38 protein-coding genes, 2 tRNA genes, 1 other RNA gene and 1 pseudogene are annotated in these 41,801 nt (G+C 42.8%); 25 read left to right on the top strand and 17 right to left on the bottom strand.

What is annotated here, in order from left to right:
* Positions 1 to 3: 3 nt before the first annotated feature.
* From ACT3QP_RS00850 to ACT3QP_RS00890, 9 genes are read left to right on the top strand one after another with little or no spacing between them, the layout of a single operon-like run.
* Positions 4 to 417, top strand: coding sequence for a hypothetical protein (locus ACT3QP_RS00850; RefSeq protein WP_444524114.1), 414 nt, complete (start codon positions 4 to 6; stop codon positions 415 to 417).
* Positions 410 to 604, top strand: a complete 195-nt coding sequence (locus tag ACT3QP_RS00855; RefSeq protein WP_444524115.1) for a hypothetical protein — start codon at positions 410 to 412, stop codon at positions 602 to 604. Before ACT3QP_RS00850 ends, ACT3QP_RS00855 begins: the two co-directional genes overlap by 8 nt.
* Positions 597 to 1,148 (top strand): hypothetical protein, encoded by a 552-nt coding sequence (locus tag ACT3QP_RS00860; RefSeq protein ID WP_444524116.1) that lies wholly within the window; start codon positions 597 to 599, stop codon positions 1,146 to 1,148. The genes ACT3QP_RS00855 and ACT3QP_RS00860 overlap by 8 nt, the downstream gene beginning before the upstream one ends.
* Positions 1,145 to 1,897, top strand: a complete 753-nt coding sequence (locus ACT3QP_RS00865) for an exodeoxyribonuclease X C-terminal domain-containing protein (protein ID WP_444524117.1) — start codon at positions 1,145 to 1,147, stop codon at positions 1,895 to 1,897. The genes ACT3QP_RS00860 and ACT3QP_RS00865 overlap by 4 nt, the downstream gene beginning before the upstream one ends.
* Before the next feature lie 9 nt (positions 1,898 to 1,906).
* Positions 1,907 to 2,323, top strand: coding sequence for a hypothetical protein (locus tag ACT3QP_RS00870; RefSeq protein ID WP_444524118.1), 417 nt, complete (start codon positions 1,907 to 1,909; stop codon positions 2,321 to 2,323).
* Positions 2,316 to 2,591, top strand: a complete 276-nt coding sequence (locus ACT3QP_RS00875; RefSeq protein ID WP_444524119.1) for a hypothetical protein — start codon at positions 2,316 to 2,318, stop codon at positions 2,589 to 2,591. The genes ACT3QP_RS00870 and ACT3QP_RS00875 overlap by 8 nt, the downstream gene beginning before the upstream one ends.
* On the top strand, positions 2,584 to 2,979 hold the full coding sequence (locus ACT3QP_RS00880; protein ID WP_444524120.1) for a hypothetical protein: 396 nt from the start codon (positions 2,584 to 2,586) through the stop codon (positions 2,977 to 2,979). Before ACT3QP_RS00875 ends, ACT3QP_RS00880 begins: the two co-directional genes overlap by 8 nt.
* Before the next feature lie 11 nt (positions 2,980 to 2,990).
* Positions 2,991 to 3,137 (top strand): hypothetical protein, encoded by a 147-nt coding sequence (locus tag ACT3QP_RS00885; RefSeq protein WP_333614230.1) that lies wholly within the window; start codon positions 2,991 to 2,993, stop codon positions 3,135 to 3,137.
* Positions 3,138 to 3,149: 12 nt separating this feature from the next.
* The gene (locus ACT3QP_RS00890; protein WP_444524121.1) at positions 3,150 to 3,350 is read left to right on the top strand and encodes a hypothetical protein; all 201 of its coding nucleotides are present in this window, start codon (positions 3,150 to 3,152) and stop codon (positions 3,348 to 3,350) included.
* Positions 3,351 to 3,361: 11 nt separating this feature from the next.
* Here ACT3QP_RS00890 and ACT3QP_RS00895 read toward each other — a convergent pair whose 3' ends face one another.
* From ACT3QP_RS00895 to ACT3QP_RS00905, 3 genes are all read right to left on the bottom strand, one after another.
* Positions 3,362 to 4,507 carry a tyrosine-type recombinase/integrase gene (locus tag ACT3QP_RS00895; protein WP_444524122.1) on the bottom strand — a complete coding sequence of 382 codons (1,146 nt, stop codon included), beginning with the start codon at positions 4,505 to 4,507 and terminating at the stop codon, positions 3,362 to 3,364.
* Between the two features lie 201 nt (positions 4,508 to 4,708).
* Positions 4,709 to 5,067, bottom strand: a transfer-messenger RNA (tmRNA) gene (gene ssrA, locus ACT3QP_RS00900).
* Between the two features lie 85 nt (positions 5,068 to 5,152).
* Positions 5,153 to 5,824 (bottom strand): alpha/beta hydrolase, encoded by a 672-nt coding sequence (locus tag ACT3QP_RS00905; RefSeq protein WP_442061893.1) that lies wholly within the window; start codon positions 5,822 to 5,824, stop codon positions 5,153 to 5,155.
* A 173-nt stretch (positions 5,825 to 5,997) separates the two neighbouring features.
* On the opposite strand from ACT3QP_RS00905, the gene ACT3QP_RS00910 reads away from it, so the two are divergent.
* The 4 genes from ACT3QP_RS00910 (at position 5,998) to ACT3QP_RS00925 (ending at position 10,731) form a co-directional block, all read left to right on the top strand.
* Positions 5,998 to 7,383: a glycerophosphodiester phosphodiesterase family protein gene (locus ACT3QP_RS00910; protein ID WP_444524123.1), complete on the top strand. Its 1,386-nt coding sequence runs from the start codon at positions 5,998 to 6,000 to the stop codon at positions 7,381 to 7,383.
* Between the two features lie 357 nt (positions 7,384 to 7,740).
* Entirely contained in the window at positions 7,741 to 8,523 is a 783-nt protein-coding gene (locus ACT3QP_RS00915; RefSeq protein ID WP_444524124.1) for a response regulator, read from the top strand.
* A 33-nt stretch (positions 8,524 to 8,556) separates the two neighbouring features.
* Positions 8,557 to 10,338, top strand: a complete 1,782-nt coding sequence (creC, locus tag ACT3QP_RS00920; RefSeq protein WP_444524125.1) for a two-component system sensor histidine kinase CreC — start codon at positions 8,557 to 8,559, stop codon at positions 10,336 to 10,338.
* A gap of 132 nt (positions 10,339 to 10,470) precedes the next feature.
* Positions 10,471 to 10,731 (top strand): hypothetical protein, encoded by a 261-nt coding sequence (locus ACT3QP_RS00925; RefSeq protein WP_444524126.1) that lies wholly within the window; start codon positions 10,471 to 10,473, stop codon positions 10,729 to 10,731.
* Positions 10,732 to 10,982: 251 nt separating this feature from the next.
* Here ACT3QP_RS00925 and aroC read toward each other — a convergent pair whose 3' ends face one another.
* Together aroC and prmB are read right to left on the bottom strand one after the other, a co-directional pair.
* A complete protein-coding gene (gene aroC / locus ACT3QP_RS00930; RefSeq protein ID WP_444524127.1) occupies positions 10,983 to 12,086 on the bottom strand; it encodes a chorismate synthase in 1,104 nt (367 codons plus the stop codon).
* 89 nt (positions 12,087 to 12,175) lie between these two features.
* The gene (gene prmB, locus ACT3QP_RS00935) at positions 12,176 to 13,351 is read right to left on the bottom strand and encodes a 50S ribosomal protein L3 N(5)-glutamine methyltransferase (protein WP_444524128.1); all 1,176 of its coding nucleotides are present in this window, start codon (positions 13,349 to 13,351) and stop codon (positions 12,176 to 12,178) included.
* Between the two features lie 368 nt (positions 13,352 to 13,719).
* Here prmB and ACT3QP_RS00940 point away from each other — a divergent pair, with 368 nt between their 5' ends.
* Positions 13,720 to 15,069, top strand: a complete 1,350-nt coding sequence (locus tag ACT3QP_RS00940) for a L,D-transpeptidase family protein (protein WP_444524129.1) — start codon at positions 13,720 to 13,722, stop codon at positions 15,067 to 15,069.
* A 93-nt stretch (positions 15,070 to 15,162) separates the two neighbouring features.
* Here the strand turns inward: ACT3QP_RS00940 and ACT3QP_RS00945 are convergent, their stop codons facing one another.
* The gene (locus ACT3QP_RS00945; protein ID WP_444524130.1) at positions 15,163 to 15,375 is read right to left on the bottom strand and encodes a hypothetical protein; all 213 of its coding nucleotides are present in this window, start codon (positions 15,373 to 15,375) and stop codon (positions 15,163 to 15,165) included.
* Positions 15,376 to 15,665: 290 nt separating this feature from the next.
* Between ACT3QP_RS00945 and ACT3QP_RS00950 the strand changes: the two genes are divergently transcribed.
* The 5 genes and pseudogenes from ACT3QP_RS00950 (at position 15,666) to ACT3QP_RS00970 (ending at position 23,016) form a co-directional block, all read left to right on the top strand.
* On the top strand, positions 15,666 to 17,435 hold the full coding sequence (locus tag ACT3QP_RS00950; protein WP_444524131.1) for a DUF389 domain-containing protein: 1,770 nt from the start codon (positions 15,666 to 15,668) through the stop codon (positions 17,433 to 17,435).
* A gap of 183 nt (positions 17,436 to 17,618) precedes the next feature.
* Entirely contained in the window at positions 17,619 to 20,291 is a 2,673-nt protein-coding gene (alaS, locus tag ACT3QP_RS00955) for an alanine--tRNA ligase (protein ID WP_444524132.1), read from the top strand.
* Positions 20,292 to 20,589: 298 nt separating this feature from the next.
* The gene (locus tag ACT3QP_RS00960) at positions 20,590 to 21,876 is read left to right on the top strand and encodes an aspartate kinase (RefSeq protein ID WP_444524133.1); all 1,287 of its coding nucleotides are present in this window, start codon (positions 20,590 to 20,592) and stop codon (positions 21,874 to 21,876) included.
* A gap of 401 nt (positions 21,877 to 22,277) precedes the next feature.
* A pseudogene (gene csrA, locus ACT3QP_RS00965) lies at positions 22,278 to 22,445 on the top strand (carbon storage regulator CsrA); the annotation flags it as partial.
* Between the two features lie 196 nt (positions 22,446 to 22,641).
* A complete protein-coding gene (locus ACT3QP_RS00970; RefSeq protein WP_225739186.1) occupies positions 22,642 to 23,016 on the top strand; it encodes a HopJ type III effector protein in 375 nt (124 codons plus the stop codon).
* A gap of 74 nt (positions 23,017 to 23,090) precedes the next feature.
* Here the strand turns inward: ACT3QP_RS00970 and ACT3QP_RS00975 are convergent, their stop codons facing one another.
* The gene (locus ACT3QP_RS00975) at positions 23,091 to 23,402 is read right to left on the bottom strand and encodes a YeaC family protein (protein ID WP_444524134.1); all 312 of its coding nucleotides are present in this window, start codon (positions 23,400 to 23,402) and stop codon (positions 23,091 to 23,093) included.
* A 54-nt stretch (positions 23,403 to 23,456) separates the two neighbouring features.
* Entirely contained in the window at positions 23,457 to 24,461 is a 1,005-nt protein-coding gene (locus ACT3QP_RS00980; RefSeq protein ID WP_444524135.1) for an NAD(+) kinase, read from the bottom strand.
* A 300-nt stretch (positions 24,462 to 24,761) separates the two neighbouring features.
* On the opposite strand from ACT3QP_RS00980, the gene ACT3QP_RS00985 reads away from it, so the two are divergent.
* The gene (locus ACT3QP_RS00985) at positions 24,762 to 25,484 is read left to right on the top strand and encodes a Bax inhibitor-1/YccA family protein (RefSeq protein WP_444524136.1); all 723 of its coding nucleotides are present in this window, start codon (positions 24,762 to 24,764) and stop codon (positions 25,482 to 25,484) included.
* A 272-nt stretch (positions 25,485 to 25,756) separates the two neighbouring features.
* Here ACT3QP_RS00985 and ACT3QP_RS00990 read toward each other — a convergent pair.
* The 4 genes from ACT3QP_RS00990 to msrB form a co-directional block, all read right to left on the bottom strand.
* A tRNA-Asp gene (locus ACT3QP_RS00990) sits at positions 25,757 to 25,833 on the bottom strand.
* Between the two features lie 54 nt (positions 25,834 to 25,887).
* Positions 25,888 to 25,963 (bottom strand) — tRNA-Val (locus tag ACT3QP_RS00995).
* Between the two features lie 250 nt (positions 25,964 to 26,213).
* A complete protein-coding gene (locus tag ACT3QP_RS01000; RefSeq protein WP_444524137.1) occupies positions 26,214 to 26,699 on the bottom strand; it encodes a glutathione peroxidase in 486 nt (161 codons plus the stop codon).
* Between the two features lie 298 nt (positions 26,700 to 26,997).
* Complete coding sequence (gene msrB, locus ACT3QP_RS01005; RefSeq protein ID WP_444524138.1) at positions 26,998 to 27,423, bottom strand: peptide-methionine (R)-S-oxide reductase MsrB; 426 nt, start codon at positions 27,421 to 27,423, stop codon at positions 26,998 to 27,000.
* Between the two features lie 461 nt (positions 27,424 to 27,884).
* Here msrB and ACT3QP_RS01010 point away from each other — a divergent pair, with 461 nt between their 5' ends.
* Positions 27,885 to 29,423: an aminotransferase class I/II-fold pyridoxal phosphate-dependent enzyme gene (locus ACT3QP_RS01010; protein ID WP_444524147.1), complete on the top strand. Its 1,539-nt coding sequence runs from the start codon at positions 27,885 to 27,887 to the stop codon at positions 29,421 to 29,423.
* Between the two features lie 177 nt (positions 29,424 to 29,600).
* Here ACT3QP_RS01010 and ACT3QP_RS01015 read toward each other — a convergent pair whose 3' ends face one another.
* Positions 29,601 to 31,208: an inorganic phosphate transporter gene (locus ACT3QP_RS01015; protein WP_444524139.1), complete on the bottom strand. Its 1,608-nt coding sequence runs from the start codon at positions 31,206 to 31,208 to the stop codon at positions 29,601 to 29,603.
* Between the two features lie 612 nt (positions 31,209 to 31,820).
* Positions 31,821 to 33,434, bottom strand: a complete 1,614-nt coding sequence (locus ACT3QP_RS01020) for an ATPase (protein ID WP_444524140.1) — start codon at positions 33,432 to 33,434, stop codon at positions 31,821 to 31,823.
* A 275-nt stretch (positions 33,435 to 33,709) separates the two neighbouring features.
* Between ACT3QP_RS01020 and ACT3QP_RS01025 the strand changes: the two genes are divergently transcribed.
* The 4 genes from ACT3QP_RS01025 to ACT3QP_RS01040 all read left to right on the top strand — a co-directional run bounded on the left by ACT3QP_RS01025 (position 33,710) and on the right by ACT3QP_RS01040 (position 38,195).
* Positions 33,710 to 34,423: an FFLEELY motif protein gene (locus ACT3QP_RS01025; protein ID WP_444524141.1), complete on the top strand. Its 714-nt coding sequence runs from the start codon at positions 33,710 to 33,712 to the stop codon at positions 34,421 to 34,423.
* A gap of 79 nt (positions 34,424 to 34,502) precedes the next feature.
* The gene (ubiE, locus tag ACT3QP_RS01030; protein ID WP_444524142.1) at positions 34,503 to 35,588 is read left to right on the top strand and encodes a bifunctional demethylmenaquinone methyltransferase/2-methoxy-6-polyprenyl-1,4-benzoquinol methylase UbiE; all 1,086 of its coding nucleotides are present in this window, start codon (positions 34,503 to 34,505) and stop codon (positions 35,586 to 35,588) included.
* A gap of 121 nt (positions 35,589 to 35,709) precedes the next feature.
* Positions 35,710 to 36,414, top strand: coding sequence for a ubiquinone biosynthesis accessory factor UbiJ (locus ACT3QP_RS01035; protein WP_444524143.1), 705 nt, complete (start codon positions 35,710 to 35,712; stop codon positions 36,412 to 36,414).
* A gap of 119 nt (positions 36,415 to 36,533) precedes the next feature.
* Entirely contained in the window at positions 36,534 to 38,195 is a 1,662-nt protein-coding gene (locus ACT3QP_RS01040; RefSeq protein WP_444524144.1) for an ABC1 kinase family protein, read from the top strand.
* A gap of 399 nt (positions 38,196 to 38,594) precedes the next feature.
* Here the strand turns inward: ACT3QP_RS01040 and ruvB are convergent, their stop codons facing one another.
* From ruvB to fba, 3 genes are all read right to left on the bottom strand, one after another.
* Positions 38,595 to 39,575, bottom strand: coding sequence for a Holliday junction branch migration DNA helicase RuvB (gene ruvB, locus ACT3QP_RS01045; RefSeq protein ID WP_444524148.1), 981 nt, complete (start codon positions 39,573 to 39,575; stop codon positions 38,595 to 38,597).
* 187 nt (positions 39,576 to 39,762) lie between these two features.
* Positions 39,763 to 40,386 carry a Holliday junction branch migration protein RuvA gene (ruvA, locus tag ACT3QP_RS01050; protein WP_444524145.1) on the bottom strand — a complete coding sequence of 208 codons (624 nt, stop codon included), beginning with the start codon at positions 40,384 to 40,386 and terminating at the stop codon, positions 39,763 to 39,765.
* Between the two features lie 85 nt (positions 40,387 to 40,471).
* Positions 40,472 to 41,509: a class II fructose-bisphosphate aldolase gene (gene fba / locus ACT3QP_RS01055; RefSeq protein WP_444524146.1), complete on the bottom strand. Its 1,038-nt coding sequence runs from the start codon at positions 41,507 to 41,509 to the stop codon at positions 40,472 to 40,474.
* Positions 41,510 to 41,801 lie beyond the last annotated feature (292 nt).

The following is a 41,801-nucleotide window of genomic DNA, read 5'->3' on the forward strand; positions in this document are numbered from 1 at the left end:
ATTATGAACACAAAAGCAGCAACAATTATCGATATCAAGGCGACCGACACAACCAGGTATGCCCAAGCGACGCAGGTGGCATCGTCGCAGATCATGTTCACTGATACAAATCAGGGCGTTATTGAAGTAAACCCCAAGAAGCCTTGGGAAGAAAGCCATCATCTCTGTTATGTAAGGCGCTCAATCACAAGCGAGCAAAAAGGCTTGTACGGCATTCATCACAGAGAGCTGGACGGTGCTGACTACTACAAAAATGTCTTAAGTGACGTTATGGCCAAGGTTGAGACAGACTATATCGTCTGTCACGACGCAAAGCAGATTATGCAGCTATTATCTAACGCTGGCGTGCCAACAGATGCTTTTAACTTCATCTGCATGTCGTCTGTGATCAAAAAAACTGTACCCAAACATGGGTAACTACACGATAGCGACTCTGATCTATGAGTTTTGCGAGAACACAGCAATCAGTTATATGCCGCACAACTGGCATGGTCGCTATGACGCGACGTTTATGCGTCACGTATTTAAGCAAGTCAGCATCTTAAATGGCTTGTTCACAATGCAAGATTGGTACGAATTAACACCGGAGGTGGCACATGGCTAAAGCTAAAAACCGCGATAAGCGCAAAAAAGCGCAAGCAAAGAAGGTTAATCAGGCGCGTGCTAAAGAGCCGCAATTTTATGATGGCTATATGGTTATCCCTTTAGATCCATCGCTGGGTGACACTCAAGTACGTGATCGCTGCCAGTTCTTTGATGAGTTTAGAGACAAGGGTATTATCAATGAGGTTTTGGGCTACCCTCATCGTTATAAGATGACGGCCCATGTTTTCAGCCGTCAATACGGCAAAGCTGTTGCTACGGTTGATAAAGACTGTCTCAGCGAACGTAGAACCATTCCAGAAATGGCGCAAATAGCGTTTGCAGCAGCGCGAGAGAAAGAGAATGATATTGACATGCCAGGCTCTTACGTTGTACTGCGAGCACAAAAGCTGACCGATAAAGAGCGTAAGGCGATAGATGCTGAACGACTGATTGAGAAAAAACAAGTGCCACTCATGGTCCTAAATTACGCAAAAGCAGAGCAGATGATAAAAAAAGAATTAGGGTTGATGTCAACGACAAAACAAGGGAGTCAAGCAGCATGAACACGCCAGCAATGATTATCGACTTTGAAGCAACCGACGTGAGTAAAGAAGCGGAAGCGACACAGCTTGGGTGGCGCAATGTTCGTTTTGATAAAAAAGGCTCTATACGTGCGGACCTAGATCATCTACCAAGCCCACCTCGTAGCTTATCTATTCTTTGCACGCCTGATCGCGCTATAAGCTATGGCGCTATGGCTGTTAGTCATATAACGATGGATAACTTAAAAGGCACTCATAACCATAAAGACCTTATACCAACCCTGCTACCTGAAGGTGAAGCCTACATCATAGGTCATAACGTGGATTTTGATATTCAAGTCGCTGCTAATGCTGGCGTCGATGTTAGCCAATATAAGGCTATCTGTACGCAAGCACTGGCGCGTCGATTACTACCTGACCTGGATAGTCATTCGTTAGGCGCACTCACCTACGCTATTAATCCTGAGCTAGCACGTAAGTATTGTCGCAATGCTCACAATGCTGGTTATGACGTGACGTTCACGCTATGGCTGCTTGAGTGCTTATGCGAGATTGGGTTCTTCACTAGCATGGAACAGTTATATCTTGCCAGCGAGGAAGCGCGGATTCCGCTTACTTTTACGTTTGGTAAGCACCAGGGTAAAACCATCAAGGACATAGCGGTCACTGATCGCGGTTACTTACAGTGGATTATAAAAAATCACGACAATGCTTATCTGGTTAAGGCGTGTCTCGATGCCATAACTGGCAATATTAATATTAACGTGTAGGAGTCGGCTGTGAATAATAAAAAAGAAGTGAATGGTAGGTTTTTTGATGCCGAAGTAAGGTGCGAGAGGTTTATCCCTATCTATATGTGCTTGGCTGAACGACCAAGCCAAGACTTGCTGGACGCCGTGCTTGAAGAAGAGAGTGTTTGCGATCTGCTAGACCTACCCCACGATATTGAGCCATCGGAAGTTTACGAGATGCTGTATCACAAAAACAAACTTGGGTTTTTGGCAGAGTTCGCTACGCCTAAGCCCATGCAGTTTAATAGCGATGGTAGCTCATGGGTTAGTGGTTGGGGGTATTACCAAAAAAAATGGTTTTACTCGAATGATATAGAGGCTCTTGAGTTAGCGGCCGTACAGTGGGCTAATGAGCAATTTGAAGAGTGTAAGGCTGAGTCGATGAAGGAGAAGCAAGGTGGATAAAGAACGCATAGACAAGATGGCGCTTGCCAGCGGCCTTGAGCATAAAAAACTTGATGATGGATCAATGGGTTTTCGTCCGTATATCTACAAACTTGTGGACATGGTCGAAAGCGCAGTCAGTCATGAGTACGACACTCAACGCAAAAAGGACCAGCAAGACTTAACGGCATTGCGGCAGCAAGTCCAAAACTTGGCTGGCGAGAATATCAGGTTGCGAGCCGCTATTGGCAATGCGCGTGAATGTTTAGATGAGGTGTCTAATGGGTGATTTTAAACATCTAACAGGTTGTTCTGACTTCAACCACTTAATGCTTTTTAAGCAAGCGCCCTTATCGATTGGTAGTCAGTTACTACATATCCCTACCACCAATTACAAGTACGATCTGTATTTTCACATTCATGACGAAGATACGATCAAGGTTTCATTGTGGCGCTACTTTAGCAGCAGTTGGGATAGCGAAGAAAAAGATAGCTTTCTGATATCTAGTGATAGCTATGTGAATAACATCGGTTATGTAGATAACGAGCTGTCCAAGGCTGAATCTCATGTAAACGTTAACTGCATCTGGCTTGAACAGTCAGCAGTGCAAGATATTTTCAAACATTATAAATCCTTTGCGCTGTCTAACGCGCAAATGGGTTTTGAATTTCAATAGTGAGGTGATTTATGGGTGATGCTAATTGTCCGGAATGTGGCGGCGGTTATGAAGTGAGTAGTGTGTTGGTTATGGACGGCGAAATACTGACCGCGACTTGCAACGACTGCCAAACTGAATTTGATGTTGAAGCAAGTGTTTCTTTTAATATGGCTTGATGGAGAACGACAATGATTAGATGGTTGAGTATGAAGGAAACAGCAAACGAGCTGGGGTTTAAAGACCCTCGCACCTTCCGCGATAATTATATGGACCAATACCCACCAGATAGAACCAACAAGCAATTAAAATGGTGGAAACAATCAACGGTCGATAGAATAAAAGAAATAGAGTTTTTAGATGAAGAAATTACAGACGAGGAAGGCGCTTAATGCGCCTTTTTTTATGCCTGTGTGTAAATCCAAGGCGTGACAATATCAGACCACCACCGCATTAATCGCACGCGCTCATCCCAATAGTCTGCGCGATTATAAGCAAATCGGCCTTTATTCTCCGGTACGTGCGCCAGGTGACGCTCGATAACGTCTTTATCAAACTCTTTTGAGGCGTTGGCGTGTGTCGATAGCAATGATCTAAAGCCGTGTGTCGTCATCTTGCCAGCCCCAGCCGCACGCTTGATAGCGGCCAGTGGTGTCTCGGTAGGCATGTGTTCCCAAGGTTTGCTTTTCTTTTTAAAAACATACTCATCATTGGTACGATTGTTATAAAGCTCGCGCAATATCTCAAGCGGCTTTTCGGTCAGCGGGATCATATGCTCTTGGCGCATCTTCATTCTGTGCGCTGGTATGAGCCAGATACCATTTTCTAAATCAAACTCCCCTGTGTCCCATCTTGATTTTGCAAGCTCGCTTGGACGGCAGGCAAGATAATTATATAAGGCGATTGCTTGCTTGGTTTCAAACTGCATGTCCATATAGTTAAGCTTGGTCCAAAATTTTGGCATTTCAGTAATAGGTAGGCAGGCCATGTTAATAACTTTGCGCGACGGTATCATCTTGCTGACCAATGAGCAAGGATTGTTCTGCACATAATCTTTGGCCAGTGCATAATCAAACAGCGAGTTAAGCAGACGCAAGCATCTATTGGCCGTCTCTATGGTGCCATTGGCAATAAGTAGGCTAATCTCATTCGATATCATGGCGCGATTCACGTCATTGGCTTTTACTTTAGCAATGCGGTGGGTCACAAGCTCCAATCGATAGACCACCGTGTCGTGATACTTTTGGCTTGTCCAGGCTGGCGAGTACACAGACAGCCACTCCTTCACCAAGTCCTCAACCAGTATGTCGTTATAACCCATGATTGCCTGACGCTGCATTTCTTGCGCCAATGTGCGAGCATCTTTAAGTGATAGTACCGGGTAAGTGCCTAGCTTTGTTCGTGTGCGCTTGCCAGCCTTAATATAAGCAAGAACCCAAGACTTTTGACCGGACGGCATAACGTCAATCGACAACCCATCGCCCAATGATTTTGAGTAGCGCTTATCCGCTGGCTTGAGTGCTTTTATCTGCTGGTCTTTGGTTATCATCGTCGTCAATCCCGTGTGTCAGTGCGTGTGTACCTTGTGTGCATTAATACTATGATTGACTATGCTTGTCAATGCTTAACTATGTCCTATTAACGTCGGTATAGGCACTAAAAAACCCCTTGAAACGTAGTGTTTTAAGGGGTTTGGTAGGTTTTTACGTCTTACTTTGTTTAACTATGTTTTACATTGTCTAACTATATTTGGTGGAGATGGCGGGAGTTGAACCCGCGTCCGCCAGCATTACGCTCATGAATCTACATGTTTAGTTTCTGTCTTTAGTTTTAGTCCGCACCGATCCGACAGTCAGGATGGATTGGACGATTCTCTACTTTTGAACCCAAGCGATTGAGACAATCCCTTGTGGCGAACCTATATGCGGACGCTTCAACTGGGCTAACCAACTATAGGTAATCAGCAGCGCAGTAAGCAGGGTTTATGCTGCTAGAGCGTAATTTTCGTCGTTTGCGACTATAACAATATATGTTTAATTTACGAGAGGACATATACTCTCGACATGCATCATTAAGTTTCATTACCAGCGTCGAAGCCAGAACATCCCCAATAAGGTCAGTTATTATATAGTAGGTAGTGGGTAGGTTTCAACCTTTATAAACCCTGTATTACATTACGTTACAGCTCAATTATCTAGGCCAAGACGCCATTTAACCATTGACCGATAGCTTGAATCTGCGGCATACAGACCTGATGCGCCATTGGATAAGTATGATAAGCCACATTATAGCCCTTTTCTGATAGCAGCTGCTGTGCCTGCTCGCCTAACACAGCAGGAACCACCGGATCGTGAGTACCATGCTCAATCAAAATTGGCATATCTTTATTAGCGGTACTATAATCAATATTATCATTGGTTGCCAAGTACGTAGAGAGTGTCATCAAGCCAGCCAAACGCTTTGGATAGCCAAGTGCCACATGATATGCCACTGCCCCGCCCTGCGAAAACCCTGCAATAACAATATGCTCAGGAGCCACGCCGCGCTCAACTTCACGAGCAATTAAATCATTGATTTGTTGAGTAGACCCTTCAATTTGAGCGACATCGATTTTACGCTCAAGGCTCATCTCCAAAATATCGTACCATGCTGGCATGACCATACCGCCATTTACCGTCACGGCACGCTTGGGCGCATGCGGAAAAACAAACCGTACTGCCATGTCTTTAGACAATCCAAGTTGCGGTACCACAGGCTCAAAATCGTGACCACTCGCCCCTAAACCATGTAACCAAATAACAGCTCGGTCTACTGTCTTGTTAGCAGGATTGTGCTCAACGATAACAGCGTCTAAATAGTCAGTCATAACGTATCCTTAATATTGTTTGAATGTTCAACAAAACTTAATTGAAAATAAAATATTTTTGTAACAGTCACTGCTTTGTCATCATTTTTTAAAAATTATCAGTTAACTTAATATATGAATCAATGAACGCAATGTTGTATTTATTTTTTTAACTTTTTGTAGGGACAGTTTACATGACAATGTCAGATAATTCAGTGGCTAGGCTGAATCAAATCAAAAATCCATCCTTTAAAGCATTCAAACAAATTAATATGATCATGGCATTGACTGCCGCTTCTACGCTATCAATGGCCGCAGATGATATACGCACTACCACGTTGACTCAAACGTCCCATCAAACTATTAAACCCTCACTAAAACAGTCACCCAAAACCTTGCCAGCTAAGCCTCAAGCTTATACTTATGGTGTGCGGCCCTTTTATTTGGTCAACGATATGGACGCAGGACCATTAAAAGACGAGCTGATGTCTTGTAGTGCGCAAACGCCTAGCAAAACCGACTTTTCTATTGCCCATCGCGGCGCACCTTTACAGCTACCAGAACACACTTATGACAGCTACCTCGCCTCAGCGCAAATGGGCGCTGGCATATTAGAATGCGATGTGGCTTTTACCAACGATGGCGAGCTGGTCTGTCGCCACGCACAAGACGATCTGCATACCACTACGAGTATTCTTGCGACACCGCTCGCCGAACAGTGCACCGTACCACCTATCATAGATGCCAATGGTGTACTGACCAATGCCGACAGTATTGAATGCCGCACCTCAGACATTAGTGTCAATGAATTTAAGACCCTGACAGGGAAAATGGATGCCGCAGATAAAACCGCCACTAACCTAAACGACTATATGAATGCAACGGCTGCATGGCGAACCGATTTATATTCGCAAAATGGCCAAGTTTTAACGTTAAAAGAACATATTCAGCTTGCCCAAAGCCTCGGTATGAAACACACGCCAGAGCTAAAATCACCAGCAGTTACCATGCCATTTAACGGCTATAGCGTAGATGCTTATCGTCAGCAGTTGATTGACACTTACAAAGACGCAGGCGTGGCTGCCAGTGACGTGTTTGCTCAGTCGTTTAATATTGAAGATGTCGATTACTGGATTAAACATGAGCCTGATTTTGGTGCGAATGCCATTTACCTAATCGACGATAGCAATGAGACCGCAACTGGCAAAACCTTTGATAACAATGACCCCACTACATGGAAACACTCTCTCACTAATATCAAAGCGCGTGGTATTAAAACCATCGCACCGCCACCTTGGATATTGGTCACCACTGACGCGACAGGTAAAATGATACCGTCCGCTTATGCCAAACAAGCCAAAGCGCTTAATTTGGATATTGTTACTTGGTCACTAGAGCGCTCAGAGCCTTTAGCCTCTGGAGGTGGTTGGTATTATAGTGATTTGGATAAGGCGATTAATAACGATGGCGATATGATGACTTATATCGATGTGTTGGCACAAGACGTTGGGGTAAAAGGTATTTTTTCTGACTGGCCAGCAACCGTTACCTACTATGCAAACTGTAAGGGCTTGAGCTAATAACGGCTTAACTCTTTCTATCGAGATCGATTGATTAATCCCAAATCATCTCTGTTTATTATTGGCAAGGTCAACCAAGTCGCCACTTGGTTGACCTTTTTTGTACTGCACACATAACCACGCGCCTATTTTTCCATCAATTTTTCATCGCTTTTGATAAGCATTATCAGAATGCCTTGGGACTTTTGTGCTAGGATAATCTCAACAACTTTAGGGCTTTTTTATCACGCCTACATACAAACTGTATTCAGCAGAGTCGGCACTGACAATATTTGTGCGATGATGATTGATGAATTAACCAACCGTCGCGTCAAACACGCCACTTTTTACACATTTTTATTAAATAAGTATACCGTCATGACTCATATTTTATTGGTAGAAGATGATCCCGCTATCGCGATGTCGCTCAAAGTCACTTGCAAACGTGAGGGCTGGCAGATAACTTGGTTAGACAATGCCAGCAGCGTACTGCCGATGTTACACAGTGAAGAGGCAAAAACGCTATCCGCCATTATTTTGGACGTAGGATTGCCAGATGGTGATGGTTTAAGCCTATGTCAGCAAATACGTCATACCTCTGATATAGACGATTTAAAAGATCTACCAATCGTATTTTTGACCGCTCGTAGTGATGAAGTTGATCGCATATTGGGGTTGGAGATGGGCGGCGATGATTACTGTGCCAAGCCCTTTAGTCCGCGCGAATTGGTCGCACGCCTAAAAGCCATTTGGCGGCGTGAGCAATTGCTGTCTCAACAGTCTGCCATACAGTCCACATCAGCAGATGATATTGCGAACGATAACGCTACTAACAACATGTCAGGGCAAGCGTTAACCTTTGAGTGTCAATCTGGTGTTTGGCATTATCAACCGCTCAATTACTCGTTAATGTGGCAAGAGCAAAAGCTTGAGCTGAGTAATACCGAGCGCAAAATCTTGTTGACCTTATTACAAGCACCCAATCAGGTATTCAGTCGCGAGCAGTTACTAAATGCGGTTAGTGATTATCCTGATCATCGTCTGGCTCGAACGATAGACAGTCACATTAAGGCGATTCGTAAGCAATTGGCGACTGTCGATGCTAGCACTGATGTCATTCATACGCATCGCGGGCTAGGTTATGCGTTGTGCCCTGCTTAGCACTCTATAACTACCAACTGTACTGATAACTATATGAGTCATAAAACAAATAAAATTGATGATAATAGCGCGAAAAACAGCTCTACTCATCATACTCATGCCAGCCAAAGCAATTGGTATGCAAAGCTACATCCCATTGGCACGGTACAGCAAACGACTGAGCCAAAAAAACTGCTGAATTTAAGTATATTTTTTAGAATATGGTTAGCCGTTGCTTTAGTACTGAGCATTTGCGGTGTGGCCGCGTTTACGCAACTGTTTGGTTATGTCAAACCAACCGCGCAGCAAGTCATCGAAGATACCTTATTAGATACCAGCAAATTACTTGCAGCCAGTTTGCAAATACCCTTGTCTTCAGGACAGCTATATGATGAGGCCTATCAAGCAAGACTTGATACCGTATTTATTGGCACGCCAGAAATGAGTAAAACCAGAGAGCCGAAGTATAAAAGTAAAAATCATAGCAGCTTTCGGATATACGTAACGGACAAGACAGGTATGGTCATATATGACTCTTTGCCTGAGCCTAATAACGACGAAGGACAAGATTACAGTCGCTGGAACGATGTATATCTGACTCTAAAAGGTCAATATGGCGCAAGAAGCACGACACAAGATCGTTATCAGCGCGATGGTACGATTATGTATGTGGCACAGCCGATAAAAGATGAAGCTGGCAATCTAATTGGCATCGTCAGTGTCGGCAAACCAGTCGCTAGCGTACTGCCTTATTTGGATGATACGCGCAATCGCATGCTGGTTACCGCGCTGTTTATGAGTATTGCTGCTCTTATTTTGGCAGGGCTAGTGGCATGGTGGCTCAAGCAAAGCATCACACTCGTGACTCAATATACAGGCGCACTGGCTGAAGATACCAAAAAGCCCTATTTTTATTTAGGTCATGAGCTCAACAGCCTCACAGATACCATTGAATCGATGAAACACCGATTAGAAAACCGAGCGTATGTCACTGACTACGTCCATACCCTCACCCATGAGCTTAAAAGCCCCTTAACGGCCATTCGTGCCAGTGGCGAGCTATTAGAAGATGACGGAGTTGATAATAGCCTGCTTGATAATACAGACCGGCAGATGCTCATCGAAACTATTGGCGAACAAAGCATCAAAATGCAGCAATTAATTGATCGGCTGCTTTTACTTGCCAAAGTTGAGCAACCCAGTTTTAAGCTAAATCGGCAATTAACACCTCTATTGCCTGTGTTACAAACGCTCAAAAAAGACAATGCCGCTAAATTACAACAGCAACAGCTACCGCCGATCGATATCTATATTAATGATATATTATTGACTGATAAAACCAATTTATCGCCAGAATCACTAGCAAACACCCATGTATTTGCAGATCAATTTTGGTTAGTGCAGGTATTGCAGAATATATTGGACAACGCCATTTATTTTGCCAAAAACACAGTCACTATTCGGCTGTATAGCCATGCACACACCCTAAACATTGATATTTTTAACGATGGTAAGTTACTACCTGATTATGCGGTTGATAAAGCATTTGACCGTTATTTTAGCCTATCGCATCAGAGCCAAGCTGCCACGCATTCAGATGAGTCCTCCAAAGTGGCGACCCCTCAGGCACAGCCGCATACAACGAGCAACACTCTCAAGAAAGGCACTGGCCTTGGTTTGACCTTAGTAAAACAAGTCATCGAACATCATGGAGGTCAGGTTGCGATTAACAATGTCAATAGCAACGAAGACGCTAAAAATGACAAGGCTAATGCTACTAAATACCCACATTCTGGCGTAATGGTGAGTATCACCCTACCTTTGGCGAAAGCATAAAATACAGACCCACGCATCCTTCACTTTAACGACAGTTCATACATTTTCCATCACTCCTGCATAGAATTTCTATTTCTTTTTTTTACGATAGCGTTATTCAAATTCGTAATCATCATTAAAGGTAGAAAGTCTATGCAACCCTCATCTATTAAAAACCCTGTAATCAAAAATCAGCTTATTGACAAACATTTTGCCAAGAATCGTTTGGTTGAAAACGATTTGATTGAGAACTTGCTAGGTCATAGTCGTCATCATTGCGCACAGACTTTGTCCAATCAAGGCATCGATAGTATTGAGTTTGGGCATTGGCTCGCCATCCCTAGTCAGCAGCTATTATTGGTATTTCGCCATCAACGCTGTGTGGCAGTTGATGCTTATCAAATAGCGGCTTAAGCATTCACTCACTGCGCTAGACCTTTTGATCATCCACAAAAAAGCCTTATGTTAGCGCTAATGATTTCTGATTAGAGCTAACATAGGGCTTTATCAGTTACTTTACGATCAAAATACTGGTGTTGGCATTGATACTAATACCATTCACAAAAATTAGAGTAGCAAGGAAAAAGAGTGCAAGCACTACACGTTGTAGGCTAAGCGATTTTGACACAGCTAATCGTATTCTTGTGAATGGTATAATATTAAGACTATGTAATCGACTCAACTGGCTGCTCGACATCGGCGTTCTGACCACGATGACGCAGGTAATGATCGAGCAACACAATCGCTAGCATGGCTTCTGCGATAGGCGTGGCACGCACACCAACACACGGATCATGACGACCTTTGGTCAGCATATCGATTGACTCGCCTTGAATATTGATACTCTTGCCAGCCGTGGTAATACTAGAAGTTGGCTTGAGGGCGATACTGACACGAATGTCTTGCCCTGAGGAGATACCGCCCAAGATACCGCCAGCATGATTGGCAGTGAAACCGTCTGGTGTCAGCTCATCACGAGCGCTATGACCGAACTGTCCAGCCACCGCCATACCATCACCAACCTCAACACCTTTAACGGCATTGATACTCATCATAGCATGCGCAATATCAGCATCCAAACGATCAAACACTGGCTCACCAAGTCCCACTGGTACACCGCTTGCGATAACTTCTAGACGCGCACCACAGCTGGTACCTTCACGGCGCAGGCTGTCTATCAAGGTCTCAAAACGGCTCACTGCTTCTTTGTCAGCACAAAAAAACGGATTGCTGTTCACAAAATCCCAGTCAATCTTACTAGCGTCTGCTGCGTTGCTATACTCATTACCAATCTGCGTCACATGACCACGGACTTGCACACCCAGTCGGTCTTGCAGATACTTTTTGGCAATCGCACCAGCCGCGACTCGCATTGCTGTTTCGCGTGCTGAAGAACGCCCACCACCACGATAATCACGAAAACCATACTTCATACTATAAGTGTAATCGGCATGACCCGGACGAAAAGTATCTTTAATCTCGCTATAGTCTTTTGATTTTTGATTGGTATTTCGAATCAATAAACCAATCGATGTGCCCGTCGTTTTACCTTCGAACACACCAGAGATAATTTCCACTTCATCAGACTCACGGCGCTGGGTAGAATACTTGGACGTCCCCGGCTTACGGCGATCCAAATCTATCTGCAAATCATCTGCAGATAATATCAATCCTGGTGGCACGCCATCAACGATTGCCATAAGACCTGAACCATGCGACTCACCGCACGTGGTAACCGTAAAAACCTGCCCAATACTATTGCCTGCCATAACTATCCTTAAACCAGTAAACGCTACTGATGACTATTTAACCAATCGTTTGTACTTTTTTATTTGTGACTGTCGAGGTTTATACTTGGCTATTGAATACTGTCTAAGAGCTGAACATAAGCAGCAAATAGCTGACGATGTGACACAAGCTCATCATAAGTAATCGCAAAGACACCATGACCGCCATGAGCAAACTTGAGCCAGTCAAACTGAATTTCAGGATAGGCTTGTTTTAATGCCCATTCGCTGTCGCCCACTTCACAGATAAGCAAGCCTTCTGGACTCAAGTAATCTGGCGCTTCAAACAAGATGCGATGTACCAAATCTAAGCCGTCTTGACCCGCTGCTAGCGCATGCTCAGGCTCATATAAGAACTCAGGTGGCAAATCAGCCATAATCGCTGCATCAACATACGGCGGATTGGTCACGATAAGCTCATATTGATTTTCAGTCGGAATCTTAGCAAACAAATCTGACTCAATCACATTGACTTGATGACCAAGGTCATGGTGGTCGACATTGACCATGGCCACTTCGAGCGCGCCTTTATCGATATCAACAGCGTCCACTAAGGCATCGACGAAGCGAGTCGCAAGGGCAATAGCAATACAGCCAGAACCTGTACACATATCCAAAACACGCTCAGGCTGCGACAGTTGCTTTACGTCTAAACCATGATCATAAAACACGGCGCCTTGCTCATTAGGACTGCTCCCTAACGGCTTAGCCAACTCAGTCACCTCAAAGTAAGGGTGAAACTGCTGACGTATCAGTTCTGCTATCGGTGAGCGCGGAATCAACACACGCTCATCCACATAGAAAGGCAAATCGCAGAAATAGGACAAGTTAATCAAGTAACTGAGTGGCTTACGCTCTGCGATACGCTCTTCTAACAGGCTAAGCACCAACTGTTTTTCTGATGTGGTCAAACGACAATCAAGAATTTGCTCATTTGCAGACCAGTCTAGCGATAAGGAATGTAATACAATCGCAGAGGCCTCAGCGAACTCATCTGTCGTGCCTTGTGCAACGACCACATCGTAATTACGCAACTGAGTCACAGAAAAACGGATGAAATCACGAATACTAACGAGCTGCTCACGCGCTTCTTCTAACTCGGCGTGTAAATTAGCAAACTGATCGTCTTCACCTAAGAGTCCAGTTTCTAAATCGAATGACATATTATCTTCTGAACCTTCAGATCCATTGTCATTGAAGTACTGATTTTGAAACTCTTCTGCGCTCATTGTTTGGTCTTCTGACATATCATACCTTGCTGATTACATGGTCGTTGACTACATGTGGGTGAGTTAAATTGCTTGCTGTTAAAAATCGATTTATTCACTAGGCGTGTGAATGTAAACCTAGTCGTATATTATAGACATAAACGCTAAGTAGCGCCAACACTTGCGCTTTTGTGCCCATAGAAATAATGCGAAAGATAACAAACCTTTATAAAATAATTGGGTCTTGAGCTGTATATACTCTCGTTAAGATATTACCCAACTGTAGTGAATACGTCAGCAGTTGACGTTTAGCAAGCATTAAATGAAAAAAGATGTGTCTAAAGTTTGCGAAGCATCTAAAGTTTGCGCATAATAGCTGCATTAGCACAAACTACAAGTGATTTAACATGATGAAAATAAAGCCTATTGTTACCGCGCTATCTATCGCTATTGTGAGCGCTAGTGCGATTGCCGCCACTACTGACAGTACTCGCACATTGCCAGTACGTACAGCCGACTCACTCGCCAAAAAAGTTAGCCTCGATGTGCAAGAAAATCGTAGCAATTCACTAGGTAGCGGTTCGTCAGCTGATAGTATGACGCAATTAATCGATTCAAAAGAAGACACAGAGTCAGCCGCTGCAGATAATATGAGTGCTGTAGAGCTGACACGTAAAGATGAGCAAGCTGATCGTAATGACGATATTACCGAAGGTCAAGCTGTTGCGGCGCCTAGCGATATATCCTCGATCGACTCATCTGACCCACTCTCTTTCGAATTACCTGAGAGTGAAAAACGTCAAGATTTTAGCAACGATCCGACCATCAAAAATATCGAAAGTAAGAATGGTAAGAGATACACCACGCTTAACTTGTCAAACTATGCCAAACAAGTCAATGAGTCAGTTTGGTCGCCGAATATGAAAGTCAACTCAGCCATGACGATTAAGATGCAGGCGTTACTCGACTGGAACCATGCATCTCCTGGTCCTATCGATGGTGGCTGGGGTATGAATAGTAAGAAAGCCCTTACCAATTTTCAGAAGATGAAAGGCTTGTCAGCAACCGGTAAAATGGACCAAAAAACATGGAATGCTTTGATTAAAGACATTCCAACCAACAAACCCGTATTGGTTACTTATACCTTGACGCAAGAAGACCTAGATACTAAATTTGCGACCACCCCGTCTGGTTCAGAAGCCAAGTCGAAGATGAAGGGGTTGTATTATCAAGACATCAAAGAGATGTTAGGCGAACGTTTCCACATGGATGTGCGCTACTTAGATAAGCTCAACAAAAACAAAACGTACAAAGTTGGTGAGACTATCACGGTACTTAATACCCGTGGCGAGCTTAACCAACGCATCAACCGTATCGTTGCCAATAAAGCAGACAAAACACTGTATGCCTATAACGGCGATAAACTGGTTGCTACCTATCCGACCACCGTTGGTAGTGATGCTACACCGTCACCAAAAGGTACGTTTAAAATCATCAATAAGGTTAAAATGCCTTGGTATAAATCTACTGTCGGTAAAGGTGCTCAAAAGAAAGTTCATATGATCGCACCAGGACCAAACAATCCAGTAGGTGTCGTATGGATGGGACTGTCTAAACCTTCTTATGGTTTGCACGGTTCACCAGTACCTGAAGGCATCAGCCGCCAAGGCTCAGCAGGTTGTGTTCGTTTGACCAACTGGGATGTACTAGAAGTTTATGCCAATGTTGAAAACGGAGCCACTGTCGAGCTCAAATAGTTTTCCACCGTAATCACCAAAAAAGACTTTGATATATATCAAGGTCTTTTTTATGTCTAAATATAAAGTCATGTTGAGCAAGTGCAAGCTTTCTTACGCTTCATAACCTTCTTCATTTCCAGTAATACTACCAACTTTTTTAGTAAAAAATAAACCTGCAGGAATAGATACCAAAATGCCTAATGCGACTGCTATTTGAACATGCAATATCTCATTAAAACCTGTTACTAAAGTGGCAACTATAAACACGCCAATGGTAACGGTTGCTGCTATTGAATAAATGACAGAGAATAATGGCCAGTTCATAAGATATTCCTTACTTTTATTGTGGATATAACACATTTATACATTAATCCCATATTAAAAGTAAGTATTTAATATGACCCTAGATAGCAGCCATAAAGGATGAATAAAAAACAAACCCATGCTATTATTAAGGTTTTAATTTTTAGTGCTGCGAAGCTAGCAAAAACCACTTATGCAGCGGCTACCACTCCATAAGCACTATATATCCTCAGCCGCAAAAAAATCATATATCTTTATCTGTTTATCATTACAATAATAACTTTCTTTTATTCTTTAGAAAGCTACCTGCCATGACACCTTCTGAAAAAGACACCATTAACGACTCTGTCATCTCAGAGAAGACACGAGACGATACTCATACGCCAAATGAACAAAATGTCTCGGTTAATGCTGCAGCGCCTGACTTAAATCATTCCGAAAACCTTGATGAGGATGAGAATGAATTCGGCGAAGATATGTCAGGTGCCCAGCCACCTGAAACCAAAGTCGTCATAGAATCACTCAGTGAGGATATAGCCGTGGCGTCTTTAGAGCCCTCTGACAACACTACACCTGAATCAGAGACACCTGATCTGGCAACTCAAACATCTGAAACTCAAACATCTACTGACAATACAGGCCTTGAAACACCACATGAGACGGATAATACAAGCAACACCTCAGAAACTACCGAAAACTTAGAAAGCACCAAATCAAATGAACAAACCTCTCACGATGAGGCCGATGCTAAAGTAACTGCTAAAACAGAAAATATGCAGCATTTAGAAAAAAGCCAAAGCACCACTGATACACAACCTAATGATTCGGTAGCAGCCACAACGCCACTTTCTGATCGGAATGTAAAAACAAACACGTCAGAAAACAAGAATGAAGAGAGTCAAAGAAAAGAAACGATAGAAGATGACCTGGATCAAGAAAGCGACGATTCTGGACAAGAAAGTGCTGGGCAGGAAGAAGATGTCAAAGAAGAAAAAGAAGCCAAACTTGAGTCTTATAAGCAATTTGTCGCTGAGCAATTTAGCAATCAAAAAGTAGACTATCCCGAAGTACGAGTCAGAATTGAAGCCAATGCACTGCCTAGTCGAATGTATTTCATTATGAATATACTTTCGGCTATTATTGCCAGTTATGGACTGGTGACCAACTCGGCAGCTGTCGTTATTGGAGCCATGCTCGTTGCTATGATGCTAGGCCCAATTACTGGCATAGCACTGGCTATCATTGACCACCGTATGCCGCTACTGCGCAGGTCGCTCATCACTATGCTAGTTGGTGTGTCATTGGTAATATTCGTTGGGTTTATAGTTGGGTGGCTGCACAAAGATCAGCCTTTAACAGCAGAAATACTGTCGCGTACTCAACCAACATCCATGGATTTAATGATTGCTCTAGCGGGCGGTACTGCAGGTGCCTATGCGATGGTATCACCACATCTCTCGGTTGCCGTTGTGGGCGTAGCCGTTGCCACAGCATTGGTGCCACCGCTTGCGGCTAGTGGTATTTTATTTGCTAACGGTGAGGTACAGCTCGGGCTTGGTGCTTTTTTATTAGCAATAACCAACATTATTGCCATTCAATTTACCAATGCGCTTGTCTTATGGGTTTTAGGATTTCGCCGTTTGGTTGATGATGACTACAAATCCAACACTTACTTAACTTTTTTGCGGCGCAATGCCGTGACGTTAATATTGTTAGGCGTATTAGGAACTTACTTGTCAATCAACTTACAGGGCAATGCTAAGCAACAAAAGTTTGAGAGTAACGTAAAAGAAACCATCAATAGTTACTTTATCAATAAAGGCAACGTGCTGACCAATACACAGTTCGATACCGTAGATGAATATCAAGTGGTGCGAGCAGTGATCCGTGGTGAGACAACACCGAGCTCATACGATGTACGTCAGATTGAATCTGTTATTACCCAAGATATGGCTGATAATTTCCCCAACTATTTACCCATTAAACTACAACTACGCTACTTCCCAGTGCAAGTCATAGAATCCAATCCACTGGTAAAAGATAAGTTGGATGAAACCGATGCAGCGATTTTAGCCAATTAGGACATGTTCTAGGGCGTGTCCTCAATTCAAACGAGTGTCATTTGAATAGGCTATAAATGATTAAATGTACATAATAACCCTGCAGTTGTAACTCTTGTACCAAGAGCTTGGACGTTTGTGCTAAAATCGCTTGCAAAATTATTTTTTAACCTACCCAACTCTATCCGTCAGTAAGGAGCCGCTGTGAGCCAGCCATTTCGCTCAGCCGATATTCGCCAAGCCTTTATCGATTTTTTTATAAGCAAGCAGCACACCCAAGTCTCATCATCTAGTCTGATTCCACACAACGACCCGACATTGCTATTTACCAATGCTGGCATGAATCAGTTTAAAGAGACTTTTTTGGGTATGGAACCACGTGACTATACACGTGCTGTGACCTCGCAAAAATGTGTGCGTGCAGGCGGCAAGCACAACGATTTAGACAATGTTGGCTACACCGCGCGTCATCATACTTTTTTTGAAATGCTCGGAAACTTCTCGTTTGGTGATTATTTCAAGCAAGCAGGCATCGAATACATCTGGGAGTTTCTGACTTCAGATAAATGGTTGGCGATCGACAAAGACCGTCTCTATGTCACTATTTATGAGACTGATGACGAAGCTTTTGAGATTTGGAACAAAGACATTGGTATCCCAAGCGACCGTATCATTCGTATTGGTGACAATAAAGGCGCACCATATGCGTCTGATAACTTTTGGACGATGGGTGACACCGGTCCTTGTGGTCCTTGTACCGAAGTTTTTTATGATCATGGTGCCGATGTTGAAGGTGGCTTGCCAGGTACCCCAGAAGAAGATGGCGACCGCTTTATTGAAATTTGGAACTGCGTATTTATGCAGTTTAACCGTCAAAAGGACGGTACATTATTACCGTTGCCAGCGCCAAGTGTCGATACAGGTATGGGGCTTGAGCGTATCAGTGCCATCATGCAAGGCGTTCATGGTAACTATGAGATAGATTTGTTTGTTCATTTGATGGATGCAGCCGCTGAGATTTTAGAGATTACCAATGAGCAGCAGTCATCGCTAAAAGTCATCGCTGATCATATTCGTGCCGTGTCGTTTTTGATTGCTGATGGCGTCACGCCAAGCAACGAAGGCCGTGGTTATGTGCTGCGCCGTGTCATTCGTCGTGCGGTACGCCATGGTAACAAGCTTGGTGCAGACAGTGAGTTTTTCTATAAAATGGTTGCGCCACTGGTCGCTGAAATGGGTACTGCCTACCCTGAGCTAAAAGAAAAACAAAGCATCATCGAAAATGCCATTCAAAAAGAAGAAGCACAGTTTGCCAAAACGCTAGCGCAAGGCCTGCGCTTGCTTGCCACTGAACTCGAAGGCTTACAAGATGGTGATACGCTCTCTGGTGAAGCAGCCTTTAAGCTGTATGACACTTATGGCTTCCCGCTTGATTTGACCGCTGACATCACTCGTGAGCGCGGCATCGTGATTGACGAAGCTGAGTTCGATGAGCATATGCAAGCACAACGTGAGCGCGCGCGCGATGCCGGTAAATTTGATGTTGATTATAGCAGTGTTATTCAAGTCGAGACACCAACGACCTTTATCGGTTACGAGCAGCTTGAAGAAAATGGCGTAACCATTGATGCGCTTTATCAAGACGGCAACCCAGCTGACAGCTTAGCAGAGGGAATGGAAGGCGTCGTAGTACTTGATCGCACACCTTTCTATGCCGAAGGTGGTGGTCAGGTTGGTGAGCTGGGCGAGATTCGTACTGAATCAGGTGTCTTTGAAGTCCAAGACACCAAAAAATCTGGTCAAGCCATTATCCATCATGGTGTTGTCACCATGGGTGAAATTACGACCAAGCAAACGGCAGATGCCCAAGTGCTTTCTAGCATTCGTGCTGCCAGTGCCAAAAACCACTCGGCCACTCACCTATTGCATGCCGCGCTAAGAGAAGTTTTGGGTGATACGGTATCGCAAAAAGGCTCACTGGTTTCAAGTGACGTACTACGTTTTGACTTTGCTTACGACAAGCCCGTTAGTCCTGCTGAAATTAGCCGTATCGAACACTTAGTCAATGAACAAATCCAAGCCAACACTCCTACTCGTATCGAACACATGTCTATTGATGAAGCCATGAATCAAGGCGCGATGGCACTGTTTGGTGAAAAATACGGTAGTGAGGTTCGTGTACTCACTATGGGTACAGACACTATCGTAGATGGTCAACGCAAGCCTTTCTCTATTGAGCTATGTGGTGGTTTGCATGTGCAGCGTACTGGTGATATCGGTGTCTTAAAAATCACTAGCGAATCAGGTATCGCCGCTGGTATTCGCCGTATTGAAGCCGTTACTGGCATGAATGCGATCAAAAATATTCAGCAAGGTGAACAGCAATTAAGCGAGCTTGCCAGTCAGCTAAAAGTAAAACGCCCAGACGTGGCTCAGCGTGTACGCACTATGGCTGATAAGCAACGTGATCTAGAAAAACAACTAGAGCGCTTACAACAAAAAATCGCTAGTGCTCAAGCGGCTAACTTACTCGATGACGTGCAAACTATTGCCGGCACACCAGTGCTTATTAGCACATTAAGCGGTATCGATGGCAAATCTATCCGTACGCTAATGGACGATATCAAATCAAAACTGCCTGATAGCGTGATTGTATTGATTGGTGATAAGGACGAGCAGTTAGCACTAGCTGCTAGCGTGGCAAAACCTGTTACAGCTAAAATAAAAGCAGGTGATATTATCCGTCATTTGGCAAGTGAGTTGGGCGGTAAAGGTGGCGGTAAGCCTGATTACGCACAGGGCGGCGCACCAAAATCGGCCAATACAAGTGCTGTTGTTAGTGCACTGCCTGCTTGGATTGAAGCTCAGCTTGGCTAATAGCCCAACTGATCACAGCGCTTATTTAGTTCATATATAGTCGATTGGTTATAATAGCTATAACCAATCGCCATACATCTAAGCGCTACTGGCACTTAACGTTGTGACGTAGATATGATATAAAGGTCAACGTTTAAACATATCGTTCATCTATGACCTACTAAGTACGACTAGTAAATAAACAGCATAGGGCGCAACTCTTATAATACGGCTTTATTTATGCAAGCATTGATTGAGCGTCACATTGACTCTCATTGATGATCACAAAGGGCCATTAATGAATAATAGGTAGATTTTTATGGCGTTAATAGTACAAAAATACGGCGGCACCTCGATGGGCAGTATCGACCGCATAAAAAACGTCGCCCAACGAGTCAAACGCTGGCATGACAACGGTCATCAAGTAGTTGTGGTGGTTTCTGCTATGAGTGGTGAAACCAACCGTCTGATTGATCTTGCACGCCAAATCAGCGCTCAACCAGATCCCCGTGAATACGACCAAATGGTTTCAACAGGTGAGCAAGTTTCTATCTCTTTACTCGCCATGGCAATTAAAGAGCTCGGCATTGGTGCTCGTTCATTCACAGGTCGCCAAGTAGCGATTAAAACGGATAACGCCCACAATAAAGCCCGTATCGAAAGCATCGAAGATCAAAACATACGTGAGCAATTAGATGCTGGAAACATCGTCATCGTAGCTGGCTTTCAGGGCATTGATGCAGAAGGCAATGCCACCACACTAGGTCGAGGAGGCTCTGATACTACCGGTGTCGCTATTGCAGCAGCGCTAGGTGCTGATGAATGTCAAATCTATACCGATGTTGATGGTGTCTATACTACTGACCCTCGTGTCACCTCAAAAGCCAAAAAACTTGAAAAGATCACTTTTGAAGAAATGCTAGAAATGGCAAGTCTTGGCTCTAAAATTCTACAAATTCGTTCAGTAGAATTCGCTGGTAAATATGGTGTACCTTTGCGTGTACTATCTAGCTTTGATGAAAATAATGACGGTAGTTTTGACCAAGAGTTTCAAGACAACGTTGGCACCCTAATTACGATAGACGAAGGAGACAATATGGAACAGGCAATCATCTCAGGTATCGCTTTCAACCGAGACGAAGCAAAAATTGTAGTACGCGGTGTACCTGACCATCCTGGTATTGCCTCTGCTATCTTGAGCCCTATTGGACGTGCCAATATCGAAATCGATATGATCGTACAAAACCTTTCGGATAATGGTACAACTGATTTTACCTTCACTGTTAATCGTACTGACTTAGACAAAACACTAAAAGTGCTCAATGACGAAGTCAAAGACGACATTGGTGCCAAAGAAATTTTGGGCAATAGCGAAGTTGTTAAAGTGTCATTAGTTGGTGTTGGCATGCGCTCACATGCAGGCGTCGCTAGTCTTATGTTCCAAACACTTGCTGAAAACAACATCAATATCCAAATGATATCGACCAGTGAAATCAAAGTATCTGTGTTGATTCAAGATCAATATTTAGAAAAAGCCGTTAAGTCATTACATACTGCATTTGGTCTTGATCGTGAAGATGGCGAAAGTAAAATCGCTGGGTTATAATAGCCTTTAATAATCTTGACTTGCTAGTTATATAGCTAGGCTATCATTTTTATTAAAATATAAATTTAGCTTTCACAGCTATCACATATTTGTTATTCATAGCATTCAATAATTTTTGATTAAATAGGGTCTTTTTAGATCCTATTTTTATTTTGTATTATTGCGAAGCTTAGTAGTTAACTAATAGTTTTGTGAAAACTCGTGACAGTATCTGTTATGCCCCCTATAATGGGCTTTCATTTGGGCTAAATGAATCTAACTATCATTGCCGTCATTGGTACAACGTTTAAGTATTATCGTTATGCCAACATACGACATATTCAGTGCGACGGTGATGTCCTGCAATTGAGAAGTAATATAATGAGTAATAATCTGTTAATGCGACATAAGGAGTGTGACGCATGTTAATTTTGACACGCCGTGTAGGTGAAACGCTAATGATTGGCGATGAGGTCAGTGTAACTGTCCTAGGTGTCAAAGGCAATCAAGTACGTATCGGTGTGAATGCACCCAAAGATATTGCCGTACACCGCGAAGAGATTTACCAACGTATTCAGCATGAGCGTTCTGTACAATCGCAAATGCAGCATCTAGAGCAAGGTAATTTTGCGCCTTCTTTTGATGATGAAGATTACTTTAATCGCTAAGCTGCCATGCTTAATCGTTGAGCGTATTAAAGCATTGTATTTTTATAAATATCATATATAGATATGTTATATAAAAACTGTATTTTTCTTTTTTAATCTGCTCTGAGGTCATTTATTTATGAGTATTCGCCAATCAGACATATCGGCTCTACTTAATGGTTTAAATAAAAAAGCCATTGGATTCAATGATGTCATCAGCTTTATTGATGATTTTTATCGCTATGCGCCTGCCCCTTTTGTTAATGGCATGGTCCATAATGCAGCTGGTGAAAATGAAGGTAGTGCAAAGATTTTTGGCTTTGCTAAGCACCATGGCCTTGATCAATTGGATACGCTAAAACTATTCGGCGAGCATTATGCCAAAGTTCAAGCAACACCTAACGGTACCGATCACGCCAATATCCGTAACTTTTTGCATTGGGGTTGGCAAGGGTTTTTGATGCAAAAAAACCCATTAACACCCCGTCCAAGCGTTGATACCACTGCGCTTTAATGACCGATCAGATAATAAAAAAGCCACGCTAAATATAGCGTGGCTTTTTTATTGCGGCCTACAATAATAGATGCTTATTTATTATGAAACTTAACAGGTTGCACCGCACCTTTAGGATTAGGCATATTGGGGTAATGATGCTCATGCTCAACATCGCACTCTTCTCCAACGATGGAGCCATTGTCTTTTACTGGCTTATGAATATAGCCTGTACGTTCAGCAGGCGGTAGATGTTCATGCTCCCAGACCATCACCGCCTGCATGCAGGTTTCACGCTGTTCAGCTGTCAATTTTCGACCATCAGGCCATTTACCCAACTCAATTGCCATGCGAAACTTATCAACCACTTCTGGCGTCAAACTTGTCAATATCGTTTGTTTGTCCATCTTAACCACTCTCCACTACCATTTTTTGTTATGTTCTTTATATAAATTTCTCGCTTATTCATCATCCATAATATCATCATCAACATCGAGACTGAACTCTTCGGCATGGACGTTCCAGTGTAGCTTTGTACGACAAGCTTCATAAAAATCGAACCCCGGTGGATGTAATAACGTGAGCTTGTCAGGATGTTTACGAATATAGAGACGCTGTTCTTGCTCAAGTGGTACACTTGGCTTACCATCTGCACTGACCATCGGCTGAGTGCGATTGTCTTCGTGAATACGAATACACACTTCACTATTACCGCTCACTACAATCGGCCGACTCGACAAAGTATGTGGATGCATAGGAACCAAACAGATGGCATCCATACTCGGATGAATGATCGGGCCACCACCAGACAATGCATAGGCTGTTGAACCGGTTGGTGTCGCTGCTATCAAGCCATCACTATGCTGCCTATATACATCTTGACCATCAATTTTCATTTGAAAATCAATCATATGAACTGATTTTCCAGCATGCAGTACGATATCATTGAGCGCCATATCTTCATGGATGACCTTACGCCCTTCTCGTATCTCCATCGTCAATAGAAACCGATGATCTAGTTGGTAATCACCCATCAAGACTTGGCGTAGCTTAAACGCTGCCTCATCAGGCTTTACATCTGCTAAAAATCCGAGACGACCACGGTTTACACCTAATACAGGAACACGGTAACGTGCCAATGCTTCAGCGGCATGTAATATCGAACCATCACCACCAACGACAATGACCAAATCACAAATCTCACCGATTAAGCTACGCTTGACGATTTTGACTTTTTCAATCTCAGTCAGATTCAGAGTAGGCAAATTGGCTGTTTTTACATCCATAATCAATGTGAGATTCATATCATTTATGGTTTGAGCAATCTGTACCAGACTTTGAGTGACACTGCGTTTTCCTGCACGGCCCATCAAGCCAATACGCCTAAAAGCAGGATTTTTGATAGCGTGAAACAGCTCTGATTCATGTAAGTGTGGCAATCTTTCTGACTGCGCTGAGTTTTCCATAAAACGACTCGGTATAGCGATAGGATACTAAACAATAATAGCGATAAAATGGCACTTAGACTAGCATGTTTATAAATTATCGTTGTTAACTGTCGTAAGCGGCCCCATATAGGATATATTATACGTTACTCTTAGACGTGTTTGTTTAGCGATATAGACCGCTTTATTATAACTCAATAATCACCTCCAAAGTGTTACGAGCCCTGATGGCTGTCACGTAAACACAGTTGACAATAATAGCGATTTTGCTAGAGTAACGGTTATCTAAATTATTTATATTTTATTATTAAGGACATATATATGGCCAATCCTATTGTCAGTCGCGCAGAACTTGCGATCGGTGGGAATCCAATGACGGTCAAGGGCGTGATTCAGAAGACCAGTCTACTACTTGGGCTATCAGCTATTACTGGTGTAGGTTTTTTCTTTTATGCACTTATGGCAGGTCTGTCGCAGGGCTTTATTACGATGGCAGCCTTTGGTAGCATGATTGCTGCAACTGTACTTGCTTTTGTTATCACCTTCAAACCACAAAAAGCCAAAACTTTAGCCGTGCCTTACGCATTACTAGAAGGTATATTTTTGGGCGGCATCTCATTGTTCTTTATGAGAATGTACCCAAGCGTGCCAGTAACGGCGATGTGTGCAACTTTTGTCACAGCTGCCGTGATGCTAGGTCTATATCGTTCGGGACTGGTTAAGGTCACACAAAAGTTCCGCTCAATCGTAACCTCAGCAATTCTTGCAATTATGCTGGTCTATGTGGCTCAGTGGGTACTTTCTTTAGCGTTTGGTTCTAGCCTTCCTTTCTTGTTTGAAGGTGGCGTGATTGCTATTGGCTTTAGCTTGTTTGTCATTGTTATCGCCTCTTTCACGTTATTATTAGATTTTGATAATATTGACCGTGGTGTGGCAATGGGTATCTCAGAAGACTACGAATGGCTATTCAGCATTGGCATCCTTGCCACTCTAGTGTGGATGTACGTTGAATTTATGCGTCTATTAAGCTATCTACAAGACTAAGCTACAAATGCTGTCTGATAGTAAGCTAAAAAAAACCGCCTTTGATTAAGGGCGGTTTTTTGTAGGCAAAACACCATGCCAATTCAAATGCTCAAGGCTAACTACTAATATCGTAGATATATATTAAAAGAGTTTGAAGAAGAAAAGAGCCACACAAGAAAAGAAGTTAAGCAGAAACAGTAGACACAAAAAAACCTCAAACAATCTAATTATTTGAGGCGAAACTTGCTTAAAATCGTAAGTCTAAATTCGTTTTAGCTTTTTACTAAATATGGCGCAGCGGACGGGACTCGAACCCGCGACCTCCGGCGTGACAGGCCGGCATTCTAACCAACTGAACTACCGCTGCTTAGGTCGTCTTTAGCATTTCACCTTTATGAAGAGATCCACTTCGCTAAATAAGTGGTGGGTGATGACGGATTCGAACCGCCGACATTCTGCGTGTAAGGCAGACGCTCTACCAACTGAGCTAATCACCCTTCGAATAATTGCTATGCAATTCATTCAACATCAACTGAGCTCTAAGTTTGTCACTAAGCTCTGCTGCTGTGGATGTGTATTATATAGATTTACACATGGCTGTCAAACAGTATTTTTGACTTTTTGACATATTTTTTGCGTTTTTATCAACCATATAAATAAACCTATGTTTTTATTGGTTTTATATTTTAATAAAAAACCAATATTCTTTAACACTATAGTCGGTTCAATTTAAAAGCAATAAAGACCTCAATCTTTTGCCAATGCCTGTTCGATGTCTGATTTTAGCGCGGCGGGCTTAGTCGTTGGTGCGTAGCGGTCAATGACTTGACCATCTGTACCAACCAAAAACTTGGTGAAGTTCCATTTTATTCCGTCTGTTAGTAAGCCGCCTTTTTGGGCTTTTAGCCACTTAAATAATGGGTGAGCGCTCTCTCCATTAACGTCAACCTTTTCCATCATAGGAAAGCTAACACCATAGTTTTTTTGACAGAATGCACCAATCTCATCATTACTACCAGGATCTTGGCTACCAAATTGGTTACAAGGAAAGCCGATAACGATTAATCCTTGATCTTTATACTGTTGGTATAGCGCCTCTAGTCCTTCAAACTGCGGGGTGAACCCACATTTACTGGCAGTATTGACGATTAATAACACCCGACCTTTATAATCAGTAAACGCTTGCGTCGTACCATCCATGCACTTAGCAGTAAAATCATAAATATTGCTCATTATTCATCCTTAAATTGATTGAGTTATTAGTGTTTTTAAACCTTACCAAATTCTTCAACTAAAAAGGAAGCCTGACGCCTCCTTTTTATCCTTCTAAGCTTACCTAAATAGCTGGCTACTTAGGGCGTGTCCTCAATTCAATCGATAGCCATCTCAATGGGCTAAAAATGGCTAAATCTTGCCAAACGGCGTCAAATAGCTGACTAATATCTCGATATTATCTGCGCTATTTTCCTTGTTTGACTACAATTTATCTCATTTTTATCACCATTTTTAAAATGAGGACACACCTTAGTCATTATTTCTCAGATTTGTCCAAATCGATAGAGACTGAGTTGATGCAATAACGCATGCCAGTCGTCTCGCTAGGCCCATCAGGGAACACATGACCCAAGTGCGCCCCGCAGTTACTACAAGTCACCTCTGTACGAGTCATACCCAATGAATGATCGACATGCTCGTCAATAGCACTGTTCTCGATTCCTTGGTCAAAACTTGGCCAACCGCAACCAGCATTGAATTTACTGCTTGAGTCAAACAAGCTGGCGCCGCACCCTTTACAGCGGTAAACACCTTCATCCTCTGCATCATTATAGACACCTGTGAATGGACGTTCTGTACCCTTCTCACGCATTACATGGTACTCATCAGCACTCAAACGCTCTTTCCAATCAGCTTCGGTTAATTGGCTAATTTCTTCTTTGCTAAGTTGATTGTCTTGCATAGCTTGTCCTTACTTAAATAGGTATTATCCGGTTTTCTATTTGGCTATTAATCAAGTTTTATCGCCACATTATTATAAATAACGATGTGCCCTATCTATTGATTGCTGACCCAATATTCAAGACATACATTACAATAATATTGTATAGGCAAAGAAATTAGTCATGCATGGTTATGTGACTTTTCAGAATAAAAGCATAGTAAACAAACTGAAATGCAAGTTTTTCTTTCATTTTGTAAACACCCTTAAAAAAACTTGCATAGCAGCTATTTATGCAATAATATCTTGCATTAGGAGATAAGTATTATTATTGAATTAAAGTAACCTCCTTATGACAAACCTACTGATAAATAAAGGCTTAACTGATTATGGCTAGCGAGAAAAATAAAGGCACACAAGCCGAACGACTGGTGCAGCTGCGCCGTGACAAAGGCTTTACGGCTGAACAGTTAGCACAAGCCATGACAGCAGCAGGTGCAAAAGTCAGTCGCGGTGCTATCTCTAATTGGGAGCGTGGCACCAATGGTATCGTCTCATCTAAGTTACCAACGTTAGCTCGCATCTTGGGCTGTAGCGAAGGCTACCTGCTGCGCGGTGACCTTCAAAACGAAACAAGCACCACTAAAAATACGACAGCCAGTGTGTCAGGTAAGAGCGATGAGACAGATACTACGCAGCCTATACATACACAACCTGATAAAGAAAGTGAGAGCAAACCAAATACAGCACATATCAACTCACCAAACAGCCCTATGAGTGGTTCCTCTATGAATACAATAAAAAAATCCGATAAATTACAAAATGTCTGCTACGACATTCGCGGTCCTCTACTACAGACTGCAAATAGAATGGAAGCGGAAGGTAAGCGTATATTGAAGCTAAATGTCGGCAACCCAGCACCGTTCGGTCTAGAAGCACCGCATGAGATTTTGCGTGATGTGGCGATGAATTTGCCAGACGCAACCGGGTATTCAGACTCGCAAGGAATTTTTTCTGCGCGTAAAGCGGTACTACAATACTATCAATCAAAAGGGCTTCTATCGGCAGTTGATGTCCGTGATGTATATTTGGGTAATGGTGTCTCTGAGCTGATTGTCATGACTATGCAAGCGTTGATGAACGATGGTGATGAAGTGCTCATTCCAATGCCAGACTACCCGCTCTGGACAGCGGCAGCCAACCTATCTGGTGGTACAGCAGTACATTATCGCTGTAATGAAAACGATAACTGGCACCCTGATATAGAGGATATCAAATCGAAAATTACCAGCAAGACAAAAGGTATTGTGGTTATCAATCCTAATAACCCAACTGGTGCGCTTTATAGCGACGAGCTACTATTACAAATTATAGAAGTTGCTAAAGAGCACGATCTAATCATCATGGCTGATGAGATTTATGACCGTATTCTCTATGATGACACTGCACACACACCAATGAGTACTTTGACGGATGACGTACTGGTTCTATCGTACAACGGCTTGTCAAAGTCGCACCGTATCGCTGGGTTCCGTGCAGGTTGGATGATGGTATCAGGTCGAAAACAACATGCTACTGACTTTATAGAAGGCTTGGACATGCTAGCATCTATGCGCTTATGCTCTAATGTTCAAGGGCAATACGCCATCCAAACAGCGATGGGTGGCCACCAAAGTATGAAAGACTTAACGTCTAAAACAGGTCGCTTGTATAAGCAGCGCGAGATGGCCGTCACACGTCTCAATGCGATTAAAGGTATTTCGTGCACGATGCCACAAGGCGCATTTTACTGTTTCCCAAAGATGGATCCAGAAGTTTATCCCATCATGGATGACATGAATTTTATGATGGACTTGCTGATTGATGAAAATGTCTTAATGGTACAAGGCACGGGATTCAATTGGGACAAGCCTGATCACTTTCGCTTAGTCTTCCTACCCAATCTGCATGACTTAGAAGATGCAATGGATCGCTTAGACAGATTCTTTGCCAAAAAACGCCAACAGTTTGGTACTGATTAAACCTATATCTAACATAAAAAACGCTTATCGGCATGGATGCTGATAAGCGTTTTTTGTTGTGTTGAACTCAGTTATAAAGGCGCGCTTACTAACTAGGGCGTGTCATCAATTCAATCAATAGACATCTAAATAGGTTAAAAATGAGGACACGCCCTAAAAGAAAACATTAGAGACACATCAAAAAATGTTGCTCAATACAACATAACTGATAGCCGACATGCTTGCCGCTGCGGGAAGTGTCACAACCCATGCCAAACCAATAGGTTTCATCAACTTCCAGTTGGTATCTCTATTGACGATACCAATACCCAGTACCGCACCGACTAGCGTATGTGTACTAGATACAGGTAGCCCCATGGTTGATGCACCCATAACGACAGCAGCAGCAGCCAACTCAGCTGAAAAGCCGGATGCAGGATGCATTTTTGCTAAATTTGTACCCACTGTTTGAATAACTTCTTTACCGATAAACCAAAGACCAACAATAAGTGATACCCCAAAAGTTAGCATAACCGCTGGTGGCACTGCCGCTTCTGTTGCAATACTGTTAGTACGAATCACATCCATAATCGCGGCAAAAGGACCAACAGCATTAGCAATATCGTTTGAGCCATGGCTGAAAGCAAAAGCTGATGCAGTAAAAACTTGCATCCAGCTAAACATAATAAATGTTGCTTTGGTCAAATCTTCTTTATGTTTTCCGCGAATGCTTTTGGTATAAATAAAGGTCGCTAGCCACACTAGCGCCGCTATCATTCCCATGATTAAGAAACCCTGTAGCGTCGTCATACCATTATTGACGTTTTTGAGACCTTTAAAGACAACGAGAGAAGTCATTACGGCACCACCACCAGCGGCAATAATAGGTACCCACTGCTTAAGTGCTTTTAGCGTATCAAGACTGGTGCGCTCGTTCTCAATCTCATAAAGCTGTTTGTAATAATCTGTCTCTAAATCCTCTATCACACAATCATCATCTTTATAGATCTCCTGATCACGTAGCATCGCCGACGTATAAGCCAGTTGTTCTGATTCTGTTAGACCTTCCAAAAACTCTTTATGGTTTTGCTTTAAGGTTTTTTTATTGCTTTTAAGAATCGCAAGATGTGCTTCTGTTCGATCATTATACTCGATGATATTCTTCTTAATCTGTCCGTATAACAGGTAAGATAATACGCCACCTAGCAACGGTGATAGCACCCAAGAAATAGCGATCGTGCCAACAGTCCCCCAACTCACTGTTGATAACGCCATTTCCGTACCACCCAATGTGATACCCAGTACGATAGAGCTACCAACAACACCACCGATAATAGAATGAGTGGTCGAAACCGGTAAGCCTTTTTTGGTGGCAAACAATAACCAAAATGCAGCGGCGATTAAAGCTGAGAGCATGACATAAATAAACTGATTGGGTGTCACTGTCAGACCATCTAGATCAACGATACCTTTTCTGATCGTATCAGTAACTTCGCCACCTGCCAGTACAGCACCTGACACTTCAAATATTGCAGCAATGCCCAACGCCTGAGGAATGGTTAATGTGCCTGCACCTACCGAGGTACCAAAGGAGTTGGCGACATCATTCCCACCTATATTGAATGCCATAAAGACACCAAAAGCGGTCGCTACAATAAATAGCGTCGTTTGTTGATGCATTGTGTAGTCTAGACCCCACCACGTAAAATAGGCGGTCATCGCAATCAGTACAATGGCAAAAAATATATTTATTCTCATAGAGCCGACTGATTTGACTGACTCTGTAGAACTACTGCTAATACCCATACGTTAATACGTCCTGCGTAAGCTGATTGAAATTATATGCGGTTAATGACATTGTACTTTAATGCTAAATACTACTATAGCTATAGTATTTAGCATGGTGGTAACGTCTATAAAACGCATGATGTACTTGATAAGTAGTGATTTAAGTAATGGCCTAAACAACGATATTTTCAATAGTACGGCTGATACATTGACCGGAAGCGATTGACTGCTGAATCATGTTCTATCTCATTGACAGGTTCTACCTTATTAAAAATTACAAACTAATTTCAGGTAAAACACATCTCTCAACATGTCACAAAGCCGCAAGTAATATTGCTAAATCGTCTGATTACAGCATCTTGCGGCTTTGATATTTTATTGTGACCATAGTAACACTAAGGCGCGTAGAACAACTATAGAGCCCTATTTGCTATAGCATATTATATATAGCAGAAAACATTAGGCGCCTATTATATTAAATATAAGCGCATAATGCATGATGATATTGCGAGATTTGTAACTGCCAAGGTCATATTCAATTAACATTACCTTTCAACAGCCTATTATACTATTTTTGTATAAACATTAAAATTACAAATAAAAAGTTTCAGTCACTCATATAATCAAAGGTTAACTATCATACCTTGCCGATAGTTGCTCAATAGCGTGATCCAACACATCCAGACGTGCTTGACGTTTTTCATTAGTAGCGATGACACACCAAGGTGCGTTTTCGCTGTCAGTGCGCGCTAGCATATCCGCTGCAGCCTGTACATAGTCCGACCATTTATCACGATTACGCCAGTCATCGTCCGTCAGCTTAAACTGCTTATGCGGTGTTTCTTGGCGTTCCTCAAAACGTTTCAACTGCTCTTTTTTATCAATTGCCAACCAGTACTTGATAACGATCGCTCCTGAATCGGTCAAATCTGCCTCAAAACGATTGATTTCATCATAAGCGCGTTGCCACTCCTCACTAGTCGAAAACCCTTCGATACGCTCAACCAACACGCGTCCATACCAAGTACGATCAAAGATGGCGATACGACTGATTCGGTCAGTCTGCTCATCAGGCAACCTTGTCCAAAAACGCCATAGATAAGGATGTTGCAATTCATACAGCATCGGTGCACTAATGTTATAAATTTGGTATTCACGTGGGTCAAGCGGCGCTACCAACCTTTTGATTGCCCCACCCTTGCCAGCAGCGTCCATGCCTTCAAAGGCAAATACAACGTGACGACCTTTGCGCGCGCGCAATAACTCAGCGAGACAAGCTTGCTTCTCTGCCAGCAACTTACGATAGTCAGACTTATCTACATCCTCTTCTTTTATATTCGTCAACTGCTTAGGTATTTTTACAGACTCAAACACTTGTTCTTCAGCTGTTTTATCTACATTGACGGCACTACTCACTAATGCTGTCTGCATTGCATGCAGCACTTGATGACAAAAATGATCTGCCGCTTGTGATTTATCATCACCGTCAATGATGATCCAGTCGTCTTGCTGACGTAATAAGGTCACTGCTACTTCATTGAATTTTTCAATAACTTTCTGGCTATTCCAGTCAATTTGATACAAAAAATGAGGATCAGCCTTTTTGTCATGAAGCCGCGATTGTAATGTTTCGATATCGACATGAAACCAACATTTTAATAACCTTGTTTGATTGGCAATAAGATCCTGTTCAAACACTTGTAGCTTAGCCAGTTGCTGTTCTAAATATGCTTGCCATGTCGCAATAGGAAATACGCTATTATTTACTGACTCAGTATCGTCTTTGTCATCTGACATTGCCAGACGCATGGCGCTGTAGAGTAAGTCAGCGTACCAATTGCCAAAATAAACCATAACATCACCATGACGTGGCATGGATTTGGTATACGCTTGCCACATTGGTTGATGGTTTAATGGACAAGAACCAATGGTCGCCTCAACCTTTAGCAGTCTAGGATCAACCCATTGCCGCAGTTGCTTAACCGCAGTTCCTTTGCCTGCCTGCTCCATCCCATTGACTAACACCAACAGTCCTGTTGGTTTATTGGTGGTTTTCGGTGTTCGTTGCCGTGTTGCACGCAGAGCATACTGGGCTGTAACTAATGCTAATCTCAGCCCATCTTCATCCATAGAAAACTGGCTCAGTGGGTTGGGCGTTAAACGCTGTTCGACCATTTTATCACTAAATTGTGCGCTGACTGGCTCTGGGGCTACTGAATCAGATTTACTCTTTTTTTTACTCATAATTAAAATTATCCTCTGATTGAAAATACATCATTTTAATCATAGCATTCAACCAATCCAGTCAATGACGCTGCTATGTAACAGTTTGACATTTGTATTCTAGTTTATTTTCTTTTAAGGTGAACACAATCTACGAGGCTATCTGAGAACAGTCTCCACACTTTGTCTTAGCATCTTAAAAACCAGCATTACTTATAAAGCAGTTATAAGCAGTCTATTACACTATTTCTTCAACAATTTGATAAAATTATTTACTTTTTATAGGATTTATTAACATGGCCGCTTTAGCCGACCTACAACAACATTTAACCCGTTTCTGGGCACTTCCCCACCATCAAGACAAAGCTTTAGACATCAAACTTAAAGACGTACAATCATGGCAACAACAGCGTCTTAAACACACGCACAGCGACCTATTTGAACAACCAAAAAACCAACTGATGGCAGATTACTTCTTGACGCAGTTGTATGGCGGTGATGAATTCAAGCTACTGGCGAAACAATTGGAACGAATTCTTCCTAAAGCCCAAAAACTTGAGCGCCTAGCCAAAGAATCTGCTTTAGAGGCTGGTAGTATGGGTATCCATGCAGCAATTTTAGCGATTGAGCTAGACTTGCACTTGGCTCAGTGGTTGCTTAGTGAAAACTTGCCAGTCAATGAGGATAACATGCTTGCCGCCTATCGCGCTGTCGATGAAGCGGAGGAGCGCCGAGTGCAGATTAGTAATCTGAAAGAAGTCTGCTATCGCACTGACAAACACCTAAACTCATTCATGCTAAAAAAAGCGTTTGCACTGGCTAAAGGCACAGCATATCGCTATAACTTCCAACCACTTTACGACTTTATTGATACAGGGTTCAAAGCCATGAAACCTCTCAAAAGTGTGAGTGATTTTATTGAGCCATTTTGTGAGCGTGAACTGATAATTATTGACCAAGTTCATGATGTGGATAATGGCGGTAAGCCAATGACGTTTGGTGTATCATAGCGATTATAGTACGCTTAACTTATCACTACTTTATAACTTTTCAAAAAATAATCATAAAAATGAATAACAGGACAACACTATGAACGATACTGCAAACAACAACGCTCATCTCGACAAAAAATCCACCACCAACGGTCATTTACAAGATAAATTGGTAAAAGACAGTATCACACACAATCAAAATATAACGGCTCAAGTGCAAGCACGACAAACGACTGTAGAAGACAGCAATCATATTGCAAGTACGAATGACTTCACACAAGTCCAAGACTTACCAACTGGAACACCACAAGGTCAACAAACCACCATGCCAAACAACAATACAATTAACAGCGTAGATAACGAAAATACACAAACTGCCAAGCAAACTCTTTTTAATCAACGTGACGACATCAATAATCCGCACACGCCTGATACTGATGGCAATGAAGAAACACATTTTGGTTATAAAACAGTCAATAAAGCAGAAAAACAAGCACGTGTTGCAGATGTATTTACCTCTGTCGCCAAAAAATACGACATCATGAATGACTTAATGTCATTTGGTATTCATCGCCTATGGAAGCGTTATGCGATTAGTTTATCAGGTGTTCGTGCGGGGCAACATGTATTAGACATCGCAGGTGGCACGGGTGACTTGGCCAAAGTGTTTAGCCGTGAAGTCGGTCGAAATGGTCATGTTGTATTATCAGATATAAACGCGGCAATGCTAGAAGTAGGTCGCGAGCGTCTCATTAATGCTGGCTGTAATAACGTGGATTTCGTACTGGCAAATGCTGAAACATTGGCACCGTTTGATGACAACAGCTTTGACTTGATTACTATTAGCTTTGGTCTACGTAATGTCACGGATAAAGATGCAGCACTGAAATCCATGTATCGCGTGCTTAAGCCAGGTGGTCGTTTATTGATTCTAGAATTCTCAAAGCCAGTGTTTGAGCCATTATCTAAAGCCTATGATTTATATTCATTTACCGCTTTACCTATTATGGGCAAACTGATCGCCAACGATTCTGAAAGCTATCAATACTTGGCTGAATCGATTCGTATGCACCCTGATCAGCAGACACTAAAGCAAATGATGCAACAAGCGGGCTTTGAAAATTGTGATTATCACAACTTAACTGCTGGTATCGTTGCCGTACATCGTGGCTTTAAAGCGTAACGACAATACCTTGGTGATAAGGGGTAACCTGGCCACATCTAACAGTCGTGATAAATGAGCCACTAATCCAAATTAACGATGCGCCTTATTAAAGACGCTCAATCAAATATGCGAGAGACATATGTTAACGGTCTTACTTTTGGCTGGTGCCGAAAAACTGATTAACCTTGCCATTGCAAGCGACGAAATTACCAAATCAGGTCTAGCACCGCTCGCTGGAAAAGTGTTACGGCTAAATATAGGCATGCCCGAAATTCATCTAGATGTGCTGTTTACTGATGAGCACCTGCGTTTTGAGCCAGTAACTACCGACAGCTTGTTTGAGCCAAGTGGGCAAATGAATGAGCGTGAAGCGGCCCATATGGAAAGCGCACGTATGGGTCACAGCCATCCAGACTGTACCATTACCGTGGATAATCCTGCTCAATTGCTCAACCTGATGCGTGGTACGGAAGGTAATTTACCTATCGCTGGTGACTATAAAGTGTTAATGCAGCTCAAACAATTGGTTGCAGGATTTGATCCTGATGTTGCAGGTCAGCTCGAACCACTCATTGGTAAGCCAATGGCAAGCCAGTTACATCTGCTCATTTCGCAGTTAAAAGGCAGTTGGCGACATAATGCCAAACGTGCCTTTGATGATGTCAGTGACTGGGCCAATGATGTAGCGGGTAATGCTACACCTGATCCAGTTGCAACGACAGAGCTGAATGATCTCAAGCAGCAGTTATTAAAGCTGCGCGCAGATGTCGAACGCGAGGAAGCCAAACTGGCCGCTATCAAAGATGAACAGGCTCGCTTACTTAATAACTCGTTTCATCAATAGCATCTCAGTTCATCAATAGTATATTGAATGGATAAACAGACGTTATGTTTGACTGTATTATTTGTAGACAAACGCTGTGCTTATCTTATTTCTAAATTTTTCTAGAGTACCCATACCTCATGCTACTATCTCATCGCGCCCGTTTATTTGAGCTTTGGCGTATCGCCGCAACCTATCGCATCGACACGCACCTCGCTATCGAAGAAGCGCCGCAACTGCAACCGTTGGCACGTTTAATCCGTATACATCCAGCCGCTTGGGGCAAAAAACATCAGCCAAATGCTATTAAATATGCCATAGAAGATATGGGTACGTTGTTTTTGAAACTGGGGCAACTGCTCTCAACCCGTCGTGACCTAGTGCCACCTGAGATTATCGAACAATTGGTTCAGCTACAGGATAAGGTCAAGCCTTTTGACGCAGATGTTGCTATTGCACAAATCCAAGATAGTAAACACGGTCTGGGTCAATCTATTGAAAACTTATTTTCCCGTTTTGATGTAAAGCCATTAGCAGCGGCGTCTATCGCCCAAGTACATACCGCCGCTATGTATGATGGCCGTGAAGTGGTCGTAAAAGTGGTACGCCCAAATATTCGCACGACTATTGTGACTGACTTTGAATTGCTCCGTGAGCTGGCCAATTGGGCATCGGCTCGTATTGAAGCCGCACGAGCGGTACATATCATCGATATCGTCGAAGACTATCGTCAAGTCATGCTCAACGAGCTAGATTTAACCCTCGAAGCCGACAACACAACCCAAATGCGTAATAACTTTCTGGGTTCTGCATTAATGTATGTGCCAGAAGTTTATGATGCTGCCAAAAACGTGATGGTGATGGAGCGTATTCAAGGCGTTCCCATTTCGCAAATTGAAGTGTTTGATAAATTGGGCTATGACCGAGCTGCATTAGCCAAAAAAGGGCTAACCATATTTTTCACTCAAGTCTTTCGTGATAATTTCTTTCATGCTGACATGCATCCGGGCAATGTGTTTGTAGAAACACCCTCACTTACTACAATGAGTGCTGATGCGCCAGCAGTTGATTTAGGTCATGAGCCCCGCTATATCGGTCTTGATTGTGCCATTATGGGCACCTTATCAAAAGACGATCAGCTCATCGTCGCGCGAATGCTGCTAGCTGTTATGAATGATAACTTTACCGCTATGGTTGATATTGTGAGCCGAGCTGGCTGGATTCCACCAAGCGCCGACAAGCATGCACTCATGCGCGATATGAAGCGCACTGTCGGTCCAATGCTCAAAAAATCCATCAATGATATCGACTTTGCTGGGGTGTTGATGCAGATTTTAGATATCGCCCGTCGCCATCATATGAGCATTCCACCGCAGCTGATGCTATTGCTCAAAACGCTGGTACATGTAGAAGGACTGGGTCGTGACTTATACCCTGATCTTGATATTTGGTCACTTGCCAAACCAATACTAAGCAGTTGGATAAAAGAGCAACTTGATCCGATGCGTAATTTACAGCAGCTACGCCAGCAATTACCTGAGATACTACTATCGACCACGGATATTCCTAAATTACTGGATCAAGGATTACAAAGCCTTGCTTCACAAGGATCACGTCAAGACAGTCAACTACGTGAAATACAGCAAATTCGTGCTGATATGCTGAATGATCGCCGCCGCGACTGGATGGCACTGGCAGGGTTTGGACTAAGTATTGCTATTGCCACCCAAGTCGTTGGCTGGCTGTCTCCTTTATTTTATATCATGGCGATATTAGCAATCATTTGGCGCGTCTTGGCCTAGTAATACTTTAGATATTTTTTAGAATGACTAGGGCGTGTTGAACATTCAAATGTGGTGCTGGCAGTGACTATTTTTTAGACAATATGCAGTGAAATTTTTGATGCCTAGTCATTCTAGGTTAAACAATTTCGCCATATATTGGCAAAAAAGAGTACTGCCCTAAAAGGCTGATGCTAAAATCACTCCAAACGTTGTTACAAGCCTAATTAAGGTCTCGACATTATCGTCGGCTTGCTCCTAGTTTAGTGCAATTTTAGCAATCAGCAGCCCTAATATTTGAATGTTCAACACACCCTATACACCCTATATCTATTGATATGCTCTAAAAATGATCCTACAAAAACAAAAGCCCCTAATGGTTTATATATCAACCATTAAGGGCTTTGTTTTCGAAATGATTTATAACATCTGATCAATAGCCATCTGCGTCAATACGCGACCCCGTGCGGTACGCAATACATAACCTTGTTGAATGAGGTACGGCTCAATCACATCCTCAAGCGTCCCTCTGTCCTCAGCCATTGCCGCTGCCACTGCTTCAACTCCTGCAGGGCCACAATCAAAGCGCTCATGTAATATCTCAATATAACGCCTATCTAAATGATCAAGCCCTCGTCTATCTACTGCTAGCATATCTAACGCGCTACCCGCTATCTGACCGTTGATACTGCCATCGCCTTTAACCTCAGCATAATCACGCACACGGCGTAATAAACGATTGGCAATTCTTGGTGTACCACGCGCACGGCGAGCAATTTCCACAGCACCATCTTCACTCATCGGTACACGCATCAAGCGTGCTGCTCGACTAACAATCGTCGTCAAATCAGCAATATTATAAAATTCGAGTCGCTGGACGATACCAAAACGATCTCGCAGTGGCGATGTCAATAACCCTGCTCTGGTCGTCGCTGCCACTAGCGTGAATGGTGGTAAGTCAAGCTTGATAGAACGAGCTGCCGGTCCTTCACCAATCATAATATCTAACTGAAAATCTTCCATCGCTGGATAGAGTATCTCTTCAATGACTGAGCTCAGCCGATGAATCTCATCGATGAAAAGTACGTCTCCTTCCTCTAGATTGGTCAGCATGGCAGCCAGATCTCCTGGACGCTCAAGCACAGGTCCCGAGGTCGAACGCAGATTACCACCCATTTCACGAGCAATAATATTGGCAAGGGTCGTTTTACCCAAACCCGGTGGACCAAAAATAAGCGTATGATCTAATGGTTCATTACGGCCTCTTGCAGCACCAATAAACACTTCCATCTGCTCACGGACGACTGGCTGACCAATGTATTCAGCCAATAATGCCGGACGAATATTAGAGTCAGGCGAATCCCCCACTCCTTCTAGCGGATTAATCAAACGATCTTGCATCATAAATTTTTCATTATATTAAGAAGTTAGTTAATAAATAGCATAACCAAAGGCTATCTATAAGTCATGCAAAACATCAAGAGTTATCTGCTAAAACGAAAATAAGCGACAATCAATGTCGCTTATTTATTCGATATGTGTTGATGTAGCAATGAGATGTAACAATGAATAGCAATAACGACTAAGATTATTTAAACGTTGATAGCTGCTGCAATGTGGCCTTTAATAATCCTTGCGTGTCTGTAAATGTTTCACCGTTGCTTTTGGCAGCTTTAATCGCTTGCTGAGCTTCTTTTTCTTTGTAGCCCAAACTTATCAATGCTCCCTCAACTTCAGCAATGATATTACCTTCGTGAGACACAGCGGCAGGCTCAGTCGCAAACTCTAAATTGCTGTTATCAACTTCGATATCTTTCAGTTTGTCTTTTAGCTCAATCAGCAAACGTTGCGCTGTTTTTTTACCGATACCTGGAATACGAGTCAAGGCTGTCTCTGAATCCTGCTCAACATGCATTTTGAGCTCAGCAGCTGACATCGCAGACAACATTGCTAATGCCATTTTAGCGCCAACCCCATTGATTTTAATCAACTGGCGAAAGACATCACGCTCTTTTCTATCGACAAAACCATAAAGCAATTGCGCATCTTCACGTACATGAAAATGCGTCCAAATACTTGCTTGCTCATTGAGATGCAGCTGACAAAATGAAGGCAGTGGTAGCTCGATATCATAACCGACACCAGAGGCCGTCATGATACAGGCAGTTGGTGCCATCAAGTACTGCACCTGTCCAGTAATAAGTCCAATCATATCTACCACCCCTTATCCTGTCACAGCCAATGAAGGCAAAGATTCTACTCCATGGCGTCTAGCCACGATTTTAACGCCTAAGAGACTATTTATAAAAATCGACCATAGCCTCAAGGCTTAACGGACGAATCTTATGTGCCTGACCAGCCGAACCAAAGGCTTCAAAACGGTTGGTACAGACATCTGACATCGCAACCATAGATGCTTTGAAATATTTACGTGGATCGAACTCACTAGGATTTTCTGCAAGAAACTGACGGATAGCACCCGTCGATGCCAAACGTAAATCCGTATCAATATTCACTTTACGTACACCATGCTTAATCGCTTCAACGATTTGCTCAACAGGTACACCATAAGTCTCACCAATATTACCGCCATTTTCATTGATGACTTTGAGCCATTCTTGCGGTACTGATGACGAACCATGCATCACCAAATGCGTGTTCGGAATACGGGCATGAATCTCTTTAACACGTTCAATGGACAGGATATCACCTGTAGGTGGACGCGTAAATTTATAAGCGCCATGGCTAGTACCAATGGCAATAGCAAGAGCATCGACGTTGGTATCTTTAACAAACTGCTCAGCTTCATCAGCACTGGTCAGTAGCTGCTCATGATCTAGCACACCTTCTGCACCAGAGCCATCTTCCTCACCTGCCATGCCAGTCTCAAGACTACCCAAGCAACCGATTTCGCCTTCTACAGACACACCGCAAGCATGTGACATTTTCACAACTTCGCGAGTAACATTGGCATTATAGTCGTAATCCATTGGCGTTTTACCATCTTCACCAAGCGAGCCATCCATCATCACTGATGAAAAGCCAAGCTGGATTGAGCGTTGACAGATAGCCGCTGACATACCATGATCTTGATGCATAACGACTGGAATATGCGGCCATTCTTCGATAGCAGCAATAATTAGATGACGCAAAAACGCCGACCCTGCATAGTTACGTGCGCCCGCGCTGGCTTGCACAATCACAGGTGAGTCACAAGCATCTGCAGCCATCATGATTGCACGCATCTGCTCTAGATTGTTGACGTTAAAGGCAGGAACACCGTAGCTGTGTTCAGCGGCATGGTCTAGAAGTTGACGTAAAGAAATTAAGGCCATAAAGCGCTCTCTAATTAAAGGTTGAATAGTGTTTTTAAAAATAACTCTTAAAATGACAGCTTTGAAAATAGGGCTTTAGAATAAACAGCAAAAAACCTTGCTTGATAACAGTGACAACACTGTCAATCTGCAAAACAGTTAATCATTTCAGGGGTAATTAATACGCGGTGATTATAGCAAAATTTGCGATGTCTTCGTAGCAGTTGCATCACTATTTATTGAACTATCTTTTTACAAGGCCAATATTATAACTCAGCCAACAAAATCTAAGCTCATCCGCATTTAAAAAACG

The sequence above is a fragment of the Psychrobacter sp. AOP7-B1-24 genome, from assembly GCF_052376215.1.
Classification (GTDB): domain Bacteria; phylum Pseudomonadota; class Gammaproteobacteria; order Pseudomonadales; family Moraxellaceae; genus Psychrobacter.

Excerpts from the sequence above, each read along its gene's own strand:
- ACT3QP_RS00850 (WP_444524114.1), top strand. The coding sequence starts at position 4 with ATGAACACAAAAGCAGCAACAATTATCGATATCAAGGCGACCGACACA.
- ACT3QP_RS00925 (WP_444524126.1), top strand. The coding sequence starts at position 10,471 with ATGCAACCCTCATCTATTAAAAACCCTGTAATCAAAAATCAGCTTATT.
- fba (WP_444524146.1), bottom strand. The coding sequence starts at position 41,509 with ATGGCCTTAATTTCTTTACGTCAACTTCTAGACCATGCCGCTGAACAC.
- ACT3QP_RS00950 (WP_444524131.1), top strand. The coding sequence starts at position 15,666 with ATGACACCTTCTGAAAAAGACACCATTAACGACTCTGTCATCTCAGAG.
- ACT3QP_RS00980 (WP_444524135.1), bottom strand. The coding sequence starts at position 24,461 with ATGGAAAACTCAGCGCAGTCAGAAAGATTGCCACACTTACATGAATCA.
- creC (WP_444524125.1), top strand. The coding sequence starts at position 8,557 with ATGAGTCATAAAACAAATAAAATTGATGATAATAGCGCGAAAAACAGC.
- ACT3QP_RS00895 (WP_444524122.1), bottom strand. The coding sequence starts at position 4,507 with ATGATAACCAAAGACCAGCAGATAAAAGCACTCAAGCCAGCGGATAAG.
- ACT3QP_RS00915 (WP_444524124.1), top strand. The coding sequence starts at position 7,741 with ATGACTCATATTTTATTGGTAGAAGATGATCCCGCTATCGCGATGTCG.
- ubiE (WP_444524142.1), top strand. The coding sequence starts at position 34,503 with ATGAACGATACTGCAAACAACAACGCTCATCTCGACAAAAAATCCACC.
- msrB (WP_444524138.1), bottom strand. The coding sequence starts at position 27,423 with ATGCAAGACAATCAACTTAGCAAAGAAGAAATTAGCCAATTAACCGAA.
- ACT3QP_RS00975 (WP_444524134.1), bottom strand. The coding sequence starts at position 23,402 with ATGGACAAACAAACGATATTGACAAGTTTGACGCCAGAAGTGGTTGAT.
- ACT3QP_RS01015 (WP_444524139.1), bottom strand. The coding sequence starts at position 31,208 with ATGGGTATTAGCAGTAGTTCTACAGAGTCAGTCAAATCAGTCGGCTCT.
- ACT3QP_RS00970 (WP_225739186.1), top strand. The coding sequence starts at position 22,642 with ATGAGTATTCGCCAATCAGACATATCGGCTCTACTTAATGGTTTAAAT.
- ACT3QP_RS00880 (WP_444524120.1), top strand. The coding sequence starts at position 2,584 with ATGGGTGATTTTAAACATCTAACAGGTTGTTCTGACTTCAACCACTTA.
- prmB (WP_444524128.1), bottom strand. The coding sequence starts at position 13,351 with ATGTCAGAAGACCAAACAATGAGCGCAGAAGAGTTTCAAAATCAGTAC.
- ACT3QP_RS01020 (WP_444524140.1), bottom strand. The coding sequence starts at position 33,434 with ATGAGTAAAAAAAAGAGTAAATCTGATTCAGTAGCCCCAGAGCCAGTC.
- ACT3QP_RS00960 (WP_444524133.1), top strand. The coding sequence starts at position 20,590 with ATGGCGTTAATAGTACAAAAATACGGCGGCACCTCGATGGGCAGTATC.
- ACT3QP_RS00860 (WP_444524116.1), top strand. The coding sequence starts at position 597 with ATGGCTAAAGCTAAAAACCGCGATAAGCGCAAAAAAGCGCAAGCAAAG.
- ruvB (WP_444524148.1), bottom strand. The coding sequence starts at position 39,575 with ATGCAAGATCGTTTGATTAATCCGCTAGAAGGAGTGGGGGATTCGCCT.
- ACT3QP_RS01040 (WP_444524144.1), top strand. The coding sequence starts at position 36,534 with ATGCTACTATCTCATCGCGCCCGTTTATTTGAGCTTTGGCGTATCGCC.
- ACT3QP_RS00855 (WP_444524115.1), top strand. The coding sequence starts at position 410 with ATGGGTAACTACACGATAGCGACTCTGATCTATGAGTTTTGCGAGAAC.
- ACT3QP_RS01000 (WP_444524137.1), bottom strand. The coding sequence starts at position 26,699 with ATGAGCAATATTTATGATTTTACTGCTAAGTGCATGGATGGTACGACG.
- ACT3QP_RS00885 (WP_333614230.1), top strand. The coding sequence starts at position 2,991 with ATGGGTGATGCTAATTGTCCGGAATGTGGCGGCGGTTATGAAGTGAGT.
- ACT3QP_RS01035 (WP_444524143.1), top strand. The coding sequence starts at position 35,710 with ATGTTAACGGTCTTACTTTTGGCTGGTGCCGAAAAACTGATTAACCTT.
- ACT3QP_RS01010 (WP_444524147.1), top strand. The coding sequence starts at position 27,885 with ATGACAGCAGCAGGTGCAAAAGTCAGTCGCGGTGCTATCTCTAATTGG.
- ACT3QP_RS00865 (WP_444524117.1), top strand. The coding sequence starts at position 1,145 with ATGAACACGCCAGCAATGATTATCGACTTTGAAGCAACCGACGTGAGT.
- ACT3QP_RS00905 (WP_442061893.1), bottom strand. The coding sequence starts at position 5,824 with ATGACTGACTATTTAGACGCTGTTATCGTTGAGCACAATCCTGCTAAC.
- ACT3QP_RS00910 (WP_444524123.1), top strand. The coding sequence starts at position 5,998 with ATGACAATGTCAGATAATTCAGTGGCTAGGCTGAATCAAATCAAAAAT.
- ACT3QP_RS00890 (WP_444524121.1), top strand. The coding sequence starts at position 3,150 with ATGATTAGATGGTTGAGTATGAAGGAAACAGCAAACGAGCTGGGGTTT.
- ACT3QP_RS01025 (WP_444524141.1), top strand. The coding sequence starts at position 33,710 with ATGGCCGCTTTAGCCGACCTACAACAACATTTAACCCGTTTCTGGGCA.
- ACT3QP_RS00985 (WP_444524136.1), top strand. The coding sequence starts at position 24,762 with ATGGCCAATCCTATTGTCAGTCGCGCAGAACTTGCGATCGGTGGGAAT.
- ruvA (WP_444524145.1), bottom strand. The coding sequence starts at position 40,386 with ATGATTGGACTTATTACTGGACAGGTGCAGTACTTGATGGCACCAACT.
- aroC (WP_444524127.1), bottom strand. The coding sequence starts at position 12,086 with ATGGCAGGCAATAGTATTGGGCAGGTTTTTACGGTTACCACGTGCGGT.
- ACT3QP_RS00945 (WP_444524130.1), bottom strand. The coding sequence starts at position 15,375 with ATGAACTGGCCATTATTCTCTGTCATTTATTCAATAGCAGCAACCGTT.
- ACT3QP_RS00940 (WP_444524129.1), top strand. The coding sequence starts at position 13,720 with ATGATGAAAATAAAGCCTATTGTTACCGCGCTATCTATCGCTATTGTG.